Origin of the sequence: Kitasatospora sp. NPDC101176, assembly GCF_044768035.1 — a bacterium.
In the GTDB taxonomy this organism is placed as follows: Bacteria; Actinomycetota; Actinomycetes; order Streptomycetales; family Streptomycetaceae; genus Kitasatospora.
Genome location: NZ_JBIWPA010000007.1, coordinates 86,014 through 143,684, shown reverse-complemented (window position 1 = coordinate 143,684; position 57,671 = coordinate 86,014). Strand labels below are relative to the sequence as shown.

Here is a 57,671-nt window from a genome sequence, read left to right as displayed (position 1 = left end):
GCGTCCGGACGAACTTCGTCACCGCCACCTGGACCAGGCGGATCGCCTCGACGGTCTGGGTCGCCCTGCTGGTCGCCCTCGGCGTCCTGATGGACGGGGCCGAGTTCACCGCCGCGTTCGTCATCCCGTGGTTCGTGCTCTTCCACTGGTCGGCGCTGTTCCAGACCATCTCCGAGCACCCCTACCTGGCCTTCGACGGGCCGCCCGCCAGCCGCGCCGACTACGTGGCCCGCACCTGGGGCCGGTTCTGCCTGGAGCCGCTGCCCGAACGCGACGCGCCCGCCCTGCGGCGGCTCTGCCAGTGGGGGCGCTGGCTGCTCCGCACGGTCCTCGTCCAGACCCCGGCCCGCTTCGGCGTCCTCGCCTCCGACCTGCCGGCGCACGACCTGCACCACGTCGTCCCCGCCGACCACGCCTGGCACCTGGCCTTCTGGCACCGGCAGACGCACATCGACGACGCCCACGAGAGCCGGATGGAGAAGCGCGAGCTGACCCTCGCCGGAGCGATCCGGCACGTGCTGCACGGCATCAGCGAGTCCCCGCTGGCCCCCGCCGAGCCGCCCGCCCGAGCCGCCTGATGAGCCTTCGACAGCTCATCGCCCTGATGCCCCGCACCGACCAGCCGGAGGACCACCCCATGCACGACGCCCAAGCACGGCCCGAGCCCGCCCCCGCGGGGCGGCTGCTGGTGCTCGAACCGATGTCCTCCGGGCTGACCCTGCTCGCCACCGCCCGCGAACTCGGCCTCGCCACCCTGGTGTTCTCGCACGACGCCGGTGACCGGGTGGTCCCCGAGGCGGCCCGCCAGGACGTCGACCTGCTCGTCGCCGTGGACACCAACGACCCCGAGGCGCTCGCCGAGGCGGCCGCCCGGGAGCACGCGCGGTCGCCGCTGAGCGGCGTCATCTCCGGCTCGGAGTTCTACACGGACGCGGCCGCCCGGATCGCCCACCTGCTCGGCCTGCCCGGCCTTCCGCTGGACACCGCCGAGGCCGTCCGGGACAAGACCAGGATGCGGGCGATCCTGGAGAAGGCCGGACTGCGCATCCCGCGCTACGCGCCGGTGTCCGACGCCGCCGAACTCGCCGGCGCGGCCGCCGCGGTGGGCTACCCCTGCGTCCTCAAGCCGGCTGCCGGATCCGGCAGCATCCAGGTCAGCCGGGTCGACGACGACGAGCAGCTGCGCGCCGCCTACCGGGCGATCGCCGAGGACGCCCAGTACGTCTTCGACCAGCCGGAGGACGGCCGGGCCCTGCTGGAGGAGTACCTCGACGGGCCGGAGTACTCGGTCGAGGGGTACGTCCACCGCGGCGAGGTCACCGTCGTCTCGGTGACCCGTAAACTGCTCGGCGCCGAGCCGTACTTCGTCGAACTCGGCCACGTCGTCCAGGCGGACCTCGCGCCCGCCGCCCGGGCCGCGGTCGTCGCCTACACCGCGGACGCCGTCACCGCCCTCGGCATCAACCTGGGCCTCTTCCACGCCGAGGTGCGGATCACCGCGGACGGGCCCGTCCTGATCGAGGTCGGCGCCCGGCTCGCCGGCGACCGGATCGCCGAACTCATCCACCTCGCCACCGGCGTGTCGATGCGGCACATCGTCGTCGCCGCGCACGCCGGCCTCGACCGGGAGCCGGCCGACGCCACCGGGCAGCCCGTCGCGCGCTACGCCGGGGTGCACTTCCTCACCGAGCCCGGCCTGGAGGTCTTCCACCGGGCCGACGGCCTGGAGGAGGTGGAACGGCACCCCCGGGTGGTCGAACTGCGGACGTACTACCAGCCCGGTACCCCCGTCCCCCCGGCCCGCGACCTCCGCTGCCGGCTGGGCCACGTGATCTTCACGGCGGACTCGCCGGAGGAGGAGGCCGAGCTGAGGTCCTGGATCGCGGCGACCGTCCGCTCCACCTGACGGACCGACGGACCGGCGCATCGACGGACGGGCCGCCCGCGTGGCGGCCCGTCCGGGCAACGACAAGGAGGAGCAATGGAACTGGTACTGCACGAGGTGGACCTGCCGCTGCGGCATCCGTTCGGCACCGTGCACGCCACCGTCGCCGTGCAGCAGAGCCTGATCGTCGAACTGCGGGACGGCGAGCACCGCGGCTTCGGGGAGGCCGCCGGCTTCACCTTCTTCGGGTTGTCGCTGGCCGAGGTGCGGGAGCCGCTGGAGCGGGCCCGGCGGGTGATCGAGGCGGACCGGATCGACGATCCGGCGGACTTCTGGGACCGGATGTCGAAGCTGCTCGGCAACAGCTTCTCGCTCTGCGCCCTGGACCAGGCCGCCCACGACCTGTGGGGCAAGCGCCTCGGCGAGCCGGTCTGGCGCCTCTGGGGACTGACCGCGGACCGGCTCCCGACCAGCGACTACTCGATAGGCATCGACACCGTCGAGCGCATGATCGCCAAGATGGAGGAGTTCTCCGGCTGGCCGATCTACAAGATCAAGCTCGGGACGCCCGACGACATCGAGGTGGTCCGAGCCCTGCGCCGCCACTCCGACGCGGTCTTCCGCGTCGACGCCAACACCGGTTGGACGGCCGACCAGGCCATCCGGAACGCGGCACAACTCGGCCCTCTGGGAGTGGAGTTCATCGAACAGCCGCTCCCGGTCGGCCGGTGGGAGGACCAGCGCCGGGTCCACCGGGAGTCCGAACTCCCGGTGATCGCGGACGAGAGCTGCCTCACCGAGGACGACGTCGAGCGCTGCGCCGGGGCCTTCCACGGGGTGAACATCAAGCTGACCAAGTGCGGCGGACTGACGCCCGCCCGCCGGATGATCGCGAAGGCGCGCGAGTGCGGCCTCACGGTCATGGCCGGCTGCATGGTCGAATCGACCGTCGGCATCTCCGCCATCGCCCAACTGCTGCCCCTGCTCGACCACGTCGACCTGGACGGCGCGCTCCTGCTGGACCGTGACGTCGCCCGGGGCGTCCGGGTGGAGCTCGGGCGCCCCGTCCTGCCGCGGGAGAACGGCACCGGCGTCACCTGGCTCGGCGACGGGACGCCGCGTTGACCCGAACCGCCGGGGGCGCCCCCGCCGCCGGGGCCGCCGCCGGCCGCCCGGGCCGCTGGGGCCTGCCGTCGATCGCCGGGCACGGCCGGCTGCTCGCCGCCGCGGCCGCGGACAGCACGGGGAACGGGCTGTTCCTGGCCTTCGAGGTGCTCTACTTCCTGGACCGGACCGGCCTCCCCCTGAGCCGGGTGGGCCTGGCGCTGACCCTGACGCACGTCCTCGCCCTCCCGGTGCCGGCCCTGGTCGGCACGCTGGTGGACACCTTCGACCCGCGCCGCGTGGCGGTGCTCGGGAACTGCGTCTCGGCGCTCGGCTTCGCCGGGTGCCTGGCCGCGCACTCGTTCTGGCAGGTCGTCGCGGCCGGCCTGGTCGTCCAGACCGGCATCAACACCTACTGGACCTGCAGCGGTTCGCTCGTCGCACTGGCGGCGGGACCGGGCGAGCGCACCCGCTGGTTCGGCCTGGTCCGGGCGCTGCGCAACGCGGGGATCGGCCTGGGCGGAGCCGTGTCGGCCTTCGCCGTCGGGCTCGGCGGGGTCGGCTCCGTACGGTGGCTGGTGGTGGCGAACATCGCCAGCTTCCTGGCCTCGGCGGCCCTCATCGCCACCTGGCGGCCCCCGCGGGGCGAGCGGCCGGCGGAGCCGGTCACCGACCCGGTCACCGAGCCGGCCGCGACGGGCGGCTACCTGACGGTCCTCCGGGACGGGCGCTTCCTGCGCCTGGTGGCGGTCAACCTGGTCTTCGTGCTCGCCGCGCTGGTCCTGAACGTGCTCCTCGCCGTCTTCCTCGTCGAGGCGCTGCACCAGTCCGCCTGGACGGCGGGTCTGCTGCTGACCTGCAACACCGTCGGCATCACCGTGCTGCAGACCGCCGTGACGGGATGGGCCGAGCGCTTCGCGCGGACCCGGGTGATCGGCTGCGCCGCGCTGCTGTACGCCCTGGCGTTCGGCGTCTGCGGCGCCCTGGTCGCCGCACCCGAAGGGGCGGTGCTGCCCGGCCTCCTGCTGGCCGTCCTGGTCTACACGCTGGCGGAGATGCTGCAGTCCCCGCTCATGGCGGACGCCGCCGTGGCCGTGGCGCCGGAGCGGCTCCGCGGGCGGTACCTGGCCCTGATCCAGTCGTCCTGGAGCCTCGGCGGAGCCACGGCTCCCGTCCTGTTCTCCACCCTGATGGCCCGCGGGCCGGTCTGGCCCTGGGTGTGCCTGGTGGCCCTCAACCTGCTGGTGCCGGCGGCCCTGATCGGCCTCGACCCGCGCGTCCCCCCGCTCCCCGCCCGAACCCCGAAGGAAGGCCGACCATGAAGAGGCTGCTGCTGATCGAAGGCAACGGAGTGGCGGGTGAGGACCTCATCGACGCCGCCCGGGAACACGGTGCGGAGGTCCACGTCGCGACGCACGAGGACCTCTACGAGAAGTACCGGCCCGAGCTGGTGGCGAAGATCGCGGGCGTGGTGCTGACGGACTTCTCGGCGCCGGACGCGGCCGTCGCCCAGCTGGCCGGCTACTGCGCCGACAACGGCGTCTCGGGCGTCATCTGCGGCTGGGAGTTCCTCTCGCCGGTCGCGACCAGGGTGGCGGCCGAAGCCGGGCTGCCCGGCAACGACCCGGCACTCGCCGACGCCTGCCGCAACAAGCGCCTGATGAGCCTCGCCTTCGAGGCGGGCGGCGTGCCCGCACCCCGCACCCTGGTGGTCGACTCGCTCGACACCGTGCTCGACCGCATCGCCGACCTGGGGCTCGCCTTCCCGCTGGTGGTGAAGCCCGCGGAGAACGCCGGATCGGTGGGCGTCACCGTCGTCGCGGCCGCCGACGGCCTCGCCGAGGCCTACCGGCTGGCCCGGAGCCAGCCGTACGAGATCCCGCACCGTATCGCCCTCGAAACCACCGTGGTCATCCAGGAGTACGTCGAGGGGCGGGAGTTCAGCGTCGAGACGATCGTCTTCGAAGGGCGGTTCCACCACCTCGCCGTCACCGAGAAGTTCACCACCACCGGTGCCACCCGCGCCGAGACCGGACACACCACACCGGCCGACCTCGACGGGACCTCCCGCGGCGCCCTCGTCGGCGCCGCCGAACGGGCGCTCGTCGCGCTCGGATTCCGCAACGGCGTCGCCCACGCGGAACTCAAGCTCCTGCCCGGCGGCGGAGCCAAGGTCATCGAGGTCGGGGCCCGGCCGCCGGGCGACCACATCCTCAAGCTGGTCCGCCACGCCACCGGCGTCAGCGAGGCCCGCGCCTACGTCCAGGTCGCGCTGGGCGAGGAGCCCACCGTCGTCGGCGAGCGCTCCGGGGCCGCTGCGATCCGCTTCCTGGCCCCCGACCGCGCCGGCACCGTCACGCGGATCGGCGAGGTGCCGGACTCTCCCGCGGTGATCGGCAGCACCTGGTTCGTCGCCCCGGGCGACGAGGTCGAGAGCGCGCTGGACAACGCGACCCGGCTCGGCTTCGTGATGCTGGCCGCGTCCAGCGCCGCCGAGGTCAACGCGATCGCCGACGAGGTCGTCGGCGCCCTCCGGGTGGACATCGCATGACCGGCCGGTGAGCCGCGCCCCCGGGCCGAATCCCGTCCGCCCCACCCCTACCCCCTGATTTCCCCGCATCCCCAAGGAGCAACCCATGTCCTCAGCACCGCAGTTCTCCGTCATCGGCGGCGACGTCGTCAACGAGGTCCTCGACGACCCGCAGGCGATCGTCGACCTGGTGCGCCGTGCCTACGTCGCCCACGGCGAGCAGCAGAGCGTCAACCCGCCGAGCTACTTCCTGCGCTTCCCCGACCGGCCCGACTCCCGGATCATCGCCCTCCCGGCCTCGCTCGGCGGCGACTTCGGCGTCGACGGCATCAAGTGGATCTCCAGCTTCCCCGGCAACATCACCACCGGCCTGCCGCGCGCCTCCGCCGTGCTCATCCTCAACGACCACGAGACCGGCTACCCGTTCGCCTGCCTGGAGAGCTCCATCATCTCCGCGACCCGCACCGCCGCCTCGGCCGCGCTGGCCGCCGCGGAGCTGCACGCCGGACGCACCCGCCCCCGCACCGTGACCTTCTTCGGCACCGGCCTGATCGCCCGGTACATCGAGAAGTACCTGAACGGCACCGGGTTCGAGTTCGACCGGATCAGCATCTTCGACACCGACGAGCGCTACGCCGAGGGCTTCCGGTCCTACCTGGCCGGCCAGGGCCGCACCGCGGAGATCGCCGTCGTCCCGACCGCCGAAGAGGCGATCCGCAGCTCCGACCTGGTCGTCTTCGCCACCACGGCCGGCACCCCGCACGTCCAGGAGCTCTCCTGGTTCGCGCACAACCCCACCGTGCTGCACATCTCGCTGCGCGACCTGTCGCCCGAGATCATCCTCGGCTCCACCAACATCGTGGACGACGTCGAGCACTGCCTGAAGGCCGACACCTCCCCGCACCTGGCCGAACAGCGCACCGGCAACCGCGAGTTCATCGACGGCACGCTGTACGACGTGCTGACCGGCAAGGTCCGGCCGGGCACCGACCGGCCGCTGGTGTTCTCCCCGTTCGGCCTCGGCGTCCTCGACCTCGCGGTCGGCAGCACCGTGTACCGCGAGGCCCGGCAGCGCGGCCTCGTCGCCCCGGTCGAGAACTTCTTCCACGACCTCGCCCGCCACGCCTGACCGATGGGAGAACCGAACACCGTGGACCAGCCCGTCGTCCTCATCGCCGACCCCCTGCCCGCCGAGACCGTCGCCGGGCTGGGCCCCGGGTTCGACGTCCGGCACTGCGTCGGGGCGGACCGCGCTGCCCTGCTGGCGGCCGTCCCGGCCGCCGACGCTCTGATCATCCGCAGCGCCACCCGGGTCGACCGGGAGGTGATCGAGGCCGCACCCCGGCTGCGGATCGTCGCCCGGGCGGGAGTCGGGCTCGACAACGTCGACACCGCGGCCGCGGCCGCGGCCGGCGTGGCCGTCGCCAACGCGCCGGAGTCCAACACCACCAGCGTGGCCGAGCTCGTCGTCGGCCTGATCATCGCCTCGCTGCGCCGGATCCCGGCGGCCACCGCCTCGGTCAGGGCCGGCGAGTGGCAGCGCGCCGCGTTCGGCGGGACCGAACTCGCCGGCAAGACCGTCGGCATCCTCGGGTTCGGCCGGATCGGCCGCCTGGTGGCCCGCCGGCTGGCCGCCTTCGACATGCGGATCGAGTGCCACGACCCCTACGTGAGCGCCGAGGCCGCCGCCGAACACGGCGCGCACGCCGTCCCGCTGGACGAGCTGATGCGCAACGCCGACGTCCTCACCGTCCACCTGCCGCGCACCCCGGAGACGGTGGGCATCGTCGGCGACGCCGAACTGCGCCTGGCCAAGCCCGGATTGCTGGTGGTGAACACCTCGCGCGGCGGCATCGTCGACGAGGCCGCGCTCGCCCTGGCCCTCAAGGAGCAGCGGATCGCGGGCGCCGCCCTGGACGTCTTCGAGATCGAACCGCCGCTCGGCTCGCCCCTGGTGGGCCTCGACACCGTGCTGGCCACCCCCCACATCGGGGCCGGGACGAGGGAGGCGCAGCTGCGGGCCGGCCAGGACGCCGTCCGCGCCGTCCGCGCGGCCCTGTCCGGCGGGCCAGGGGCCGCCGGCCGCTGACCGCGGCGAGCCGCGGGCCCCGGTGCGGGCTCGGGCTCGTTGCGGGCTCAGGCCCGGTGCGCGGGCACCTTGAGCAGGTCGCGCACCGAGGCCGAGGGGAGGTAGCAGCGCAGCAGGGACAGGCCGATCCGGGGCAGGTCCGCCTCGTCGCGGTAGAGCAGGTACATCGGCTCGTAGCGGGGCTGGAACTTCGCCTTGAAGGCGTGCAGGGAGCGGAAGCCGTAGTAGGGCTCCATGGCGCCGCCCAGCTGGTCGAGGATCCGGTCCAGGACGGTGGGGCTGTCGGCGGTGCCGGTGCGGGCCAGCGGAGCGCCGGACAGCGAGAGGAAGCGGGCGCCGTCCTCGCGCAGGGCCAGGCAGCTGGAGGCGATCATGAACTCGACGACCGGGCGGAAGCCGTCCCGGCGGCGCATCATGTCCAGCGTCCAGCCGCGCGGCGCGGCGTCCTCGCCGTACACGGGCATCCAGGACGTCACGCCGTGGATGTGGTCGTCGGCGTCCATCGCGAGGCCGACCCGCATCCGGGGGTCCAGCGCCTCCTCCACCCCGCCGAGGGTGAAGCCCATCTCCGGCAGGCCCTTGTCGCCGACCCACTCCTCGGAGATGCCCCGGACCTGGGACTGGATCTGCCGGGGCTGGTCGGCCAGGGCGACCAGGCGGAACTCGACGCCCTCCTTCTTGGCGCGGTTGAGCGCGGTGCGCACGTCCTGCCAGGCCTTGCCGCGGAACTCCAGGTCCGGCAGCTCGATCACGGTGTCCTCGGCCACCTGGGCGGCCCGCCAGCCCAGGAGGTCGGTGACGGCCGCGGTCTCCTCGCCGGCCGAGAACAGGCAGGGGACCAGGCCCGCGCGGTCGCACATCTCGGCGAAGCCGGTGATCGTCGCGGCCCGGCCCGGTGCGGCGCCGACCGGGTCGCCGAGCGCGACCGCCACGCCCGCGTGCGTCCGGTAGGCGATGTACCCCTCACCGTCGCCGTCGGTCCCGGCCGGGGCGCCCCCGGCGGGTGCGTTCCCGGTGGACGCGTCCCCGGCGGGGCCGGTCCGGGACGGGACATCCCGGGGCGGTCCGTTCCCGGACGGGCCGCCGCCCCGGGTGAAGAAGTAGGAGTTGTCCGGCCAGGTGGTCATCCAGGACAGGTTGCCGCCGCCCCGGCGCATCAGCAGGTCCGCGGCCTGCTCCTGCGGAGCGGCCTCGGCCGCGGGGGCCGGCCGGCCGGCGCCGGGGGAGCCGCCCGCCACGGTGCCGCCCGCCACGGTGCCGGCGGGCGCGGTGCGGCCGGCCCCGGAACGGTGCGGCAGCCAGCGGTGCGGCCGCCGCGCCTGGAACGCCTCCCGGCCGACGAGCAGGACCAGCAGCTCCGCCGTCCACAGCACGGCGGTCGGGACGAAGACGGCCGCACCGGTGACGGTCACCTGCTCGCCGAGGATCTTCCCGATCACGTACACCACGGCCACGACCAGGCCCAGCAGGGCGTTGACCAGACAGAGCAGCACCGTCCACTGCCAGGAGAGCCGGCGCCCCTGGCGCAGCCCGTTGACCAGCAGCGCGATCAGGGCCACCGAGACCAGGACGTTCCAGCCCGATCCGCCCTGCCCCGCGGTGTCGCCGAGCGGGCCGCGGCTCGGCGACAGCCGGACCACCACCAGGATTGTCGCGATCAGCACCAGCCCGGCCACCGCCAGCAGCCGCCACTCCCGGCGGCTGAGGTGGCCGGAGGTCGGATGCGCGCCGGGCACCCTCAGCCAGTGCGTGGCCAGCAGGCCGCCGGCGACGGCGAGCGCGTGCTCCAGCTCGACCAGACCGCCGACGTAGAGCAGCCACACCCCGACGTAGGCGATCAGGCCCAGGCGCAGTCGCTGGCGCCACGGCGAGGCCAGGGCCGCCGACACCACCGCCCCGGCGCACAGCGCGCCCGCCGAGAGGCCGACGTCCAGGGCGTGCGACTGTTCGACGGCCCAGGACCAGCCGGTCCGGCGCAGCACCAGCAGGAGCAGCGCGGCCAGCAGGACGGCGCCGAGCTGACCGGCGACGGTGACCGCTGCGGCCCACCGGGTGCCGAGCCGCGACTCCGCCAGCCCGACCAGCAGCGCCGCCCCGAGCAGTACCAGCAGGTAGTCGACGGGGGTGGCGCACAGCACGGCGCCGGTCACCGGGGTCCACCAGCGGCCCGCCTCGAACGACGGCAGTCCGTAAGCCACGTCCGGGTACCAGGAGCGGTCGGACACCGGGTGCCACAGGCCGCCGACCGCCAGTCCGGTCACCAGGATCACCGCGCACACCGCGACGGTGAAGGGGAACCGCCGAACCGTGGCGGCCGCGGCGGTGCGGGCGGCACGGATCCGCTGCGACTTCGTCTCTCCGGGCACCTCGCACCTCCGCAACGGCGGGGCCGGTCCGGTCCGGGCCCCCGAACGGGGGAGGCCTCGGTACCTCCCGGTCAGTCTATGGGGATTCGGCGGACAGGGCCGGGCGGCGGCCCCTGTCCGCGTCGCCCGCGGGGCCCGCCACTCCAATGTTGTCGTTGACAACATTGGAGTGGAGTGGCAGCCTGGCGGCATGAGCGCACACCCCCAGACCTGGACCGCTGCGGACCTCCCCCCGCAGACCGACCGGACCGTCGTCGTGACCGGCGCCACCAGCGGGCTCGGAGCGGTCACCGCCCGGGAACTCGCCGCAGCGGGCGCCCACGTGGTGCTGGCCGTCCGGGACACCGGCCGGGGCGAGGCCCTCGCCAGGACCCTCTCCGGCAGCACCGAGGTGCGCCGGCTCGACCTGGCGGACCTCTCCTCGGTGCACGCGTTCGCCGCCGGCTGGCAGGGCCCGCTCGACGTCCTGGTGAACAACGCCGGCGTCATGGCGATCCCCGAGGCCCGTACCGCCGACGGCTTCGAGATGCAGTTCGGCACCAACCACCTCGGCCCGTTCGCCCTGACCAACCTGCTGCTGCCGCACATCACCGGCCGCGTCGTCACCGTGGCCTCCAACGCGCACCGCAGGCCGGGCGTCGACATCGACTTCGACGACCTCGACTCGCGGAAGTCCTACAGCCCCTGGCGGGCCTACCAGCAGTCGAAGCTGGCCAACCTGCTGTTCACGCGCGAGCTCCAGCGGCGGCTCACCGCGGCCGCCTCGCCCGTGACCGCACACGCCGCCCACCCGGGCTACGCCGCCACCAACCTCCAGAGCCGCACCGCCGGCGCCGGGCAGCGCCTCATGATGGCGATCGCCAACCGCGTGATCGCCCAGTCCGAGGAGCGGGGTGCGCTGCCGTCCCTGTACGCGGCCACCCAGCCCCTGCCCGGCGCCAGCTACACCGGCCCCGGCGGGCGCGGCGAGCTGCGCGGCTACCCCGCCCCGGCCCGGCTCAGCCCGCGCGCCCTCGACGACGCCGCGGCCCGCCGGCTCTGGGACGTCTCGGAGGAGCTCACCGGCGTGCACTTCCCCGACCTGGCGGGTCGCTGACCGGCCGCTCAGTCGTTCTGCCCGCCGTCATTGCCGGGTGCGGCGGGCTTGGGGAGGTTCTCCTGGATGTAGGAGACCATCTCGTTCGGGCTGCGGGTCTGCAGCAGGACGCGGCCCGGGCCGGTCAGGTCGCACACCAGGAACTGTCCGGTCTTCAGGGAGCGGATGGTGCGCCCCCGCGCCATGCGCCGCACGGCGAGCGTCACGTCGGCGTCGTAGCCGACGATGTGCCCGGCGGCGACGGTGAGCTGTTCGCCGGGCCCGAGTTCGACGGCGTCCAGCGCCCCGTAACACCCGAGCACCACCGTCCCCGCGCCTTCCATGCGCAGCACGAACCCGCCCTCCCCGCCCAGCAGGTTCTGCATGCCTGCCCACTTCGTCTGCGGCGCCACCCCGGAGGAGCACCCGAGCCAGTTCCCCTGGGTGACCTGGACGGGGTGGTCGGCCGTGACCTCCAGGCCGGCGACGTCCCCCGGCAACTGGTGCACCAGATCCACCCAGCCCTGCGCCGACTGCGCCGTGTAGCGGGTGAGGAACAGCGAACTGCCGCCGAGGGCGGCCCGCTTGAGGCTGGCCAGCACGCCTCCCTGGGCCATCGCCTCGATCTCCAGGCCGGGGCTGGACCGGTACATCGAACCGGACTGCCCCACGAGTGACTCGCCCGCGGCGAGAACGCAGCGGGCCACCGCGAATCCCGGCTGGTGGCGCGTCTCGACGTGCATGGCGACCTCCACGACCTCCGGGAGCGGTGCACCTTTCTCATCGTGGCACAGCGGGGTGGCGGTGGCTTCCCGAGGTGTCGCCGGTCGCCGGCCGGTGGCCCCGGTGACGCCGGTGCCCGGAACGCCACCTCCTGCCCGGTTCGGTCGGGTTCCGACACCGTGCGCACAGGTTCGGACGATTCGGTGCCAGTACGCGACACCCTGTCTCGAAACAGCCGGAAGTGCGGTGGGATTGCCCGAAATTACCACCACCACTGAGGCAGCTGAGGTCGGCATGACACAGGCGGGCGGGACGGCGGACGATCCGGCCAGAACCGGCAGGGGCACATCGGAGATCGCCGAGGAACGGTGCCGGGGGCTGCTGGAGGCCGCGCCCGACGCGATGGTCATCGTCGACGACACCGGGACGATCAGGCTCGTCAACGCCCAGACGGAGGCGCTGTTCGGCTACCGGCGCGAGGAGCTCCTCGGGCGGCCGGTCGAACTGCTGGTGCCCGGCCGGTTCCACGCGCACCACGTCCGGCACCGCGAGCACTACGCTGCCAACCGCCAACTGAGGCCCATGGGCGCCGGGTTGGAACTGCACGGACTGCGCAAGGACGGCACCGAGTTCCCCGTCGAGATCAGCCTCAGCCCGCTGGAGACCGTCGACGGCCCGCTGGTCTCCGCGGCCGTTCGCGACGTCAGTGAACGGAAGGCCGCGGAGCAGCGGATCAACGAACTCGCCGGGCTGGTCGAGTCCTCCCAGGACGCCATCCTCGCCATCACCCTCGACGGCGACATCACCTACTGGAACGCCGCCGCCCACCGGCTCTACGGGTACACGTCCGCCGAGGCCGTCGGCTGCCACGTCAGCCTGCTGGCGCCGCCGAACCGGCGCGACGAGGTCGGTGCCGTCCTGGACCGGCTGCGCGGCGGGGAGAAGGCCGAGCACTTCGGCACCCTGCGGGCCACCCGGCTGGGCCGGCTGCTGGACGTCGACGTCACGCTCTGGCCCACCCGCAGCGCCGACGGCCTCGTCACCGGTGCGTGCGCCATCATCCGCGACATCAGCGACCTCAAGCGGGTGGAGGCCGAACTCACCGCGCTCTACGAGCAGCAGCGGCACATCGCGCTCACCCTCCAGCGCAGCCTGATGGGCACGCCCCCCGCCATCCCCGGCCTCGCCACCGCCCACCGGTACCGGCCCGCCACCCAGGGCGCCGGCGTGGGCGGCGACTGGTTCGACCTCATCCCGCTCGGCGCCGGCCGGGTGGGGATCATGATCGGTGACGTCATGGGCCGCGGCCTGGAGGCGGCCGCCGTCATGGGCCAACTGCGCTCCGCCGCCCACGCGCTGGCCGCGGTCGGGCTGGAGCCGTGGCGGCTGATGCAGGCCCTGGACACCTTCGTCGCCGGCCTGGACGTCCCCGACCAGATCGTCACCTGCTGCTACCTCGTCATCGCCCCGGACACCCGGGAGGTGACGGTCTGTTCGGCCGGCCACCTGCCCGTGCTGGTCACCGCCCCCGGCGAACCGGTCCGGGGGCTGGACGCCCCGGTGAGCGCCCCGCTCGGCGTCGGCGGCGTGCCGCACCAGCAGAACTCCGTCGTCCTGCCGCCCGGCACCACGCTCGCCCTCTACACCGACGGCCTGATCGAGACCCCTGGAAGCGACATCGAGCAGCGCCTGACCGACCTGACCGCGATCCTGGGCGGTGCCCTCACCGGCGGCGACGACCTGGAGGCCGCCGCCGACCACGTCCTCGGCCTCGTGCTCCCGGACGCCGCCCAGCACGACGACGACGTCACCCTGCTGTTGGCCCGGCTGCCGAGGGCGCCCCTCGCCTCCGCCGCGATCGACCTGCCGGCCATCACCGCCTCCGTGCCCGAGGCCCGGTCCTTCGTCGGCAAGGTGATCGCCTCCTGGGGCGGGTCCGACCGGGCCGCGGACGCCCAACTCCTCACCTCCGAGCTGGTGGCCAACGCCGTCCAGCACGCCGAGGGCCCCGTCCGGCTGAGCCTCTACCGGCACACCTGCGAACTCGCCGTGGAGATCGCCGACCGCAGCCCGCAGGTACCGCACCCCCGGCTGGCCGAGAAGGACGCCGAGTCCGGCCGCGGCCTGTTCCTGGTCAACGCCCTCGCCGACAGCTGGGGCGTGCGCCCTGCCGTCGAGGGCAAGACGACCTGGTTCACCCTCTCCCAGACCCCGACGGACACGCCGCCGAACGGCTAGGGCGCCGCGGACCGAGCGCGAGCCGGGCCGGACCTCCCGATTCCAACCGGCCGGTTGGGTGCTCCGTATCCTGGCCGCATGGCATGGGACACCGCTAGGACGAAGGCGCTGCTGCTCGACGCCGCCGTGGACGAGTTCGCCGCGCACGGGCCCGAGGGCGCGCGGATCGATCGCATCGCGGCCGCGGCCGGGATCAACAAGGAACGGATCTACCCCTACTTCGGCGGCAAGCGGCAGCTCTTCGCCGCCGTCGTCCAGCGTGAGCTGGAGCAGCTCGCGGCCGCTGTGCCGATGGAGGACGCGACCGGGCGGGCGCTGGACCTGCCGGAGTACGCGGGGCGGGTGTTCGACTACCACCTCGCCCATCCGCACCTGCTGCGCCTGCTGCAGTGGGAGGCCCTGTGCGGCGATTCCGCCTCGCCGGTCGCGGGTGAGGAGCTGCGGGCCGCCCACTACGCCGAGAAGGTCGCCGCCGTCTGCCGCGCGCGCCCGGAGGAGGTGCGGTCCGCACGGGCCGTCGCCCCGCTGCCGCCCGAGGAGCTGCTGTACGCCGTCGTGGCGCTGGCCGGGTGGCAGTTCACCGCCCCGCAGCTGGCCCGGATGATCACCGGCCGGACGGCCGAGGAGGATCCGGCCGGCCGGAGGGCCGCCGTCGTGGACATGGTCCGCAGGCTCGCCCTCTGACCCCTCGCGCGCCGACCCCTCGCGGTCCGGCCGCTCGCGACCCATTTCCAACCGGCCGGTTGGAAGTGGGTCGCGTTCGCGCTAACCTCCAACTCGTCAGTTGGAGATTTCTGTGCGAGGAGCCCGACCCGTGACCGTCACGTCCGCACGCCCGAACGCCGCCCTCGTCCTCATCGAGTTCCAGCGCGAGTGGCTCGACCCCGAGCACGGCCGCCTCAACCACCTCGTCGAGGACCGCGACCTGCTCGACACCGCGGTGCGCGGCGCCGCCGCCGCGCTGGCCGCCGCCCGTGCGCACGGCGTGCCCGTCGTGCACGTGCCGCTCCTCCTCACCCCCGGCGCGCCGGAGCTGCAGAGCTGGACCCCGGCGCGCCTCGGCCTGCGCGCGGCGATCCCCGCGGCCGGCACCTGGATCCTGGGCAGCCCCGGCGTGGAGTTCGCCGACGGCTTCCACCCGGCTCCCGGTGAGCCGGTGGTGCGCGGCCGCGCGGGCGCCAGCGCCTTCGCCGGATCCTCCGACCTCGACCTGATCCTGCGCCGCCTCGGCGTCACCGACCTCTACCTGGCGGGCTTCGCCACCCACGTGTGCGTCGAGTCGACCCTGCGCGAAGCCCACGACCGCGGGTACGGCGCCCACGTCGTCCACGACGCGTGCGCGGCCTTCACCCGCGTCCAGCAGGACCACGTCCGCGAGCACGTGATCCACCACTTCGGCGCCGAGACCGACGCCGCCGCCTTCGCCGCCCACCTCGACACCCCGGCCGCCGCACCCCGGGGGAGCCGGTGACGCCCCGTCCACCCCGGAGGCCGGGCCCCGGTGCCTGCGCAGCGCAGGCCGTGGGTTGGTGGGGGGCGGGGGCCGGTGAATAGGGTGGGGGCGATGGTGACGGCACCTGCCTGGGGAGAAATCCGATGAGTTCGAGCTCAGTTTCCGACGGCCTCCTTCCGATCGGGGTCATCGGGCTCGGTGACATCGCGCAGAAGGCGTACCTGCCGGTGCTGGGTCGGCTGCCGGGGCTGGACCTGCGGCTGATGACCCGGGACGGGGCGAAGCTGGACCGGATCGGTGACGAGTACCGGGTCCCGGCGCAGGCCCGGTTCACCGGTCTCGACGAGCTGATCGGCAGCGGGATCCGGGCCGCCTTCGTGCACGCCGCCACCGACCAGCACGTGCCGATCGTCGAGCAGCTGCTCACGGCCGGCGTCGACGTCTACGTCGACAAGCCGCTCGACTACACCCTCGACGGCGCCCGCCGGCTGGTCGACCTCGCCGACCGGACGGGCCGCTCGCTGATGGTCGGCTTCAACCGGCGCCACGCGCCCGGCTACTCCCAGGCCCTGGAGCGCCCGCGCGATCTGATCGTGCTGCGGAAGAACCGCGAGGGCCTCCCGGAGGCGGCCCGCACGCTCGTCTTCGACGACTTCATCCACGTCGTCGACACCCTGCGCTTCCTCCTCCCCGGTGAGATCGAGCACGTCGACGTCCGCTCCCGCGTGCGCGACGGCCTGGTCGACCACGTCGTCCTCACCCTCGCCGGGGACGGCTTCACCGCGCTCGGCATCATGAACCGCCGCTCCGGCTCCACCGAGGAGGTCCTGGAGGTCTCCGGCGGCGACTCCCTGCGCGAGGTGCACAACCTCGCCGAGGTGATCGACCACCGCGGCCAGCCCACCGTCCGCCGCCGCGGCGACTGGGTCCCGGTGGCCCGCCAGCGCGGCATCGAGCAGGTCGTCCTCGCCTTCCTGGACGCCGTCCGCACCGGCAAGACCCTCGACGCCCACGACGCGCTGCGCACCCACGAGCTGTGCGAGCACGTCGTGGCCCGCATCGAGGCGGGCTGACCCGGGGCCGCGCGGTCGCGGACGGTTCAGTGCCCCGTCAGGTGGGGGCCGATGTAGCCGATGTAGACGCGCCCGGATCCCGAGCAGTCGTCGTAGAAGTAGATCCGGAAGCCGTTCGCCCCGGTACCGAGTCTGAGGTGGGCCATCGGCGCGTGGCCCTCCGGGAGGACGTGCCGGGGGAGGGGGAGCAGCCTGCCGAGGTAGGTCTTCTCGGAGACGCCCATGGTGATGCGCCGGTCGGCACGGGCTACTTTCCCCGGGGGGAAGGCCTGACGACCTGGCGGGGTGTGCTCGCACCACCGGGTGAAGTCACCGGGCACCAGGCCGCGGACGGCTTCCTCCGCGTACTCCTGGAGGGCCACCAGGCCGTCCCAGGCGGTCCGGACGTGCTTCAGGGAGCGGCCGGTGCGGTCGAGGGCCTCGGTGGCGCGCCGGTCTCCGGTGAACTCGATCAGCGGCAGCCCGTCGAGCCTGTCCAGGAGCTCGGCGAACGTCTTCGGGGGCCCGGGGTCGGCCGTGGCACGCGGCGGCGGGAGCGTCCAGAGGAGGAGGTCCTGGCCCTCCTTGGTGGTGAAGGGCACCGACCGGAGCTGACCGAAGGCCCGACGTGACCCGTGATCGGCCGATGCCTCGACGAACACGTCGTCCGAGAGCCCGAATTCGAACGCCCGGGGCTCGGAGCCGTGTACGGCCGGCCGGCCGACCTGGTCGAGGATCCGGACGGTGGTGATCAGGGCGTCACCGCTCATGCCCGTCGAGGAGAGCGTGACCGCGCCGAGGTGGACGGCCAGGCGGAGGGCGAGGAAGTGTCGGGGTGAGCGCTGGTTGTGGCTGTCGAGGATGCGGCCGAAGCCCTCGACGAGCCCCGCCACGAGCCGACCGGGCGGGAGGTCGCCGGTCAGCAGGATGATGAAGCCGTCGCCGGTGTTCTCGATGATCAGCTCGTCCAGGGGGACTCCGAGCGTCGTGAGCACCTGGTCGGTGATCGAGGCGGTCGTCCGGTGAGCCGACACCTGCCGGGTCGCCTCCATCCCGCCGAAGCCGCGGATGTCGAGCGCGAGGATGAGGATCTCCGGGAGCTCGTCCGCATCCTCCCCGGCCGCCGCGCCCGCGGGCGTCGTCTGCCCGAACGGGAGCTCGTCGGGGTCGACGGGGCGGGTCCCGGTGTCCTCCGGGTCCACCTGGCGGGTCCCGGTGGCCTCGGGGTCGACGGGATCCGCCTCCGGGTCGTCCGGGCGGACCTCGACGGCGGGGAACTCACCCGCCACGATGGGGGACCGGTCGAGGTGCGCGGACACCTCCCGCCGGACCAACTCCTGCACCGCCGTGATGTCCTGGCGGCTCTGGCCCCCGATGAGTGCCTCCCGGACGCCGGGGCGGAACCGGAACGCGTACCCGCTCAGGTCGGTGCCGGGCGGCAGGTCTGACCAGGGGACGAAGAGGCCCCCGAGTGCCACCTCGGCCAGGTGCCCGTGGTCGGAGCCGGGGAGCATGGCCCGCCGCACCAGGGTCATCACGGGCAGGGTGAGGGGTACGGCGGCCAGGTAGCCGGCCAGCCGCCGGGCGACGGGCGAGGCCGCGGAGTCGAAGCGCCGCAGCGCGTCGTCCGCGGTGGGCGGCCACGGGTCCTCGGCCGGGGGAGCGGGGTCGGCGGCGCCGTCAGGCCGCCCGACGAGCAGGCAGGCGGTGCGGGTCCACCGGCCGCTGCCGGCGACGAGCGAGGCCAGTGCCGCGACGGAGGACGGCGTCGGGGAGACGACGGGGACCGGTACCCGGTCGTCCGGCCCGGTGCGGCCGCTGGCCCGGCGGCGGCCCTGTTCGGCCTTCTGCCAGGTCCCGTTGGGGGCTCCCGGGCGAGGGGTGCGGACGAGGCGGCCCTCGGGGCGGACGGCGCCGCGGTCCCAGAGGCGGCGCGGCAGGACGTCCACGATCGCGACCGGGCCGCCGGTCGCCCACTGGCTCAGCACCGCGGCCAGGCCGGGGCCGGCCCAGCCCGGGCCCGTCAGGTCGGAGAGGACGAGGATCAGCCGGCGCCCCGAGGGGTCCCGAACGAGAGCGGGGCTGCTCGGCGGGCCGCCGGGTGTCCGGGAGACGGTCGGTGGCCCGTCGGCGCCGGTTCCGCCGAGGTGCCAGGTGCGGACGGTACGGAAGACCCCGGTCTGCCGGAGGGCCCGGACGAGTTCGGTCACCACGTCGTGCCAGAGCACCATGGTGGGGTGGCCGTCCACGACGACGGCGAGGTCCAGCCAGCGCTCCCGGGCCGGACGCAGGACGGGCGTCGGCACCCGCCGTTCGACGGTGGCGTCGACGGTGGCCGGCTCGTCGAGCTCGGGCCGGCCCGAGTGGACCGTCGCGCGGGCGAGCGGTCGCAGGGCCCGCATCACGCCGAGGGCGTCGTCCAGCGCGGCGGCCCGGCGGACCAGGACCGGATCGCCGGCGTGCTCCGCCCCGGTGCGGGCCCGGTTCTCCGGATCGTCGCGGTAGAGGAGTCCGGCGGGCGCCGCGGCGGGCTCCTGGTCCCGGTGTCGCGGCTCGTCCGCCGCGCCCGCGGCGCCGTCGACGGGGGCGGCGCCCGGGAGGCCGGTCACGGTGCCGTCGATCATCGTGGCGAGCCAGAGGACGTCGGCCAGCTCCTCGGGGCCGGCCTCGGCCCCCGCTGCCCGGAGCGCCCGGAGCAGACCGTCGATCACGAGGCGCCCGTCATGGCGTCACGGGCCCGTTCAGCCGCTGGAGCACGGTGTCGAGGAAGCGCGAGCGGTCTTCGGGGCTCGTCCAGGCGCCGCTGAGGCGGAGCTGGACGGCGTTGAGCAGCTGGTCGGTGGCGAGATCGCCGTCGCGCCGCCGCTTGAGGAACTCCCGGACCAGGTCGGCGTGTTCCCGGCCCTCGGCGGGTTCCAGGCCGAGCCGCTGGCAGAGGATGCGGGTGAGCTTGGCCTCGTCCGGCGGCTCCAGGTGGAGCTGGATGCAGCGGCGCAGGAACGGCGGCGGGAAGTCCCGCTCGCCGTTGCTGGTGAAGAGGACGACCGGGAACGCGCGGCAGCGGACCCGCCCGTTCTCGACCAGCGCGGTGACCGTGGGGTCGTCGTGGGTGCCGACGCGTGCCCGCGGCCGGTCGGCGGCGACCCGGGCGAGCTCCGGGATCTCGAACGACCCCTCCTCGAGGACTGTGAGGAGGTCGCCCGGCAGGTCGATGTCGCTCTTGTCGATCTCGTCGACGAGCAGGACCCGTGGCGTGTCCGCCGGGAGGAGGGCCGTCCCGAGCGGGCCGAGGCGCAGGTACCGGGCGATGTCGCCCGCTCCGGGCGGGGTGTCGGCGGCCGGGTCCGGCGCCCGCTCCGGACTGCCCGCGCCCAGGTGACGCAGGTTGGCGTCGTGCAGCCGGCCGATCGCGTCGTAGTGGTAGAGGCCGTCGCGCAGGCTGCTCCGGCTGGTCACCGGCCAGTGCAGGACGGGGCCGAGGCCCAGGTCGGCGGCGATGCCGTGCGCCAGTGTCGACTTGCCGACGCCCGGCTTCCCGGTGACCAGGAGCGGCCGGCGCAGGTACAACGCGGTGTTGACGGCCTCGGTCTCGGCGCGGTCCGGCACGTAGCCGGTCCCGCGGCGCACGGTGTCCCGCCAGGCCTCGCCCGTGGTGTCCGGCGGGGGCTGGTCGGGGTCGGGGACGCCGTTGTAGGTACGCCACGGGGGCTGCCGCCCGGCCAGCCGGTCGAGCCTCTCCCGGGCTGTCCCCTCGCCCTGGTAGATCCACCAGTCGTTCACCGCTCGCTCGTCCTCTCGTCCGTGCGGGGCGTCACGCCCGCGAAGCGCTGTTCGGGTATCCGGTCCGGGTCGTCCCACAGGAGGGCGAGCGGGCGGCCGTCCGGCCACCGGCGCCGGCTGCGGACGGTCAGGGGGAGCTCGCGGACGTCGCGGCAGGTCAGCGAGGTGCCGTCGCCGCCGTCGGGGGCGTCGGCGCCGGGGGCGGGGCGGACCCCCGGCCGCGGCCAGACGGCGATGGGCACCCCCGCGTCGAGGACGGCCTCCAGGGTGCCGTCGACGTACGGTTCGGAGACCTCGGCGAGCACGGCCACCGGCGACGGCTCCTTCTGGAGGAACGGCCCGAGCTCCTCGCAGACGTCCTGGTCGCGGACCCGGTGGACCGCGGCCGACTGCTCGCCGCCGTGGATCTTGAACCAGCGCCACTTCTGCCGCCACGACTCGGCGGAGGTCCCCACCCGCTCGTCCGGGCAGCGCAGGACGACCTCGTAGTGGTCGCCGAGTTCGCGGGGCGGGCGGCCGGGGCGGCCGAGCGGTAGCCGCCAGGCTTCGAAGGCCTCGCTGAGCAGCGGGTAGGGGACGTCGAACTCGATCCGGCCGATCGGGACGCCCGTCCGGCCCGAGGAGGCGATCAGCGATCGAAGCTGCTCGGTGAGGTGGTCGCGGATCTCCGCCAGGGGCAACGGGCGGTCGGACTCCCAGAGGCTGCGGAACCCGGCCGCGGCCTCGTGGAACCACATCCGGACCCAGTACCGGTCACCGGCCAGGCTGTCCTCGGTCAGCTTCACGTGCAGCTCCGGCCCCTCGGTGGGCCGCGGCGGCGCCGGCGGGACCGCCGGGGTGCGCGTCCTCGTCACGGTGCCGTCGATCCAGGAGTCCGCGCGCCGGGCCCACGGCCGGTCGTCGCTCCAGGCCGCCAGGTGCCGGAGGAAGGCCGCCACCAGGTGCGGGCGGGCGGGGTTGCCGTGGCGCTGGTCGAGGTCGCGGACGATGTCGAGCAGCTGGGTGGAGGGCAGGGCCCGGGACGCCGGGGCGACGCAGCCCCCGACCTCGAAGGCCCAGCGGTAGGCGTCGTAGGTGTGGTCGGGGAGCCGGCGCCCCGCGAGGAGGGCGCCGAGTTCGTTCCAGGCCTGCTGGTCGAGGCGGGCGGCCTCGGCGGACGGGCGCGGGGCCGTCCACCGGTCGCCGAAGACCGGGGACCCGTCCCATCCCCGGTCGACCAGGAACTCGGGGTGCTGGCCGCCGGCGCCGGCGGCCCGGCTCAGCGCGAAGTCGGCCTGGACGGCGCGCGCGATGCCGGGCAGCCCGTGGACGACCTCGTCGAGGCCGCGGCCGGCGAACTTCCCGAGCAGGCTCTCGGTGAACCGTCCGGAGCCCCGTTCGGCGTCGTTCCGCGCCTGCTCGGCCGCCCGGCTCGCGTACAGCACGAACTGGCGCCGGTCGGGGTCGGTGGTCGCGCCGCCGTACTCCGTGGTCCCGAAGGTGCACGCGGACAGCAGCCGCTCGTCGATCCGGCAGGCGTCGGCGATCGCGACCTGGTGGCGGAAGCGGCCCGGTGGCGCGCTGCCGGACCGCCACCAGCGCAGCGCGGAGCCGAGGTTGAGGTGGCTCGTCCGCTGCTCGGTGGCGTCGGCGTAGGGGAGCATCAGCCGGTCGGTGCCGTCCAGGAACCCGTGGCCGGCCCAGTAGATCCACAGCAGGTCGCCGTCCCGGGCGGGGAGTTCACGGAAGAGCAAGTGCAGGACGTTGGCCTCCGTGGCGGCCTCGACGGGGTGCGTGCCGTCGGCGGGAAGCGGCGCCCCGGCGGGCGCGTGGCGGCCGGCCGGGGCCGACAGCAGCAGCCGGACGTTGGCGGCCGGCAGGCCAGCGCACCGGGTGAGCCAGTCGGCGATCCGGGAGGCGTCCCGCCCCGCGCCCGGAAGGTCCCAGTCGGGGCCGGTGTCATAGGTCTCGACGCCCACGACGAGGGCGTGCACCCGGTGCGGCGGGAACTCCGGCAGTGCGTCGAACGGTCCGGTCACCGCAGGGCCTTGGTCTCCTCGGCGATCCGGTCGTACACGTCGTCGATCTTCCAGTAGGCGCTGTGGCAGACCGGGAACGGCTGGCGGCTGTCGATCTCGTGGTCGACGACCTGGTCCGCCCCGGCGAAGACCGGCCGCGCCCGGAAGGCGAGCAGGTCGTTCCGGTCGAAGACGTTCAGCCAGCGGGGGAAGCCGGTCGGCAGGGGAGCGCCCGTGGGCAGCCCGGTGAGGGCGCCGAGCTCGTGCAGGAACGGGGCCTGCGAGCCGACCGTCACCAGCAGGCGGACGTCGCCCAGCGGCTTCCCGCGGAGGGCGGCGAGGGCGAGCAGGTCGACGAGGGCGACACCGCCCAGGCTGTGGCCGATCAGCACGGTGGGACCGTCGGAGGCGGTGACGTGCGCGGCCAGGGTGTCGCGCAGCGGTCCACCCTTGGCCTGGTAGCGCAGGATGTCGCCCAGCACCGGGACGGAGCCCGCGGTGAGGCGGCTCCGGCCGTGGTCGAGCCACGGTTGCGGGGTCATCCGCAGCGCCGTCGTGCCGAGGAGCCTGGCCGCCCTGCCGACCACTCCGCGGCCGGTGCCGCCGAGGGCGCTCGTCAGGAGCTCGACGAGGCGGTCCCGCTCGGCTCCGGTGCAGAGGGTCGACTCCGCGTGCAGGAAGAGCAGTCGGGCGACGACGGCCCGGCCGGCGGCCGCGACCAGATCGCCGGCGGCGGCCGCGGTGGTGGCCTCGCACGCGCCCCGGAACTCCTCCGACGCGCCCACGGTGTCCAGCGCGGACGGGTACGAGCCGTCGAGGCCGGTGGCGTGCAGGAGCAGGGCGAGTTCGCTCCCGGCCTCCGGGTGCCGGGGGAGTGCGGCGAGCAGGTCGGCGGTCTGGAACCCGGCCGCGCGGACGCCGGGCATCCCCCGGCCGGCCTGCTCCGGTCCGAGCGCGGCGATCAGGCGCAGCTCGTACAGCGGGTCGACGAGCAGCAACTGCCACTCGGCCGTCGCGGGGTCGGGCGGGGTGGCCGTGGTGCCCGGGTGTCCGGCCGGGCCGGACGGCGGGAAGCCGGGCACCGAGGCACCGGCGTGGGCGAGGCTCGCCCCGTGTTCGTCGCCCCAGTAACAGGAGTCGACGGCCGCCGTCGGGAACCGCCGGCCCAGTCGCTCGGCGACGAGGCCGAACAGGAGGTCGTGGCGCTCGCGCCGGACGCCAGTGCCGTGAACGAAAACGAACCGCACGTGTGTCTTCCCCTCAGTTCCGCCCCTGGGAAGCGAGGGTAGCGGCTCCGGGCGGATGCTGATCGGTGGTCAGGAAATCCCGGCCGGCCGGTGGCCGGGGCCGGGTGGCCGGGGCCGTCGCGGTGGCGTCCGGATCGTCACAGGAGGCCGGATTGTCCCGATCGGCCGCTGTGAGGAGTGCGAAAGTTCACCGTCAAGGTCTTGTCGCGTCATTTTCTACGCGCGTATCTTTGGGTCGCTGCGGGGGGCGGGTGACCGACTCCTGCTCTCTCTACGCGGGTAGCGCACGTTGTGCGCGCATCCGCCCGACCCTCCGTCACGAACCGGCGGCCCCACGCGCGCCGGCCCCCGTGCCACCCCCGACCGTCGCGCCGAACCCACATGCCGCGCGACGAGCTAGGAGTCATGCTCCGGTGACCACCGCCGCTCCCGCCCCCCGTCCCCGCCGGGCCCTGCTGCGCGCCGCGATCCTGCCGGCCGGTCTGGCCGCCTCGCTGGTGCTCGTCCCGCTCCCGGCCGCCTTCGCCGCCGGCCCGGCGGCGCCGACCGAGGCCGGGCCGCTGCGCATCCACGACGTCCAGGGCACCACCCGGATATCCCCGCAGGCCGGCAAGCCCGTCACCGGCGTGCCCGGCATCGTCACCGGCGTTCGCGCGTACGGCAGTTCCAAGGGCTTCTGGATCCAGGACCCGAACCCCGACGCCGACCCGGCCACCAGCGAGGGCGTCTTCGTCTTCACCGGCGGCAACCCGACCGTGAAGGTCGGCGACTCCGTCCTCGTCAGCGGCAAGGTCACCGAGTACTACCCGAGCTTCTCGGGCGGCTCGCAGTCCGTCACCGAGATCACCGGCCCCGCCGTCACCGTGGTCTCCTCCGGCAACCCGCTGCCGGCCCCGGTGGTCGTGGACACCCGCAACATCCCCGGCACCTACGCCCCCGCGGCGGGCGCCGACGGCAGCATCGACCAGGTGGCGCTCAACCCGGAGAAGTATGCGCTGGACTTCTACGAGTCGCTCGAGGGCATGCTCGTCGAGGTCGAGGACGTCCGGGTCGTCCAGGCCACGGACAAGTACAACGAGCTGTGGGTCGCCGCCGACAAGCAGGACCAGCGCAGCAAGCGCGGCGGCGTGCTCTACGAGTCGTACGCCGAGCCGAACGTCGGCCGGCTGATGGTGCAGCAGCAGGCCGCCGTCTCCCAGCAGCCCTTCCCGGTCGCCAACGTGGGCGACGTGCTGACGGGCACCACCAGCGGCCCGCTGGACTACAACCAGTTCGGCGGCTACACCCTCGTCGCCGGCACGATGGGCGCGCTGCAGGACAACCACCTCCAGCGCGAGGTCACCGCGAAGGCGAGCGACCGCGAACTCACCCTCGCCACCTACAACGTGGAGAACCTGGCCCCCGGCAACCCGGACTCCAAGTTCGCCGAGCTCGCCCGGGGCGTCGTCACCAACCTGCGCTCGCCCGACGTCGTCGCCCTGGAGGAGATCCAGGACGACAACGGCAGCAAGAGCGACGGCACGGTCGACGCGAGCCAGACCGTCGCCAAGTTCATCGCCGCGATCAAGGCGGCCGGCGGCCCGGCCTACGACTGGCGCTCGATCGACCCGCAGGACGGCAAGGACGGCGGCGAGCCCGGCGGCAACATCCGTCAGGTCTTCCTCTTCAACCCGCAGCGGGTCTCCTTCACGGACATCGCCGGCGGCACCGCCACCACCGCCGTCGGCGTGGCCGGCACCGGCGCCGACACCGCGCTGACCGCCTCGCCCGGCCGGATCGAGCCGAACGACGAGGCGTGGACGAACAGCCGCAAGCCGCTGGTCGGGCAGTTCAGCTTCCGCGGCCAGAAGGTCTTCGTGATCGCCAACCACTTCAACAGCAAGGGCGGCGACCAGGGCATCGACAGCCGCTTCCAGGCCCCGGCCCGCAGCTCCGAGGTGCAGCGCGTCAAGCAGGCCACCATCGAGCAGGCCTTCGTCGCCAAGCTGCTGGCCGCCGACAAGGAGGCGCGCGTCGTCTCCCTCGGCGACTTCAACGACTACCAGTTCTCGCCCGCGCTGACCGCCCTCACCAAGGACGGCGTGCTGCGCGACCTGGTCAACGAGCTGCCGGAGACCGAGCAGTACTCCTACGTCTACCAGGGCAACTCGCAGGTGCTCGACCACATCCTGGTCAGCCCCGAGGTCGGCTACGCCAAGTACGACGTGGTGCACATCAACGCCGAGTTCGCCGAGCAGGCGAGCGACCACGACCCGCAGGTGGTCCGCATCAAGCCGTGACCGGGCACCCCGCCCGGCCCGCCGTGACCGGGCACCCCTTCCCGGCAGGCCCGGACTGACCCCGGGCTATCCTGCCGTGGTCGGCGGCGACCACCGCCGACCACGGCAACGGGCCACGGGGGATCGAGCGGATGCGGTACCGGATCGAACGGATCGGGGTCGAGGACTGGCAGCGCCTGCGGGAGGTGCGGCTGGCCCAGCTGCTCGACTTCCCGATGGCCTTCGGCGAGACCCACGAGGCCGCCCTCTCGCTGGGCGAGGCCGACTGGCGGGCCCGCGCGGCCGGGCTGGCGCAACCGGACCGGGTCGGCCTGGTCGCGGTGGACGATGACGGCGCGTGGGTCGGCACGATGCTGGCCGTCCCCGAGGAGGAGCAGCCCGCCACCGTCGTCCTGATCGGCGTCTGGACGGCCCCCGCGCACCGCGGCCGCGAGCACGGCGCCACCGACGCCCTCCTGGACGCGATCACCGACTGGGCCCGCACCGAGGGCGGCGCGAAGCGGATGCTGCTCGGCGTCCACGAGGCGAACGACCGCGCCGCGGCCTTCTACCTGCGCCGCGGCTTCACCCACACCGGCGCCGCGAAGCCCTACACGCTGGACCCGCGGGCCCGGATCCTGGAGATGGTCCTCCCGCTGGACTGACCGCCGGCGGCCCGGCCGCGCACCGGGAGGACCCGGTGGCACCCGCGGGGTCAGAACCAGTGCAGGCAGTGCGGCGGGCGCTCGGCACGGAAGAGGGCGTCGGCGAGGTCGGCGGCGCCCGGCCGGTGTTCGAGCACGTGCCCGGCGCGCACCAGGGTGCTGGGGGCGGTGCCGCCGAGGTAGACCGCGCCCAGGTCGCGGACGTCCAGGGAGAGGTCGGGCTCGCGGTCGGTCGGCACGCAGGTGGCCCGGCCGCGGCGGGCGGTGAGCAGGTGGCGGCCGTGCTCGCCCAGGAACGGGTCGTCGACGTCGAGGACGAGCTCGCCGTCGGTCGGCCAGCCGCGGGCGGTCAGGGCGCGCGGCACGTCCAGCAGCCGCACCCAGAGCCAGTCGGTGTGCTTGCCCGGCTGGCCGGCTGCGTAGTCCGCGAGCTGCCAGCGCAGCGGGTGCGCGGGCGGGACGTGCTTGAACACGACCTCGGACACCAGGTCGTGCCCGAGCACGAACCGGGCCAGCGCCGTGTGGACGGCGTCGTCGGCGGCGATCGTCTCGTCGACCGTCAGGACGCGGCCGTCGCCGACCAGGTAGCTGGCGTAGCCGTCCGGGACGCCGTCCGCATCGCGGTGCACGGCGACGTGGCGCTTCGCCGGGGCGATCGGGGGCTTCCCCGCGCCCAGCTGCCACCAGCGGTGCGGTCGGGACAGCGCGCCGGGCTGCGCGCGGCGGTAGCGGTCGTACACCGCCTCCAGGACGTCCCCGCAGGCGGAGCGCGGCAGCACCTCGACGGATCCGGCGTCCGCGCCGCCCGCCGCGCCGCCGGCCCGGCCGCGCGCCCTGGACGGGGCGAGGACGGCCCGGTGGTGCGGCACCGTCAGCTGTTCCGTGTACGTCGCGCAGCCGTAGCCGAACCGGCCGTAGATGGTGGCCTCGGAGGCCGTCAGGACCGACAGGACCTCCCCGCGGGCCCGCAGGTCGGCGAGCTGGCGGCGCATCATCGCGGTGAGCACGCCGCGACGCCGGTGCGAGGGCAGCACGCCGACGGCCGTCACCCCGGAGACGGGGACGATGGCGCCGCCGGGCAGGGTGAGTTCGAAGGAGTACGCGCCGGCGGTGGCGACGGGGCGACCGTCCGCCTCCACCGCGAACAGGCCGCGGTCCATCTCGTACGCCGCCCACCAGCCCCCGTGCCCGGGCTCGACGGGGCGCTCGGGGAAGAACCCGAACGCGGCGTGGAGCGTGTCGACGAAGACATCGCGGTCCTGTTCGGTGGTGGGACGGATCTCCATCGCTGCGCTGTCTCCCCGGGGTGCCGGCACCACGGCCTGTGGTGTCCCGCCACAGTGCACCGCCGCGGCCCGGCCCGGTCAAACGGATTTCGGCCGTCGGTGCCTCGGTCGCCCCCGGGAGCCCGCCGCCCGTGCGGTCAGGCGTCGTGGGCCGTGCCCGCCCACACGCCCGGGGTCCGCCCGGCCCAGGGGGCCGCTCGTTCCAGCTGTCCGGCGAGCCGGAAGAGGAGGTCCTCGCGCCCGTACCCGGCGGCGAACTGGACGCCGAGCGGCAGGCCGGTGGCCGGGTCGCTCTCCAGGGGGACGGACATCGCGGGGGTGCCCGCGACGTTGAACGGGGCGGTGAAGGGCGAGCGGTGGAGGAGCTGTGCGGTCCAGCCGAGGCCGTCGGCCCCCTCGGCCCCGTCGGCGTAGGTGCCCAGGGGGACGGGCGGTTCGGGCAGGGCCGGGGTGAGCAGCAGGTCGTGGTCGGTGAAGCGGCGGCCGATCGCGCGCGCCACGTCGTTGCGCATCGCGAGCGCGCGGACGAACTCGGTGCCGCTGACCCGCCGGCCGAAGGTGTAGGCGGCCAGCATCTCGGGTTCCAGGGTGGTGGGGTCGACGGGCCGGTCGAAGGCCGCGGCGAAGTCGTCGATCCACGTCACCAGGTTGGTGCTCCAGAGCCGGGCGTTGGCCAGGACGAACTCCTCCCAGTCGACGCCGAGGTCGACCCTGACCTCCTCCACCCGGTGCCCCAGGGACTCGGCGAGCCGTGCCGAGCGCAGCGTGGCCTCGACGACGGCGCCGTCGACGGCGCGACCGCCCCAGGGCCGGGTGAGGAGGCCGATCCGCAGGCTGCCGGGGTCACGGGCGACCTCCTCGGCGTAGGGCCGTTCCGGCCGGGGCGCGGTGTACGGGTCACCGGCCTCGGGGCCGTGGACGAGGTCCAGCAGGGTGGCGCTGTCGCGCACCGAGCGGCTGAGGACGCCGTGGACGGCGAGCCCGTTGAAGACCTCGTCGGTGTCGGGGCCCATGGAGATCCGGCCGCGGGTGGGCTTCAGGCCGAACAGGCCGTTGGCGGCGGCGGGGACGCGGATGGAGCCCGCGGCGTCGGTGGCGTGGGCGATCGGGACGATGCCCGCGGCGACGGCGGCTCCCGAGCCGCCGCTGGAGCCGCCGGGGCTGCGGGTCGGGTCCCAGGGGTTGCGGGTGGGGCCGTACAGGACGCCTTCGGTGGTGGTGCTGTAGGCGAACTCGGGGGTGGCGGTGCGTCCGAGCGTCACCAGCCCGGCGCGGCGGAGGCGGGTCATCAGCGCGGAGTCGGCCGCGGCGACGTGGCCCGCGGCGATCCGGCTGCCCAGTTCCGTCCGCCTGCCGGCCATGGTGACGGCGAGGTCCTTGATCAGGAAGGGCACGCCGGCCAGTGGCGTGCTGCCCGGGGCCGGGGTGTCGTCCGCGGGCCAGGTCTCGACGACGGCGTTGATGAGCGGGTTCACCAGGTCGGCCGCCCGCTGTGCGGTGGCGGCGAGTTCGGCGGCGGTCACCTGGCCGCGGGCCACCAGGTCGGCCAGGCCGACGCCGTCGTGGGTCACGTACTCGGAGAGCTTCATTCGGGTCCGTTCGGGAGGTGATGGTGCCGGGATCGGGGTCGGTCGGGATCGGGTCGGTCGGTCGGGATCGGGATCGGGACTGAGACCGTTGGGTATCTCACGATACCGATCGGTATCGCATGGGACTGGCCGGTACCGTAACATTGCCGCCGGGGCACCACAACGCCCCGCCCCACCGGACCGACGAGGGATCGAACGGCGAACATGGACAGGGCCGGCAGACAGAGCAGGGTGGCCAAACTGCCGCCCCGGGAGCGGATCCTCGACGCGGCGGAGGAGCTCTTCTCGCGCGAGGGGATCAGGGCGGTGGGCGTCCAGGCGATCGCCGACCGGGCCGAGACCACCAAGATGGCGCTCTACCGCCACTTCGCCACCAAGGACGCGCTGGTCGAGGAGTGGCTGCGGATCGTCGCGGCCGACTACACCGCCGCGTTCGACCGGCTGGCGCAGGCCCACCCCGACGACCCCCGGGCGCAGATCCTCGGACTGGCCCGGTTCATCGCCGACGGACTCCCCGGGATCTCCCACCGCGGCTGCCCGTTCATCAACTCCGTGGCGGAGCTGCCCGACCGCACCCACCCGGCGCGCCGGCTGATCGAGGCCCACAAGGTGCGTCAGCTGCGCCGGCTCACCGACCTGTGCGTCCGGGCCGGGCTGCCCGATCCGCAGGACGCGGCGGCGGAGCTCACCTTCCTCCTCGAAGGGGCCCAGGTGAGCGTCCAGAACGGGAGCGTCGAGCGCGCGGGCGAGCGGCTGATGAGGATCGTCGAAGCCGTCCTGGACCGCCGCCCGGCTCCCGGGCCCACCGGCTGAGGGGTGGGCCCCGGCGGCCCGGCCGGGCGAAACCGGCGGTCAGGGGCCGCAGTTCAGACGGGCGGCAGCAGATCGCTCCCGCTGACGGTGTACGTCAGCGGGGGGTAGACGAAGTCCGTCTCCAGGTTCTCGCGGCGCCGCAGCCGGTAGAACTCGCGCTGCTGCTCCTCGTCGGCCTGAACGAGGCGCGCCCCCTGCGGGAGGTACGGATGCCCGTCCCGGAACCGCAGCGAGGTCCTCGAGGTCCGGAAGGTCACGCCCAGCCACTGGTTGTCCGCCGCCCCGGCGGGCGCGTCCAGGACGATCCGGTGCCTGAGCCGACGGTTCGCGTCGACGGAGAACGCGACGACACCGTGGTGGGTGAGCGGGACCTCGAACCTCTCGCCCCCGGGCCCCTTCGACTCGAAGACCAGCTTCCTCGGCGGGCCCGCGTCGGGGTGGCGGTAGCAGGAGAGGACGGCGACGAACGACCCGTCGGCCAGGTCGAGGGCCTGGTCGGAGTGGCCGCCCATGGTCCGGTAGGCGTTCGTGTAGCACTCGACGAGGGCGTTGTCGAAGTCCACCGGGAGGTCCGCGTGTTCCCGGATCCGCCGGGCCAGCCGCTCGTGCACGGCCCGGAACCGCTGCGCCGGGCCGACGTAGCGCGTGGTGGTGCGGACGAGCGGCACACCGCCCGACTCGTCGACCCTGGTGAGCGTGGCGCCGCGCCGGCCCTTCCCCAGGTCCTCCAGCCGGGCCGACGCGGACAGCTCCGCGAAGAGGTCCTCCTCCGCGGGGAGCGTGCAGGAGAGGATCCCGTCCGGGAGGCTAGAGGTTGGGGGCACCGTAGTCTCCCGTGTTCATGCTGAAGAGGAACTCCTGGCCGTAGTCGACGAAGGCCGAGGTGCGGTTCTCCTCGGCGTACAGCCGGCGCAGCTCGTCCATTCCGGCCGGGGTGGACGGCTCCAGCGGCACCGGGCCCCCGGGCGTCTTGAGGAACGTCCGGCCGTCCCGGTGGACGGCTTCGGTGCTCGAACAGCGCACCACGTAGCCCAGCCGGGTCGGGAGCAGCTCGGCGTCCAGCGCCGAGGGCCGGATCTCGTGGGTGTACAGGCGGTTGGTGGACAGCGGCATGAAGAACACGGAGCCGGGGTGGAGGGTGAGGGTGAACTGCGGGGGGAGCGCCGGCCCGTCCGGCCCGCCGGCCTGCTCCTTGAGGCGGAAGTGGAGCCTGGTCAGCCCGCTGGTGCCCTTCACGCCGTGGTCGAAGGCGTCGTCGGGCAGGGGCTGCAGCCGGTCCAGCCGGTCGTAGAAGGTGCAGAAGGCCATGATGCCGTTGACGGGCATGTCCTTGGTCTTGTCGGCGTGGGACGAGATCCTGGCCTTGGACTGCCTGCGCTCCGCCGTGGCACGGGTGTTGTGGTAGATCTGCGCGAGGACGTGGTTCAGCGGTGCCTGGCCGCGGAAGACGTCGGCGGCCTCGCGGTTCAGCGCCTCGACGATGTGCGTGTCGGTCGGGCGGAAGTTCTCCGTCGGCCCGGAGAGGTTCGTGGAGCACCGGAGCAGCCGGAAGTGCAGTTCGTCCCGGTCCTGGGTGACGGGCGTCAGGTAGATCCCGCTGCGGTGGGCCGTTCCGGGCTTGGTGGACTCGGTCAGGGACTGGAACGCGTGCTCGGCACGGATCCGTCCGAAGTGGTCGGCGTCGGGCTCGAAGAAGCGCGGGTAGTACACGCCGACGCCGTGCACGCGGACGGGGACCCGGCCGAGGCCGACGGGCGTCCACGGTGCGTCGGCGTCCCCGCGGCAGCCGTGCGACAGCTCCCGGACGACGAACACCCGGGCGGCCGCGCGCAGCCGGTGACGGCTGGTTCCCGACACGTCGCCGCAGAGATAGACGGTCCTCCCCGCGAGGTCGGCCGCGCCCGCGGCGAGCTCCTCCGGCGTGATCGTGGACCCGAAGAACCCCCTGAGCACCTCGTGGTCCTGCAGCTCCGGGGGTGCGACCAGGACGGTCCCCGAGTCCTCGATGCGGGCTTCCGCCGGCTCTGTCGTGTGCATCGAACGGTCCCTGTCGTGCGCGGGCGGTGTGGATCTCCCACGACCGCGGACATGGCAATGGCCCGCACTCCGCCCTTCACCCCGCGGGGCGTGGACGGCAGGAGACGGACCGTTGGACCCCGATGCTCTCACGGGCCCCGACGGCGGGCAACGGGGTTCCGCACCGGCGACCGCCGGCCGCGGTGGCGGCCCGGCGGCTGCACCGCCGGGCCGCCACGCGCCTCGCTCCGGCCCGGGCAGCCGAGCCGGCCCACCTCGGTTGAGGCATGGGGGAACCACCGGGAACTACCGGAGGCGGGTCGCCGTCCGGACGAGGTCGGCGACGGCTCGGGACCGACTGTGCGGCGGCCAGGCGATCACCGTGGTGACCTTCGGCGCGTCCAGTACGGGGACGGCGGCGAGGTCACCGTGCAGTCGGGCCCGGCACGACTCCGGTGAGACCGCGCAGGCACGGCCGAGCGCGACGAGCTGCAGCAGCTGCGCGTGGTCGCGGACCTGCGGGCCGGGCCCGGGCGGGTAGCTGCCGTCGGGGGCGGGCCAGCGCGGCAGGGGCAGGCCGGGCAGCCCGGTGATGTCGGCCATGTGCACATGGGGCCGGACGGTGAGCGGATGCCCGGCCGGCAGGACCACGACCTGGCCCTCCGTGCCGAGTTCCTCGGTGTGGAACCCGGCCGTCGAGTCGTACGGCCGGTGCAGCAGCGCCACGTCGGCCCGGCCCTCGCGCAGGAGTCGTTCCTGCTCGGCCGGACCGCACAGGAGGACCTCGACGGGGGCGGCGCCGGGTTCGGCGGCGTAGGCGTCCAGCAGCTCCGCCAGCAGTTCGCGGGACGCACTGGCCTTCGTGACCAGGACCAGGCCGGGGCGGCCGGCCGGGGGAAGGGCGGCGCGGCGGGTCCGGCGCTCGGCCGCTTCGACCGCGTCGAGGGCCGCCCGGCCCTCGGTCAGCAGCACCGAGCCGGCTTCGGTGAGCGTGACGGTGCGGCTGGTCCGGTCCAGCAGCGTCGCCCCGAGCCGGCGTTCGAGCTGCCGGATCGCCCGTGACAGCGGCGGCTGCGCGATCCCGAGCCGCTGCGCGGCGCGCCCGAAGTGCAACTCCTCGGCGACGGCCACGAAGTAGCGCAGTTCCCTGGTCTCCATCCGGCCACGGTACTCCGGATCGATACCTGGAGGGTATCGATGCCCACCCGATCGGTCTTGGACCCCGGCCGGGGTCCGGGAGCAGCATGGTCTCCATGAGCGAACGAACGATCGCGCTGGTCACCGGCGCGAACAAGGGGATCGGCTACGAGATCGCCGCGGGCCTGGGCGCCCTCGGCTGGAGCGTCGGCGTCGGCGCCCGCGACGATCGGCGCCGCGGGGCCGCGGTGGAGGGGCTGCGCGCGGCCGGCGTCGACGCGTTCGGCGTGCCGCTGGACGTCACCGACGACGCGAGCGCGACCGCCGCCGCACGGCTGATCGAGGATCGGGCCGGGCGCCTCGACGTGCTCGTCAACAACGCCGCCATCGCGGGCGGAATGCCGCAGGAGCCGACCCGGGTCGACCCCGCCACCGTCCGTACGGTCGTGGAGACCAACGTGATCGGCGTCATCCGCGTCACCAACGCGATGATGCCGCTGCTGCGCCGCTCCGCCTCACCGCGGATCGTGAACATGTCCAGCAGCGTCGGCTCCCTCACCCGGCAGTCGGGGCCGGACGCGGAGCGGACGGCGGGCCCGGTGGCCGCGGCGTACTCGCCGTCGAAGACGTTCCTGAACGCCGTCACCCTCCAGTACGCCCGGGAGTTGAGCGGCACGAACGTCCTGATCAACGCCGGCTGCCCCGGCTACGTCGCGACCGACCTCAACGGTTTCCGCGGCGTGCGCACCCCCGCACAGGGCGCGGCCATCGCCATCACCCTCGCGACCCTGCCCGACGACGGCCCGACCGGCCGGTTCTTCGACGACGCCGGCGTCGTGCCCTGGTGACGTGCACGGCGGTCCCCACCCACGCGGCCGCCCGGGCCGGTTCGCCCGGCCCGCGGCGGTCGCGCGGAGGGCGGGAGGAGGCGGCGGAAAACAAGCAGGCATGATTGCTTTTTTCTCCGGCCGGTGCCACGCTGCTGCCCGACGGCGCTCGTGCGGGAGCGCCGCCAACCCGCCGGCAGGGGAGGCGCTTTGGCGCGCGCACGCTCGGTACTGCGGATCGGCAACGCCTCGGGCTTCTACGGGGACCGCTTCGATGCGGTGCGCGAGATGCTCACTGGCGGGCCGCTGGACGTGCTCACCGGGGACTACCTCGCCGAGCTGACCATGCTGATCCTCGCCAGGGACCGCATGAAGGACCCCTCGCTCGGGTACGCCCGGACGTTCCTGCGCCAGATGGAGGAGTGCCTCGGGCTGGCGCGCGAGCGCGGCGTGAAGATCGTGGTGAACGCGGGCGGACTCCAACCCGCCGGGCTCGCCCGCGAGTTGCGGAAACTGGTGCAGCGTCAGGGAATCGCGGCGACGGTCGCCCACGTCGAGGGGGACGACCTGCTCCCGCAGCAGAGCGAACTCGGCCTCCCCGACGGCCTGCTGGCGGCCAACGCCTACCTCGGCGCCTTCGGCATCGCGGCCTGCCTGGAGGCGGGTGCGGACGTGGTGGTCACCGGGCGGGTCACCGACGCCGCGCTGGTCGCGGGCCCGGCGATCGCCCACTTCGGCTGGACGGCGGACGACCTGGACGCCCTCGCCGGAGCGGTGGTGGCCGGTCACGTCCTGGAGTGCGGCGCCCAGGCCACCGGCGGGAACTACGCCTTCTTCCGCGAGCACGACGTCACCCGCCCCGGCTTCCCGATCGCCGAGCTGCACGCCGACGGCTCCAGCGTGATCACCAAGCATCCGGGCACCGGTGGCGCCGTCACCGCCGGCACGGTGACGGCCCAACTCCTGTACGAGACCGGCGGGGTGCGCTATCCGGGCCCGGACGTCACCGCCCGGCTGGACTCGGTGCGGCTCACCGAGGAGGGCCCGGACCGGGTGCGGATCGACGGGGTCCGCGGCGAGGCGCCCCCGGCCACGCTCAAGGTGGGCCTCAACCGGCTCGGCGGGCACCGCAACGAGGTGGTGTTCGTCCTCACCGGTCTGGACGTCGAGGCCAAGGCCGACCTGGTGCGGCGGCAGTTCGCCGCCGCGCTGGCGCCGGCCGCCCGGCCCGCCGAACTGCGCTGGACCCTCGCCCGCACCGACCACCCGGACGCCCCGACCGAGGAGACGGCCTCCGCGCTGCTGCGGCTGACCGCCCGCGATCCGGAACCGGCCCGGGTGGGGCGCGAACTGGGCAAGGCCGCCGTGGAGTTGGGCCTGTCCGGCTACCCGGGGTTCCATCTGACCGCCCCGCCCGGGCCGGGCGCCCCGTACGGGGTGTTCACCGCCGCGTTCGTGGACGCCAAGGCCGTCGGGCACACCGCGGTGCTGCCGGACGGCCGCCGGGTCACCGTCCCGCCCGCGCCCGTGACGGCCCGGCCGGCGCTCCCGGAGGCGGGGACGGAAGTCGGGACGGAAGCGGGGGCGGAGGCGGGAGCACTCCCGGAAGCACGGACGGAAGCGCGGACGGAAGCGGAGCAGGAGCCGGCGGCGCTCCCCCAGCCCCTCCCGGCGGGCCCGGTCCGCCGCGCCCCGCTCGGCCTGGTGCTCGGCGCCCGCAGCGGCGACAAGGGCGGTGACGCCAACCTGGGCGTCTGGGCCCGTTCCGAGGACGGCTGGCGCTGGCTCGCGCACACCCTGACCGTCGAGATGCTCCGCGAACTGCTGCCCGAGACGGCGGAGTTGCCGGTGGCCCGGCACCTGTTGCCGAACCTGCGCGCGGTCAACTTCACCCTTACCGGGCTCCTCGGCGAGGGCGTCGCCGCCCAGCACCGCTTCGACCCGCAGGCCAAGGCCCTCGGGGAGTGGCTGCGCTCCCGCCACCTCGACATCCCGGAGGTCCTGCTGTGACCGTGCTGCCCACCCGCGTCGACCCGGCCGGGCCCGAGTACGCCGAGCACCGCGCCGCGATGCTCGACAAGCTGGCCGGCCTGGACGCCGAGCACGCCAAGGCGCTGGCCGGTGGCGGGCCGAAGTACGTGGACCGCCACCGCGCCCGCGGCAAGCTGTTGCCGCGCGAGCGGATCGAGCTGCTGGTCGATCCGGACTCGCCGTTCCTGGAGCTCTCCCCGCTGGCCGCCTGGGGCAGCGAGTACCCGGTGGGCGCGGCGCTGGTCACCGGGATCGGGGTGGTCGAGGGCGTGGAGTGCGTGATCACCGCCAACGACCCCACGGTGCGCGGCGGCGCCAGCAACCCGTGGACGCTGCGCAAGGCGCTGCGCGCCAACGAGATCGCGCTCGCCAACCGCCTTCCGCTGGTGAACCTGGTCGAGTCGGGCGGCGCCGACCTGCCCAGCCAGAAGGAGATCTTCATCCCGGGCGGCGCGCTGTTCCGCGACCTGACCCGGCTCTCCGCCGCCGGAGTGCCCACCGTGGCCGTGGTGTTCGGCAACTCGACGGCCGGCGGGGCGTACGTCCCGGGCATGTCCGACCACACCGTGCTGGTGCGGGAGCGGGCGAAGGTGTTCCTCGGCGGCCCGCCGCTGGTGAAGATGGCCACCGGTGAGGAGGCCGACGACGAGTCGCTCGGCGGAGCGGAGATGCACGCCCGCACCTCGGGCCTGGCCGACCACTTCGCGGTGGACGAGGCGGACGCGCTGCGGCTGGCCCGCCGGATCGTCGCCCGGCTGGACCACCGCAAGCCCGGCCCGGCACCGGACCGCCTCGCCGAGCCGCCGAAGTACGACGAGGAGGAGCTGCTGGGCATCGTCCCGGGCGACCTCAAGGTGCCCTTCGACCCGCGCGAGGTGATCGCGCGGATCGTGGACGGCTCCGACTTCGACGAGTTCAAGCCGCTCTACGGCACCAGCCTGGCCACCGGCTGGGCCAGGCTGCACGGCTACCCCGTCGGGGTGCTGGCCAACGCCCAGGGCGTGCTGTTCAGCGCGGAGTCGCAGAAGGCCGCCCAGTTCATCCAGTTGGCGAACCAGCGGAACGTCCCGCTGCTGTTCCTGCACAACACCACCGGCTACATGGTCGGCAAGGACTACGAGCAGGGCGGCATCATCAAGCACGGCGCGATGATGATCAACGCGGTGTCCAACTCGCGGGTCCCGCACCTGTCGGTGCTGATCGGCGCCTCCTACGGGGCCGGCCACTACGGCATGTGCGGCCGGGCCTACGAGCCGCGCTTCCTGTTCGCCTGGCCGAGCGCCAAGTCCGCGGTGATGGGCCCGCAGCAGCTCGCCGGGGTGCTGTCGATCGTCGCCCGGCAGTCGGCCGCCGCCAAGGGGCAGCCGTACGACGAGGACGCCGACGCGGCGATCCGCGCGATGGTCGAGCAGCAGATCGAGGCCGAGTCGCTGCCGGCGTTCCTGTCCGGTCGGCTCTACGACGACGGCGTGATCGACCCGCGGGACACCCGCACCGTGCTGGGCCTGTGCCTGTCCGCGATCCACAACGCGCCGGTCGAGGGCGCGCGCGGCTACGGCGTCTTCCGGATGTGAGGGGACGAGACGACATGATCACCAACCTGCTGGTCGCCAACCGCGGGGAGATCGCCCGACGGGTCTTCCGGACCTGCCGCGCGCTCGGCATAGCGACCACCGCCGTCCACTCCGACCCGGACGCCGACGCCCCGCACGTGCGCGAGGCCGACGCGGCCGTGCGGCTGCCGGGCGCCGCGCCCGCCGACACCTACCTGCGGGCCGACCTGATCGTCCGCGCGGCCCTGGAGGCGGGGGCGGACGCCGTCCACCCCGGGTACGGATTCCTCTCGGAGAACGCGGAGTTCGCACAGGCGGTGCTGGACGCCGGGCTGGTCTGGGTCGGCCCGCCGCCGGCCGCGATCGCCGCGATGGGATCCAAGACGGCCGCCAAGCGGCTGATGGCCGCGGCCGGCGTGCCCGTCCTGGGCGCCCTGGAGGCGCCGACCGAGGCCGACCTGCCGGTGCTGGTCAAGGCGGCGGCCGGCGGCGGCGGCCGCGGCATGCGGGTGGTGCGCACCCTGGCCGAGCTGCCCGACCAGCTGGCGGCCGCCCGGGCCGAGGCGGCCAAGGCCTTCGGCTCGGACGAGGTGTTCTGCGAGCGCTACCTGCCCACCGGCCGGCACGTCGAGGTCCAGCTGCTGGCCGACGCGCACGGCACCGTCTGGGCGGTCGGCGACCGCGACTGCTCGCTGCAGCGGCGGCACCAGAAGGTGATCGAGGAGGCGCCGGCGCCGGGCCTGCCGGAGGCCGTCCGGGCCGGGCTGCACGCGGCGGCGGTCAGTGCCGCCCGGGCGATCGGCTACACCGGTGCGGGCACCGCCGAGTTCCTGCTCGCCGAGGACGGCCGGTTCCACTTCCTGGAGATGAACACCAGGCTGCAGGTGGAGCACCCCGTCACCGAGGCGGTCAGCGGCCTGGACCTGGTGGCGCTGCAACTCGCCGTCGCGGAGGGGGAGTCGCTGCCCGGTCCGGTCCCGCCGCCGTCCACCGGCTGGGCGATCGAGGCCCGGCTCTACGCCGAGGACCCGGCCAAGGACTGGCAGCCTGCCACCGGCACCCTGCACCGGCTCGAACTCGACGGCCCGCACCAGGAGTTCACCGGCCGTGGGGTCCGGCTGGACTGCGGCGTGGCGGCCGGCCAGGAGATCACCCCGCACTACGACGCGATGCTCGCCAAGGTGATCGCCTGGGCGCCGAACCGGGCGGCCGCGGCCCGCCTGCTGGCCGACGCGCTCACCCGCGCCCGGATCCACGGCCCGGCCACCAACCGGGAGTTGCTGGTCCGTGCGCTGCGCCACCCGGCCTTCCTGGCGGCCCGGTTGCACACCGGCTTCCTGACCGAGCACGCCGACGACCTCGCCGCCCCCGACGGCGGCGACCCCGCCCGGACCGCCCGCGCCGCCCTGGCCGCGGCGCTCGCCGACGCGGCCGCCCGCCGCCGCACCGGGCCGCACGGCGCGCTGCCCCCGGGCTGGCGCAACCTGCCCTCGCAGCCCCAGCTCAAGCGCTACCGGGCCGAGGACGGCACCGAGCGGGAGGTCCGCTACCGGCTGAACAGGGACGGCCTGCGGGCCGACGGGCACCCGGGGACGGAGCTGGTCGACGCCACGCCCGAGCAGGTCGTCCTGCGCGAGGGGGCCGTCCGGCGCGGCTACCGCGTCGCCCGCCACGGCGACCGGGTCTTCGTCGACGGCCCGGACGGCGCCACCGCACTGACCGCCCTGCCCCGCTTCCCCGACCCGGTTGCCCGGACCGACCCGGGCGCCCTGCTCGCCCCGATGCCGGGCACCGTCGTGCGCACCGCGGCCGCCGTCGGCGACACCGTCACCGCCGGCCAGCCGCTGCTCTTCCTGGAGGCGATGAAGATGGAGCACCGCGTCACCGCCCCCGCCGACGGCGTCCTCGTCGAACTCCGCGCCACCCCCGGCCAGCAGGTCGAACTCGGCACCCTGCTGGCCGTCGTGCAGACCCCCGCCTGACCGGCGGACCGCGGCCGCGGCACGACCGGAGCGCGGCCCGCACCCGCCGGACCACAGCCTGAGCACCGCCCGAGCCAGGAAGGACCCCGCATGTCCACCATCGGCAGTCAGCTCATCGAGACCCCCGAACGCCGGGCGCTGCGCCAGGCCGTCGCCGATCTCGGCGGCCGCTACGGCTCCGCCTACTACCTCGCCAAGGCCCGGGCGGGCGAACCCGCCGAGGAGCTGTGGGCCGACGCCGCCAAAGCCGGCTACCTCGGGGTGAACCTGCCCGCCGAGTACGGCGGCGGGGGCGGCGGCATCACCGATCTGGCCATCGTGCTGGAGGAGTTGGGCACGGCCGGCTGCCCGCTGCTGCTGCTCATCGTCTCCCCGGCGATCTGCGGCACGGTGATCGCCCGGTACGGCACCGAGCAGCAGAAGCGGCAGTGGCTGCCGGGCCTGTCCGACGGCAGCCGCCGGATGGCCTTCGGCATCACCGAGCCGGACGCCGGCTCCAACGCGCACCGGATCTCCACCGTCGCCCGGCGGGACGGCGAGGACTGGCTGCTGACCGGCCGCAAGGTCTTCGTCTCCGGCATCGACCACTGCGACGCGGTGCTGTTCGTGGCCCGGACGGAGGACGCCCGCACCGGCCGGCTCAAGCCCTGCCTGTTCGTCGTCCCGCGCGACACCCCCGGCTTCGAGTACCGGGCGATCCCGATGGAACTGGTCGCGCCCGAGAAGCAGTTCCAGGTCTTCCTGGACGACGTCCGGCTGCCCGCCGAGGCGCTGGTCGGGGACGAGAACGCCGGCCTGCTCCAGCTCTTCGCGGGCCTCAACCCCGAACGCGTGCTGACCGCGGCCTTCTCGCTCGGCCTGGCCCGGCAGGCCCTGCGCAAGGCCGTCGAGTACGCGCGGACCCGCACCGTCTGGTCCACCCCGATCGGCGCCCACCAGGGCCTGGCCCACCCGCTGGCCCAGTGCGCGGTGGAGATCGAGCTGGCCCGGCTGATGACCCAGAAGGCCGGGCTGCTCTACGACGCGGGCGAGGACGTGGCGGCCGGGGAGGCCGCCAACATGGCCAAGTACGCGGCCGGCGAGGCGGCCGCCCGGACGGTCGACCAGGCGGTGCAGACCCTCGGCGGCAACGGTCTGACCCAGGAGTACGGGCTGGGGGCGCTGCTGACGGCCACCCGGGTGGGCCGGGTCGCTCCGGTCAGCCGGGAGATGGTGCTCAACTACGTGGCCCAGCACACCCTCGGCCTGCCGAAGTCCTACTGAGGCAGGCCCGCACCGCGGGCGGCGGGCGGCCACGGGAACACCGCCCACCGCCCGCCGTCCGCCGGAGCCGGCGACGGCCCCGGCCGGCGGCCGTCGGCGGGCAGGTCAGGACTCGGCGTCGCGTCCGGTGCGGCGGCGCAGCGCGCGGACGCCGAGGCCGACCGCGCCGGCGATCACGGCCGCCCCGCCGAGCACCTGGGCGCTGTTGGCATCGGACGCGCCGCCGCCACCGGTGCCGACCCCGCCGACCGGGCCGGTGGGCGAGGCGCTCGGCGGGCCGCCGGGGGAGGCGCTCGGCGAGGAGCCGGGGGAGGCGCCGGGCGACGGCGAGGCGCTCGGGGAGGGGCTGGTGCTCTGGCCGACCGGCGACGGCGAGGAGGACGGCGACGAGGACGGCGACGAGGACGGCGAGGAGGACGGCGACGGGGAGGGCGACGGAGACGGTGACGGAGAGGGCGAGCTGCTGGCGCAGGACACGTCGAAGACCTTCTGCTTCGCGTTGCCGTTCTCGCCGACGAACGTCCATTCGAGCTTGTAGTGCCCGTCCGGCAGGCTGTAGTTCGGCGTCGCGCCGGCTCCGGTGGTCAGCAGGATCGACCCGGACAGCACCAGGGCGCTGCCGGTCGGCGGCTGTTGCGAGATGGTCCAGGACACCAGCTGCACGGTGTCGAAGTTGAAGGCGTCCAGGTAGAACCGGCAGACCTTGGGCTCGTCGCGGGTGTCGTTCACCGGCGTGGTGTCGTTGTGGATCTTCACGTCGCCGTTGTCACCGGGAGCGGCCAGCGCGACGGGCGCGCCGCCCAGGGTGAGGGCGGCGGCCGCCGCGGTGGCGGCGAGCAGCCGGCGGGCCGACCGCAGGCGAGGGGAGGTGGGACTCACGGTGGGGGCTCCAGGTGCCGGGGCCGCGTCCGGGGGCGGGCGGCCGTGGTGCAACACCGTCGGCCCGGGCGCCCCCGGCGGCAAACGTGCCACGCGCGCTCCGCCCTTCGTTCCTCACAATGGCGCAACGTCCCGTCGCTGTCCGTATGCTCCTGAACGCGCCCCCGGCCGGCCGCCCGTCCGATCCGCCGCCGGCCCTCGATCCTGCGTCAACTACCTTTGTGGAGGCACACCTTGGTCTTCCGTAGCGAGTTCCCCGACGTCCCCGTGGTCGACCTGCCGATCCATGACGCGGTCCTCGGCGACGCGGCCCGGTACGGCGAGCGCCCGGCCCTGGTCGACGGCGTCACCGGCGAGTGCGTGAGCTACGCGCGGCTGGCCGCCGGGGTCGAACGGGTGGCCGCCGGACTGGCGGGCGCGGGGGTGCGCCAGGGAGACGTGGTGGCGCTGTTCAGCCCCAACACGATCGGCTACCCGCTGGCCTTCTACGGCGCCACGCGGGCCGGCGCCACTGTCACCACCGTCTCCTCGCTCGCCACCGCCACCGAGCTGGCGGGCCAGCTCCGCGACAGCGGCGCCCGGTGGCTGATCACCGTCTCCCCGTTCCTGCCGACCGCCCGCAAGGCCGTCGACCTGCTGGCGGGCCCCGGCGGTGCCGGGCCGGAGGTGGTCGTCCTGGACGGCGCCGAGGGCCACCGCTCGCTGGCCGACCTGCTGGCCGCCACCGGCCCCGTCCCCGCCATCACCGTGGACCCGGGCCGGGACGTCGCCGTGCTCCCCTACTCCAGCGGCACCACCGGACTGCCCAAGGGCGTGATGCTCACGCACCGCTCGATCGCCACCAACCTCGCCCAGTGCGACGCGCTCTACCGGCCCGCCGAGGGCGAGCGGGTGCTCGCCGTGCTGCCGTTCTTCCACATCTACGGCCTGGCCGCGCTGCTCAACCAGCCGTTGCGCTGCGGCGCCACCGTGGTCGTGCTGCCCCGCTTCGACCTGGAGCAGTTCTGCCGCACCGTCGAGGAGCAGCGGGTGCAGGCCCTGGTGGTCGCCCCGCCGATCGCGCTCGCCCTGGCCAAGCACCCCGCCGTGGACCGCTTCGACCTCTCCTCGGTCGAGTACCTGCTGTGCGCGGCCGCCCCGCTGGACCCGGACCTCGCCGACGCCTGCGCCCGCCGGCTCGGCCTGCCGCACCTGCTCCAGGGCTACGGGATGACGGAGCTCTCCCCGGTCACCCACGTGGTCTCCCCGCACGACCCGGCGCCGGCGCCGGGTTCGGTGGGCCGGATGGTCCCCTCCACCGAGCTGCGCGTCGCCGCCCTGGACGGCTCCGACCCGGACCTCGGGCCCGGCGCGCAGGGCGAGCTGCTGATCCGCGGCCCGCAGGTGATGCGGGGCTACTTCGGCCGCCCCTCCGACACCGCGGCCGTGATCGACGCCGAGGGCTGGCTGCACACCGGCGACGTCGGCTACGTCGACGAGCGCGGTTACCTGTACATCGTCGACCGGGTGAAGGAGCTGATCAAGTACAAGGGCTATCAGGTCGCCCCCGCCGAGCTGGAGGCGGTGCTGCTCGGACACCCGCAGATCGCCGACGCCGCCGTCATCGGCGTCCGGGACGCCGACGGCACGGAGTGCCCCAAGGCCTTCGTGGTCCGCGCCCCCGGCGGGGTGCTGAGCGCCGAGGAGGTCGGCGCCTACGTGGCCGAACGGGTGGCCCCGTACAAGAAGGTCCGCGCGGTGGAGTTCGTCGAGGCCGTCCCCAAGTCCCCGGCCGGCAAGATCCTGCGCCGCGAACTGCGCGACCGGGAGGCCGCCCGCACGGCCGGCGCCGTCGTGGCACCCCGCACGGGCGGCCCCGACGGCGCCCGCCCGGCGGCACCCGAGGCCGCGCACTGACCCCGCCGGAGGAGGGCGGCGCCCCCGGAAGCGGCGGGCGGGCCCCCGTCTGTGAAGATCGACCCGCGGGCCGCGCCGGGCCCGCCGAGCGGCCCGGCGCTCCCGGCCGGCCCGCCGCGCCCCCACCGGAACAGGAACCGCCACCCGCCATGACCAGCCACCCCGCCGCCCGCACCCCCCAGCAGGACCGCAGCCGCGCCACCCGGGCCCGGCTGCTCGCGGCGGCCGTGGACTGCCTGGCCGAGCTCGGCTGGCACGGCTCCACCGTCGGCGTGGTGGCCGAGCGGGCCGGCGTCTCCCGGGGCGCCGCCCAGCACCACTTCCCGACCCGCGAGGACCTGTTCACCGCGGCCGTCGAGCACGTCACCGCCGAGCGGCTGGCGGCCGTCCGCGCCCACGCGGACGAGCTGCCGGCCGCCGGCCCCGACCGGACCCGGGCGGTCGTCGACATGATCGTGCGCCTCTACACCGGCCCGCTGTTCCGCGCCGCCCTCCACCTGTGGACGGCCGCGGCCACCGAGGAGGCGCTGCGCGAGCGGATCATCGCGCTGGAGGGACACGTCGGCCGGGAGGCCCACCGGGCCGCCGTCGAGTTCCTGGACGCCGACGAGAAGCGCCCCGGCGTGCGCGAATCCGTGCAGGCCACCCTGGACCTCGCCCGCGGGCTGGGCCTGGCCAACCTGCTCACCGACGACAGCGGCCGACGATCCGGAGTGATCCGGCAGTGGGCGGGCGTTCTGGAGAGTACGCTGCGGCCGGTACGCCCATGACGCCCGTACGACCGGAGCGGCCGGACGAGCCCTGACCAAGGGGTCGCCGGGCGGCCGATGTCCGTGCAGTCTGGAGAAGAACCCCGGCCGGCACGGACCGCGAGGCCGCCCGGCCGGGCACGAGCCGAACCGGGGTGCTGCCTGATCATGCACGGACACGAGTGGGACGCGACCGCTGCCGCCGGCCCCGCACCCGGCGGTGCCCCCGTACGCCCCGACGGCCACCGACTCGTGCCGCTCGCGACGGCCCTGCTGCAGGGCGACGGTCTGATCCTGCACTGGAGCGAGGACGCCGAGGAGCTCCTCGGCTACACCGCGGAGGAGGCCGTCGGCAGCTACGCCGCCCAGCTGCTCACGGACGGCGGGGACCGCCCCGAGGTGCTCGCGCTGTTCGAACGCATCATGGGGGGCACCGGCTGGTCCGGCGTGTTCCCGGTCCGTCACCGGGACGGCCACAAGGTCGACCTGGAGTTCCGCACCTACCCGATCGCCGGCCCCGGCGGCACCCTGCTGCTGCTCGCGACCGCCTCCGACTCGCGGGCCCTGCACGCCGTCGAGGCCGACCTCGCCGTCCTCGACGGCATCTTCGGCCGCTCACCGATCGGCATGGCCGTCTACGACACCGACCTGCGCTACGTGCGGATCAACGAGGCGCTGGCCCGGATGAACGGCGTCCCGGCCGCCGCCCACCTCGGCCGCCGGATATCCGCGGTGCTGCCCGGCATCAACACCGCCGAGATCGAGCAGACGATGCGACAGGTGCTGAAGACCGGCAGGCCCGTGGTCGACGCCCGTTCGCACGGCCGCGTCCCCGGCGACCCGAGACGGGACCACGCCTGGTCGGCCTCCTACTTCCGGCTGGAGGACTCCACCGGCCGGGTCTTCGGCGTCTGCTCCTCGATCATCGACGTCACCGAACGCTTCCAGGCGGAGGCCCGGGCCGCCCGGGCCCAGGAGCGCCTGGCCACCATCGCCGAGGCGACCGCCCGGATCGGCACCACCCTCGACCTCCAGCGCACCGCCGAGGAGCTCATCGAGGCCGTCGTCCCCCGGTTCGCCGACTTCGCGACCGTCGACCTGCTGGAGCCGGTGCTGCGCGGGGCCGAGCCCAGCGCCATCCCCGCCGACCGGACGATCACCCTGCGCGCCGTCGCGGTCGGCGAGTCCTACGAGTCGGGCCTCGTGCACGCCGTCGACGTCGTCGGGGAGACCTCCGAGTACGCCCCCGACCGCAGCTACACCCAGTGCCTGCGCAGCGGCCGCCCGCTGGTGCGCGCCAAGGTGACCGAGGAGGTGCTGCGCGGCCTGGTCTCCAGCGAGGACCGGGTGGCCCCCGGCATGGCGGCCGGCATCCACTCGTACCTGATGGTGCCGCTGACCGCCCGAGGCATGGTGCTGGGCGGCTCGGAGTTCATCCGGATGCGCAATTCCGAGCCGTTCAGCGACGCGGACGTCGCACTGGCCGAGGAGCTGGTCGCCCGCACCGCCCTGGCGATCGACAACGCCCGGCTGTACCGGCGCGAGCGGGAGACGGCGCTGACCCTGCAGCGCAGCCTGCTGCCGCAGGAGATCCACCGCACCCTCGGTCTGGAGATCGCCTACCGCTACCTGCCGAGCAGCGTGGTCAGCGAGGTCGGCGGCGACTGGTTCGACGTCGTCCCGCTGTCCTGCGGCCGGGTGGCGCTGGTGGTCGGGGACGTGATGGGCCACGGCATCCGGGCGGCCGCCACGATGGGCCAGCTGCGCACCGTCGCCCGGACGCTGGCCACCCTCGACATGCCCCCGGAGCAGGTCCTCACCCGACTGGACGAGACCGCCTCGGGGATCGGCGAGGGCCAGTTCGCCACCTGCATCTGCGCGGTCTACGACCCGTTGGACCGCACCGTGCAGGTCGCCTCGGCCGGCCACCTGCCGCCGGTGTGGGTCGGCCCGGACGGCACCGCCCGGCGGGTCGAGGTCCCGCCCGGCGTGCCGCTGGGCGTCGGTGGGGTGGCCTTCGAGTCCACCGAGTTCACCCTCCCCGAGGGCGGCATGGTGACCCTCTACACCGACGGCCTGGTCGAGCGGCGGGGCCAGGACCTCGACGACGGCATCGACCTGCTGGCCCGCACCCTCGCCGGGCCAGGCCGGACGCTGGAGGAGAGCGCCGACGCCGTCCTCGCCGCGCTGGTCACCGACGGCACCGACGACGACATCGCGATGATCATGGCCAGGGTGCTGCCGCTGCCCGCCGACCGGATCGCGACCCTCCCGCTCACCGGTGGCGGCCGGCTGCCCGGCAAGGCCCGCCGCTTCACCCGCGCCACCCTGGACGCCTGGGGCCTGTCCGCGCTCTCCGACTACGCCGAACTGCTGGTCAGCGAACTGGTGACGAACGCCCTGCTGCACGCCGGGGCGCCGCGCCGGCTCCGGCTGTTCCGCGACCGCGTGCTCACCGTGGAGGTCTCCGACGCGGGCGGGCAGACCCCGCAGCTGCGCCCGTTCGCGGAGCAGGACGAGGGCGGGCGCGGGATGTTCCTGGTGAGCGAGCTGGCCCAGCGCTGGGGCAGCCGGCTGACCCGGGACGGCAAGGTGGTCTGGGCGGAGCTGGAGCTGCCCTTCGGGACGGTGTAGCCGCCCGTCCCCGAGCCCCGGGAACGACGTTCCCCCGCACCTCCGCGCCGGCGGCGCGGGGGAACGGGGGAACGGTCCGGCCCGATCAGGCGTCCAGCTTCTCCGCCGCCGGAGCTGCCGCCGGGGCCGCCGTCGGCGCGGCTGCCGGAGCGGGGACCGGGACGGGATCGGCCGCCGGCTGGGCGGGCAGGCGCCGCAGCAGCCGCCAGGCCATCACCGCCGCGCCGGTCAGCAGCGCGGCCGCCAGCAGGCCGGCGCTGTTCATGCCGTGCACGAAGGACTCCCGGGCGCTCGCCAGCAGCGGCTCCGCGACAGCCGGCGGCAGGCCCTGCGTGGTCTCGACCGCCGAGCCCAGCGACTCGCCGGCCCGCGCCGCGAGCGCCGGGTCCGTCCCGGCCGGCACGGTCAGCCCGCTCGCGTAGATCGAGCCGACCACCGAGCCGACCAGCGCGATGCCGAGCGCGGTGCCCAGCTCGTACGCGGTCTCCGAGACCGCCGAGGCGGCGCCGGCCTTGTCGGCGGGCGCGGCGTTCAGCACCAGGTCGGCGCCGAGGGTGTAGACGACCCCCTCGGCGGTGCCGACCAGCAGGAAGGAGGCGGCCAGCAGCAGGTAGGTGGTGTCCTGCTGGATCCAGCCGAGCGCACCGACGCCGAGGCCCATCGCGAGCAGGCAGGAGGTCAGCGCCGAGCGGGCGCCGAAGCGCCGGGCCAGCCGGGCGGTCAGCAGCCCGCCTACCACCGAGCCGACGAAGGCCGGCAGCTCCGCCAGGCCCGCCCGCAGCGGTTCGTAGCCGCGGACCAGCTGGAGGTACTGCGAGGTCACGAAGACCACGCCGGAGAGTCCGATCAGGGAGATCAGCGAGGCCAGCGCGGCGGCGGTGAACCGCCGGTCGCGGAAGAGCCGGACGTCCAGCAGCGGGGTCTCCAGCCGCAGCTGACGGCGGACGAACAGGGTCAGCGCGGCGGCGCCGAGCAGGAAGGTGACCGGGACGTCCCAGCGGGCCACCCCGTGCGCGGCGGCCTCCTTGACGGCGTAGACGACGCCGATCACGCCGGCCATCGACAGCACGACGCTCAGCACGTCCCAGCGGCCCGGCTTCGGGTCCCTGGACTCCGGCAGCAGCCAGGCGCCGGTGACCAGCAGCAGGACCAGGATCGGGATGTTCAGCAGGAACACCGAGCCCCACCAGAAGTGCTCCAGCAGCACCCCGCCGACCACCGGTCCGAGTGCGGCGCCCGCGGTGGCGGCCGCGCCCCAGATGCCGATCGCGGTGGCCCGCTCCCGGTGGTCCGGGAAGAGGCTGCGGATCAGCGACAGGGTGGACGGCATGATCGTCGCCCCGGCCACGCCGAGCAGCGCGCGGGCCAGGATCAGCCAGCCGGAGGTGGGCGCGTAGGCGGCCAGCAGCGAGGCGGCGCCGAAGGCGGCGGAGCCGGTCAGCAGCAGCCGCTTGCGGCCTATCCGGTCGCTCAGCGCGCCCATGCTGACCAGCAGGCCGGCCAGCACGAAGGAGTAGGCGTCGCCGATCCAGAGGAGCTGGGTGCCGCTGGGGCGCAGCGTCTCGCTGATGGAGGGGAGGGCGAGGGAGAGGACGGTCGCGTCGACCGCGACCACGGTGACGGCCAGGACGAGGACGGCGAGGCCGGTCCAGCGCTGGCGGGGAGTGCTCTGCAGGGTGGTGCCGGTGTGGACGGTGCTGCTCATGGCGTATCGGTGTCCGGTTTCCGGTCCGGGGCGGGGTGGTGCGAAGGGGTGGTGGGCGCAGGGGGAAGGGGTGCGGGTGGCAGGGGTGCCGGGGGCGCGGGGGCGTCGGAGCGGCGCAGCGCACCGCCGAGGAACAGCTCGGCGAGCGAGAAGGCGGCGTCGCGCGGGGCGAGGCGGCCGTCCTGGATGGACCAGCCGATGCCCGCGACGAGGTCGAAGAAGGCCTCGCTCAGCCAGGCGGCGCTCAGCTCGATGCGGAACACGCCCTGCTGCTGGCCGCGCAGGAAGAGCGCGTGCAGCCGGGCGATCTGGACCTCCCAGAGGTCGTTGATGCTGTCGTCGTCGTAGAGCTGGTTCTCGCCGGCCAGGAAGGCGCAGAGCGAGGCGTCCGGGACGGCGGCGTCCACCAGGCGGCGCAGCGCCGCCGCGCTGTCGCCGTCCTCGACGGCCGCGGTGTCCAGCGCGGCGGCGAAGCGGCGCAGGCCGAGCAGGCCGATCTCGCGGATCAGGGCCTCGCGGCCGGGGAAGAGCCGGTGCAGGGTGGCCCGGCTGATGCCGGCGGCGCGCGCGATCTCGTCCAGGTGGGCGGTGGGGCGTCGGGAGAGCACGCCGACGGCGGCTTCCAGGACGGTGTCACGATCGGTGGCCATGAGTCGAGTGTAGGTCATCTGAGACATGTATGTCTCATACTTAAGATCTGTGTCTCGAATGCTGCATGCGTCGGCGGCGGCCGGACGTGAAAAAACCGGGGACGGCGGGTGCCGTCCCCGGTCGGGGTCCTGCGGGGCCGTGCGGCCCGGTCAGCTCTGGCCGCGGTCGGTTCCGGCTGCGGTCAGCTCTGGTTGTAGAACCCGGTCTCGTCGAGCGGGCGGTCGATCACCATGACCTCGACCTCGGCCGGGGTGAGCAGGAAGACCCGGCGGGCGATCCGCTCGATGCCGCCCTGGGTGCCGAAGACCAGCCCGGAGGCGAAGTCCACCATCCGCTTGGCCTCGGCCTCGTCCATCTCGGTGAGGTCCATGACCACCGGGATGCTCGCCCGGATGTGCTCACCGACCGTCCGCGCCGCCTCGAAACCGGTCGGCCGCAGGGAGACGATCTTCGCGGGGGCGGGGACGGACGAGACCGTCTCCTGCTCGACCCACTCGTCCTCGTACACCGCGGCCGGGTAGTGTCCCGAGGGCATCAGCCACCCGTTGTGGTGCTCGTCGCGAAGTGCTCCCATGCCGCGCCTCCCTGCCTCGTCCCGTCCTGGTCCCCCGGGGGTGGGTGCCCATTTTTGACACGTCATCCACTCGTCGGAACTGTCCGAGTATCGCACTGTTCACCGGTCCCGTGCCCGCTCGCGACCCCCGTACGAGTCGTGCCGCGCCGGAAACCCGGGCGAACCCGGGCAACATCAGCGACGCGGCCGGGCGCCGTACGGTTGCGCGCGTAGACCATATCGGTCGCGGTCACCGCCCAATTGACTTTCTGTCAACAATGCGGAAACGATTTCACTCGCCGGTGGCGCCGTCCACCAGTTCGCGCAGCAGATCGGCGTGACCGTTGTGCCGGGCGTACTCCTCGATCATGTGGACGAGGATCCACCGGAGCGTCACCTCCTGCCCGTGGCGCGGCCGCTTGCCCACGGTGTCCAGCGACAGGCCGGCGCTCACCCGGCGGGCCGCGGCCACCTCGGCGCGCCACACGGCGAAGTCGGCCGCCACGTCCGCGGTGTCGACGTGGTCGAAGTCGCCGTCCGGGTCGGCCTCCGTCCAGTAGTGGCCGGTGGTGAACTCCTCGCCGGACAGCACGCCCTGGAACCAGTGGCGCTCCACCTCGGCCATGTGCCGGACGAGGCCGAGCAGCGAGAGCGTGGACGGCGGGACGGAGCGCAGCCGCAGCTGGTCGTCGCTCAGGCCCTCGCACTTCAGGGCGAGGGTGCTGCGGTGGTAGTCGAGCCAGGCGGTGAGCATGGCGGTCTCGTCGGCGGCCATCGGCGGGTCTATCCGCGGGGAGAGTTCGGTCATGCGGGCCATCCTGGCCCCCCGCGCGGGCGGGGGCGAGCGAATTCCCGGGCGGGCGTCGGGGCGGCGGGCGTCAGGCCGCCCGGGACCGGCGGCGGGCGGCGGCGGCCCGCCAGAGCCCGACCGCGCTGCCCAGCACCAGCAGGGCGATCACGCCCGCCGACACCAGGAAGGCCGCGGAGCCGGGTTCGCCCGCGCTGGCGGCGGCCGTCACGTACACCGCGGTGGTCGGCACCACGCCGATCGCGGTGGCCGACAGGAACGGCAGGAAGCGGACGCCGGAGAAGGCCGCGCCGTAGTTGGCCGCCTGGAACGGCATGCCCGGCAGCAGCCGCAGCACCAGCACGCTGCGGAAGCCCTGCTCGGTGAAGCGCCGGTCGAGCGGTCCGAGCACCCGCCCGCGCAGGTACGGCCGCAGCGCGTCCCGCCCGAGACCGCGGCCGAGCGCGAAGGCCATCGCGGCCCCCAGCGTGGTGCCGAGCACCGCGAGCAGCACGCCCTGCTGGATGCCGAGCAGCAGCCCGGCGGCGGCGTTCAGTGCGGGCCGGGGGACGAAGGCGAGGGTGCCCACCGCGTAGACGGTGGCGAACAGCGGCGCGAACCAGTACCCGGGCATCCGGTCGGCGAGCCCGCCGTCGAGCAGTGCCGTCGGGCTCCAGAGCAGCAGCGAACCGGCCGCGGCGGCCAGCAGCGCCACCAGCAGCGCGAACCGCCACCACGGCGAACGGGCGGCGGCGGCCGGGGGGAGTTCCTCGGCCGCGGTGGCGGGCGGGTCTGTCACGGGAGCTGGCACCGGCCGAGCCTAACCCGTGGGCGGGGCCGCCCGGCCGCCCGCCCGGCCAGGCGGGGCCGTGCCGGGCCGACGGAGGCGCGGCCGTGCCGCCCGGCCGCGCGGTGGTCGGTGGTGCCCGGACCGGGCACTCCCGGCGTCGCCGGCTCACCTGGCGGTGAGGCTCCCGCCGGTGGGGCTCCCCGTCGACTCCGGGTCGGTGGCCGTCGTGCCGGGACGGCTCCGGTCGGCCGGTGCGTGCGCGGTGCCCCGGCCGTCGGCGTGCTGCTCGGCCCGGCGCAGAGCGCCGGCGCTCAGCAGCAGGGCGAGGGCGAGCGCGGTGACCAGGCCGAAGGAGACGGTCAGCGAGGTGGCCTGGGCGAGGGCGCCGATGACGGCCGGGGCGATCAGGCCCGAGGTGTAGGTGACGGTCGCGACGCCCGCGATGGCCTGGCTGGGGTTGCCGCCGATCCGCCCGGCCGCCGCGAAGGCCAGCGGCACGGTGACCGCGATGCCGACGCCGAGCAGCGCGAAGCCCGGGATGGCCAGCGCGGGGCGGTCGGCGGCCACCACCAGCAGGCCGCCGGCGGTGGCGACGGCGCCGCCGAGCCGGGTGGTGCGGACGGCGCCGAGGCGGCGGATCACCGCGTCCCCGGCGAGCCGGCTCACGGCCATGGTGAGCGAGAAGGCAGTGTACGAGGCGGCCGCGAGGGTGGCCGAGGCGCCGGTGACGTCCCGCAGGTAGACACCGCTCCAGTCCATCGAGGCGCCCTCGGCGAAGACGGCGCAGAAGCCGACCAGCCCGATCACCAGCGAGCTGCGCGGGGGCAGGGCGAAGCGCGGCGGCGCCTCCGCCCCCGCGGCGGCGCGCAGGTCCGGCAGGCCCCGGCAGACCGGCTGGGCCAGGGCGAGCAGGGCGAGCGCGGTGACGGCCAGCTGGAGCCGGGCGTCGAGCGCCAGGTGGGCGGCGAGGATGCCGAAGGCGGAGGCCAGCAGGCCGCCCGCGCTCCACATCCCGTGCAGTCCGGACATGATCGAGCGGCCGAGCCGCTGCTCGATCTCCACGCCCTGGGCGTTCATGGCGACGTCGGCCATCCCGGCGGTGGCGCCGTACAGCAGCAGGACGGCGCAGAGTACCGGCAGCGAGGGCGCGAGGGCGGGCAGGGCGAGCGCCAGGCACCAGAGCGAGAGCAGGCCGCGGACCGCGGCCCGCCCGCCGTGGCGATGGGTGATCCGGCCGGCCAGCGGCATCGCGAGGGAGGAGCCGATGGCGGGCATCACCAGGGCCAGGCCGAGCTGGCCGGGGGAGAGGTCCAGGCGGTCCTGGATCCACGGGATGCGGGTGACGAAGCTGCCGCTGACGGCGCCGTGCACGGCGAAGACCAGGGCGATGCTCGCCCTGGCCCGGCGCCGGGCGGCCGGCTGTTCCAGTGGTGGCGTGGCGGTGCTGCTCATCCGAGGGTCCCTCCCGGGTCGCGCACTGCGGCGCGACGTCGCCCTGTGGGTGGTCTACGGGCCGGCCGTGCGGGCCGGGCGGCGGCGGGGCCGTTCGGCGGACGGCGCGACCGGCTGGTGGTTCGTCCCTCCGGTAAATTATCAGGAAGGGACCCTGATAGAAACACTCTGGAAGGATGAGCTGCCATGACCACCGCGCGTACGGCCACGCCGAGCACCGCCCGGGCGATCAACGACCGGCTGGCGCTCAACCTGCTCCTCGAACAGGGCCCCCTCACCGCGACCGAGCTGCGCGACCTCACCGGCCTCTCCCGGCCGACCGTCGCCGACCTGCTCGACCGCCTCCAGCGGACCGGTCTGGTGGCCGTCGTCGGCGAACGCGGCGAACAGCGCCGGGGCCCCAACGCGCGGCTCTACGCCCTGGTCGCCTCCCGCGCCCACATCGCCGCCTTCGACGTGCGCGCCGGCGGCGTCACCCTGGTCGTCGCCGACCTCGCCGGACGCACCCTCGCCACCGCCGAGGTCCCCGTCGAGGACGACGCGGCGCCCGGCACCGCCGAGCGGCTCGTCCGCACCCTGCGCGAGACCGCGCGCGGCGCCGGGGTCGAGCAGCTGCACACCGTCGCCGTCGGCGCCCCCGGACTCGTCGACCCCGCCACCGGGCGGCTGCAGAGCACCGGCAAGCTCCCCGCTTGGCACGCCGAACTCCTCGCCGAACTGAGACGGCTGCCCGACACCGAGGTGATCCTCGAGAACGAGGTCAACCTCGCCGGCCGGGCCGAGTACCGGATCGGCGCCGCCCGCGACCGCGACACCTTCGTGCTGATGTGGCTCGGCCACAGCGTCGGCGCCGCCGTCATCCTGGACGGGCGGCTGCGCCGCGGCTTCTCCGGCGGCACCGGCGAGATCTGCTTCCTGCCCGTCCCGGGCACCACCGGCCTGCCCAGCGCCGACAGCAGCGAGGGCGGCTACCACGGGCTGGTCGGCAGCGTCGCCGTCTGCGAGCTGGCCCGCGCCCACGGCCTGCCCGCCCCGGACGACGGGAACGCCCCCGCCGGCGAGGCCGCCGTCCGCGCCGCCCTGACCGCGCTCGGCCCCGGCGAGCCCGGCGGGCCGTTCCTGGACGCCCTGGCCGAGCGGATCGCCATCGGCGCGGCCAGCGTCTGCGTCGTCCTCGACCCGGGCTGCGTGGTGCTCGGCGGCGAGATCGGCCGGGCCGGCGGCGCCGAGCTGGCCGGCCGGGTCGAACGGCGGCTGGCCGGGCTCTCCCCGCTGCGCACCGAGGTCCGGGCCGGTACGGCGGGCGGCGGGGCGATCCTCGCCGGCGCCGTGCTCACCGCCGGGGACGCCGTCCGCCGGGACCTCTTCGGCGAACCGTAGGGCTCGTCCGACCGAAGACCCCCGCCGCGGCCCTCCGGGGGGGGCGCCGCTTCGCGGGCCCGGCACGCCGTACGGCAGGATGTCGGCGAGGGTTCGGCGCACGCCGGGCCCGTCCCTCCGGAGTCAGCGTCAGGAGTCGCACATGGGCCAGCCCGAGGCGCCGGTCAACCCGTACCGGATCGGCGAGGCCGCGGCGCTGCTCGGCGTCAGCGCCGACACCATGCGGCGCTGGGTGGACGCCGGGCGGGTCGCGGCCCAGCGGGACGAGCACGGCCACCGGATCATCCCCGGCGCCGACCTCGCCGCCTTCGCCCGCGAACTGGCCCGGCCCGAGAACGCCGAGGCCGAGGGCCGGCCGTCCTCGGCCCGCAACCGCTTCCCCGGGATCGTCACCGACGTGGTGCTCGGCGACGTCGCCGCCCAGGTGGAGGTCCAGGCGGGCCCGTTCCGGGTGGTGTCGCTGATCAGCCGGGAGTCGGCCGAGGAGCTGAACCTCGTCCCCGGCGCACCCGCCACGGCCGTCATCAAGTCCACCAACGTGATGATCGAACGGCGCTGAGCCCGGCGACCGACCCCGCCCCCACCGATCCGCACGAGAGGCCCCGCCCGGGATGACCCACCCGCACCCGCCGACCACCCAGCGCGCCGCCCTCCCCGCCCGGGCCGCGGCCGCCCGGCCCGCAGCCGGCCGCGAACAGGCCCCGGACGCCCGCCGACCGGTCCTCGCGGTGGCCCACCGCGGCGCCCCGTACCGCCACCGCGAGAACACCCTCGCCTCGGTCGAGGCCGCCCTCGCCGCGGGGGCCGACGCCGTCGAGGTCGACGTCCAGCTCACCCGGGACCGGGTGCCCGTCCTGCTGCACGACCGCACCCTGGAACGCCTCTGGGGCGACCCGCGGTCGATCGACCGGGTCACCGCCGAGCAGCTCGAGGAACTGCGCCGTGGCCCGCTCGCCGTCCCCACCCTCGCCGAGACGATCAAGGCCCTCGCCGCCCACGAGGACCGCCGGCTCCTGCTCGACCTCGACGACCCCGGCCCCGCCGCCGCCACCTGGTCCGTCGTCGCCGGGCTCGGCGCCGAACGGCAGGTCGCCTTCTGCGGGCCGGCCACCGCGATGCTCGCCGTCCGCGCGCTGAGCCCGGACGCCGAGATCGCGCTCACCTGGAAGCAGCCCCGGATGCCCGCCCGGGCCCTGCTCGACGACCTGCGCCCGCGTTACCTCAACCCGCCGTTCGGCCTGGTCACCCCCGCCTTCACCGCGGCCGCGGCGGACGCCGGGCTGGAGGTCTCCAGCTGGACGGCCGACCTGCGCCGCACCATGCGCCGGCTGCGCGACTGCGGGGTCTCCTCCATCACCACCAACCGGATCGACGTGCTGCGCGCCGTCCTGGACGGCCGCCGGTGAACGTGCTGACCGGCCGGCAGCTGGGCCGCGCCCTGCTGGCCCGTCAGCACCTGCTCGCCCGCACCGGCCGGGAACCCGCCGAACTGATCCACCACCTCGGCGGGCTCCAGGCCCAGGCGGTGCCGCAGCCGCCCTACCTCGGCCTGCTCAGCCGGATCGACGGCTTCACCCCCGAGCGGCTCACCGCGCTGCTGGAACAGCGCGCCGCGGTGCGGATCGCGCTCCAGCGCGGCACCATCCACCTGGTCACCGCCGAAGACTGCCTGACGCTGCGCCCGCTGCTCCAGCCCGTCCTCGACCGGGCCCTGCGCTCCACCTACGGCGCCCGGCTGGCCGGGCTCGACCTGGACGCCCTCGGGGCCGAGGCCCGCGCCCTGGTCGAGGCGGAACCGCGGACCTTCCAGCAGCTCGGCGCGCTGCTCGCCGCCACCCGCCCGGACCGAGACCCGGCCGCCCTCGCCCAGGCCGCCCGCTGCCTGCTGCCGCTCGTCCAGGTCCCGCCGCGCGGGATCTGGGACCGCAGCGGCCCCGCCGCCCACACCACCGCCGAGGCCTGGCTCGGCTGCCCGCTGGAGCGGGCGCCGGCCCTCGACGACCTGGTCCTGCGCTACCTCGCCGCCTTCGGCCCGGCCACCGCGGCCGACCTGCAGAAGTGGTCCGGTCTCAGCCGGCTCGGCCCGGTGCTCACCCGGCTGGCGTCCCGGCTGGTCACCTTCCGCGACGAGCACGGCCGGGTGCTCCACGACCTGCCGGAGGCGCCCCGGCCCGATCCGGACACCCCGGCGCCGGTGCGGCTGCTCGCCCCCTTCGACAACCTGCTGCTCTCGCACGCCGACCGCACCCGGGTGCTGCCGGAGGAGTACCGGGGCCGGGTGATGACGCAGAACGGGATCGTGCTCGGCACCCTGCTGGTCGACGGGCTGGTCGCCGGGACCTGGCGGCTGACGGGCGGGCAGGAGGTGGCCGTCCGGCCGTTCACGGCGCTGCGGCCCGCCGACGAGCAGGCGGCGCGGGCCGAGGCGCAGCGGGTGCTGGACTTCGCGGGCGGCGGCGGGGCGGTCCGCTTCGAGCCGGTGGACGGGGAGCGGTAGCGCTCCGCGTCCCGGGGACGGCCGCCCGGCGCCCCTGCGGCGTCCCGGGACGCCGGGGGACGGCGGGCGGGACGGACGCCGCCGGCCGCCTGCCGGAGCCCGCCGCGGCGCGGGACCGTCCCAGCCCGGACGCGGGCGGCGTCCCTGGGACGGCGAGGGCTCGAGGGACGCCCGCGGGGCCTCCTAGTGTCGTTCGGCGGCGGCCGGTCCCGGCCCCCGCAGTCCACTCCAGGAGCCGTCCATGCTCATGTCCTCGACCGTCAAACGCGCCGCCGTGGTGGTGGCCTCCGCCGGTATGGCCCTCGTCGCGCTGGCCGGTACGGCGAGCGCCAACTCGACCGCCGGCGACATCGCCTACGGCGACACCGGGACGGGCGTCTGGTGCGTCCAGCTGGCGATGAACGCCTCCAACGTGCACGCCGGCCTCAAGGCGGACGGCATCTGGGGCAAGCGCACCGAGGACGCGGTGCGGCAGTTCCAGGCGACCAACCGCGACCAGTGGGGCGGCGCGCTCGACGTGGACGGCATCGTCGGCCACAACACCGGCCGCGTGATCCTGGAGGTCCTCGTCCACAACGAGCACGACCAGGCCGCGAAGTGCTGGGACTACCTGCCGACCTGACAGGCGCCCCCCGGGCCCGGGGGGGGGGGGGGGCCCCCCCCCCCCCCCCCCCCCCCCCCCCCCCCCCCCCCCCCCCCCCCCCCCCCCGCGCCCCCCCCCCCCGCCCCCCCCCCCCCG

46 protein-coding genes (1 of these 46 running past the window's edge) are annotated in these 57,671 nt (G+C 74.9%); 28 read left to right on the top strand and 18 right to left on the bottom strand.

The window, feature by feature from the left end; translation table 11 throughout:
- The 7 genes from ACIRS1_RS13690 to ACIRS1_RS13660 form a co-directional block, all read left to right on the top strand.
- Window positions 1-578, top strand: the final stretch of a protein-coding gene (locus tag ACIRS1_RS13690; RefSeq protein ID WP_402839127.1) for a hypothetical protein. Its footprint begins 598 nt before the window's first position; only the last 578 of its 1,176 coding nucleotides appear in the window; its start codon lies off the left edge, out of view; it ends in the stop codon at window positions 576-578.
- Entirely contained in the window at window positions 578-1,906 is a 1,329-nt protein-coding gene (locus ACIRS1_RS13685) for an ATP-grasp domain-containing protein (RefSeq protein ID WP_402839125.1), read from the top strand. The genes ACIRS1_RS13690 and ACIRS1_RS13685 overlap by 1 nt, the downstream gene beginning before the upstream one ends.
- 75 nt (window positions 1,907-1,981) lie before the next feature.
- Entirely contained in the window at window positions 1,982-3,010 is a 1,029-nt protein-coding gene (locus ACIRS1_RS13680; RefSeq protein WP_360210244.1) for a dipeptide epimerase, read from the top strand.
- A complete protein-coding gene (locus tag ACIRS1_RS13675) occupies window positions 3,007-4,311 on the top strand; it encodes an MFS transporter (protein WP_402839123.1) in 1,305 nt (434 codons plus the stop codon). Before ACIRS1_RS13680 ends, ACIRS1_RS13675 begins: the two co-directional genes overlap by 4 nt.
- Window positions 4,308-5,540, top strand: coding sequence for an ATP-grasp domain-containing protein (locus ACIRS1_RS13670; protein ID WP_402839121.1), 1,233 nt, complete (start codon window positions 4,308-4,310; stop codon window positions 5,538-5,540). The genes ACIRS1_RS13675 and ACIRS1_RS13670 overlap by 4 nt, the downstream gene beginning before the upstream one ends.
- An 85-nt stretch (window positions 5,541-5,625) precedes the next feature.
- A complete protein-coding gene (gene sbnB, locus ACIRS1_RS13665; RefSeq protein WP_402839119.1) occupies window positions 5,626-6,648 on the top strand; it encodes a 2,3-diaminopropionate biosynthesis protein SbnB in 1,023 nt (340 codons plus the stop codon).
- 3 nt (window positions 6,649-6,651) lie between these two features.
- Window positions 6,652-7,608 (top strand): hydroxyacid dehydrogenase, encoded by a 957-nt coding sequence (locus ACIRS1_RS13660; RefSeq protein ID WP_402839118.1) that lies wholly within the window; start codon window positions 6,652-6,654, stop codon window positions 7,606-7,608.
- 47 nt (window positions 7,609-7,655) lie between these two features.
- On the opposite strand, the gene ACIRS1_RS13655 is transcribed toward ACIRS1_RS13660, so the two are convergent.
- Window positions 7,656-9,974 (bottom strand): bifunctional lysylphosphatidylglycerol flippase/synthetase MprF, encoded by a 2,319-nt coding sequence (locus ACIRS1_RS13655; protein WP_402839116.1) that lies wholly within the window; start codon window positions 9,972-9,974, stop codon window positions 7,656-7,658.
- Between the two features lie 190 nt (window positions 9,975-10,164).
- Here ACIRS1_RS13655 and ACIRS1_RS13650 point away from each other — a divergent pair, with 190 nt between their 5' ends.
- Window positions 10,165-11,070, top strand: coding sequence for an oxidoreductase (locus tag ACIRS1_RS13650; protein ID WP_402839114.1), 906 nt, complete (start codon window positions 10,165-10,167; stop codon window positions 11,068-11,070).
- 8 nt (window positions 11,071-11,078) lie between these two features.
- Here ACIRS1_RS13650 and ACIRS1_RS13645 read toward each other — a convergent pair whose 3' ends face one another.
- A complete protein-coding gene (locus ACIRS1_RS13645; RefSeq protein ID WP_402839112.1) occupies window positions 11,079-11,792 on the bottom strand; it encodes a TIGR00266 family protein in 714 nt (237 codons plus the stop codon).
- Between the two features lie 274 nt (window positions 11,793-12,066).
- Between ACIRS1_RS13645 and ACIRS1_RS13640 the strand changes: the two genes are divergently transcribed.
- From ACIRS1_RS13640 to ACIRS1_RS13625, 4 genes are all read left to right on the top strand, one after another.
- Window positions 12,067-14,010, top strand: coding sequence for a PAS domain S-box protein (locus ACIRS1_RS13640; RefSeq protein WP_360210258.1), 1,944 nt, complete (start codon window positions 12,067-12,069; stop codon window positions 14,008-14,010).
- 78 nt (window positions 14,011-14,088) lie between these two features.
- Complete coding sequence (locus tag ACIRS1_RS13635; RefSeq protein ID WP_402839110.1) at window positions 14,089-14,694, top strand: TetR family transcriptional regulator; 606 nt, start codon at window positions 14,089-14,091, stop codon at window positions 14,692-14,694.
- 130 nt (window positions 14,695-14,824) lie between these two features.
- Window positions 14,825-15,481: a cysteine hydrolase gene (locus tag ACIRS1_RS13630; RefSeq protein ID WP_402839108.1), complete on the top strand. Its 657-nt coding sequence runs from the start codon at window positions 14,825-14,827 to the stop codon at window positions 15,479-15,481.
- 125 nt (window positions 15,482-15,606) lie between these two features.
- On the top strand, window positions 15,607-16,536 hold the full coding sequence (locus ACIRS1_RS13625; protein WP_402839106.1) for a Gfo/Idh/MocA family protein: 930 nt from the start codon (window positions 15,607-15,609) through the stop codon (window positions 16,534-16,536).
- Window positions 16,537-16,562: 26 nt separating this feature from the next.
- Here ACIRS1_RS13625 and ACIRS1_RS13620 read toward each other — a convergent pair whose 3' ends face one another.
- The 4 genes from ACIRS1_RS13620 to ACIRS1_RS13605 are packed head-to-tail and all read right to left on the bottom strand — an operon-like array spanning window position 16,563 to window position 23,539.
- A complete protein-coding gene (locus ACIRS1_RS13620) occupies window positions 16,563-19,226 on the bottom strand; it encodes an SAV_2336 N-terminal domain-related protein (protein WP_402839104.1) in 2,664 nt (887 codons plus the stop codon).
- 10 nt (window positions 19,227-19,236) lie between these two features.
- The gene (locus tag ACIRS1_RS13615) at window positions 19,237-20,295 is read right to left on the bottom strand and encodes an AAA family ATPase (protein WP_402839102.1); all 1,059 of its coding nucleotides are present in this window, start codon (window positions 20,293-20,295) and stop codon (window positions 19,237-19,239) included.
- Complete coding sequence (locus tag ACIRS1_RS13610) at window positions 20,292-22,313, bottom strand: hypothetical protein (protein ID WP_402839100.1); 2,022 nt, start codon at window positions 22,311-22,313, stop codon at window positions 20,292-20,294. The genes ACIRS1_RS13615 and ACIRS1_RS13610 overlap by 4 nt, the downstream gene beginning before the upstream one ends.
- Window positions 22,310-23,539, bottom strand: coding sequence for a hypothetical protein (locus ACIRS1_RS13605; protein WP_402839098.1), 1,230 nt, complete (start codon window positions 23,537-23,539; stop codon window positions 22,310-22,312). The genes ACIRS1_RS13610 and ACIRS1_RS13605 overlap by 4 nt, the downstream gene beginning before the upstream one ends.
- Before the next feature lie 413 nt (window positions 23,540-23,952).
- Here ACIRS1_RS13605 and ACIRS1_RS13600 point away from each other — a divergent pair, with 413 nt between their 5' ends.
- Together ACIRS1_RS13600 and ACIRS1_RS13595 are read left to right on the top strand one after the other, a co-directional pair.
- Entirely contained in the window at window positions 23,953-25,818 is a 1,866-nt protein-coding gene (locus ACIRS1_RS13600) for an endonuclease/exonuclease/phosphatase family protein (RefSeq protein ID WP_402839096.1), read from the top strand.
- Between the two features lie 131 nt (window positions 25,819-25,949).
- Window positions 25,950-26,462, top strand: coding sequence for a GNAT family N-acetyltransferase (locus ACIRS1_RS13595; RefSeq protein ID WP_402839094.1), 513 nt, complete (start codon window positions 25,950-25,952; stop codon window positions 26,460-26,462).
- A gap of 50 nt (window positions 26,463-26,512) precedes the next feature.
- Here ACIRS1_RS13595 and ACIRS1_RS13590 read toward each other — a convergent pair whose 3' ends face one another.
- The gene (locus ACIRS1_RS13590) at window positions 26,513-27,748 is read right to left on the bottom strand and encodes a GNAT family N-acetyltransferase (RefSeq protein ID WP_402839092.1); all 1,236 of its coding nucleotides are present in this window, start codon (window positions 27,746-27,748) and stop codon (window positions 26,513-26,515) included.
- Between the two features lie 137 nt (window positions 27,749-27,885).
- Window positions 27,886-29,337, bottom strand: coding sequence for an amidase (locus ACIRS1_RS13585; RefSeq protein ID WP_402839090.1), 1,452 nt, complete (start codon window positions 29,335-29,337; stop codon window positions 27,886-27,888).
- A gap of 204 nt (window positions 29,338-29,541) precedes the next feature.
- Between ACIRS1_RS13585 and ACIRS1_RS13580 the strand changes: the two genes are divergently transcribed.
- A complete protein-coding gene (locus tag ACIRS1_RS13580) occupies window positions 29,542-30,150 on the top strand; it encodes a TetR/AcrR family transcriptional regulator (protein ID WP_402839089.1) in 609 nt (202 codons plus the stop codon).
- A gap of 53 nt (window positions 30,151-30,203) precedes the next feature.
- Here ACIRS1_RS13580 and ACIRS1_RS13575 read toward each other — a convergent pair whose 3' ends face one another.
- The 3 genes from ACIRS1_RS13575 to ACIRS1_RS13565 form a co-directional block, all read right to left on the bottom strand.
- Window positions 30,204-30,974 carry a hypothetical protein gene (locus ACIRS1_RS13575; protein WP_402839087.1) on the bottom strand — a complete coding sequence of 257 codons (771 nt, stop codon included), beginning with the start codon at window positions 30,972-30,974 and terminating at the stop codon, window positions 30,204-30,206.
- Entirely contained in the window at window positions 30,958-32,187 is a 1,230-nt protein-coding gene (locus ACIRS1_RS13570) for a hypothetical protein (RefSeq protein WP_402839085.1), read from the bottom strand. Before ACIRS1_RS13570 ends, ACIRS1_RS13575 begins: the two co-directional genes overlap by 17 nt.
- Window positions 32,188-32,472: 285 nt before the next feature.
- Window positions 32,473-33,324: a LysR family transcriptional regulator gene (locus ACIRS1_RS13565; protein WP_402839083.1), complete on the bottom strand. Its 852-nt coding sequence runs from the start codon at window positions 33,322-33,324 to the stop codon at window positions 32,473-32,475.
- Window positions 33,325-33,419: 95 nt separating this feature from the next.
- On the opposite strand from ACIRS1_RS13565, the gene ACIRS1_RS13560 reads away from it, so the two are divergent.
- The 5 genes from ACIRS1_RS13560 (at window position 33,420) to ACIRS1_RS13540 (ending at window position 40,959) form a co-directional block, all read left to right on the top strand.
- A complete protein-coding gene (locus ACIRS1_RS13560; RefSeq protein ID WP_402839081.1) occupies window positions 33,420-34,151 on the top strand; it encodes an SDR family NAD(P)-dependent oxidoreductase in 732 nt (243 codons plus the stop codon).
- A gap of 189 nt (window positions 34,152-34,340) precedes the next feature.
- Window positions 34,341-36,140 (top strand): acyclic terpene utilization AtuA family protein, encoded by a 1,800-nt coding sequence (locus ACIRS1_RS13555; RefSeq protein ID WP_402839079.1) that lies wholly within the window; start codon window positions 34,341-34,343, stop codon window positions 36,138-36,140.
- Window positions 36,137-37,735 (top strand): carboxyl transferase domain-containing protein, encoded by a 1,599-nt coding sequence (locus ACIRS1_RS13550; RefSeq protein ID WP_360210301.1) that lies wholly within the window; start codon window positions 36,137-36,139, stop codon window positions 37,733-37,735. Before ACIRS1_RS13555 ends, ACIRS1_RS13550 begins: the two co-directional genes overlap by 4 nt.
- Window positions 37,736-37,749: 14 nt before the next feature.
- Window positions 37,750-39,696, top strand: coding sequence for an acetyl/propionyl/methylcrotonyl-CoA carboxylase subunit alpha (locus tag ACIRS1_RS13545; protein ID WP_402839077.1), 1,947 nt, complete (start codon window positions 37,750-37,752; stop codon window positions 39,694-39,696).
- 90 nt (window positions 39,697-39,786) lie between these two features.
- Window positions 39,787-40,959 carry an acyl-CoA dehydrogenase family protein gene (locus tag ACIRS1_RS13540; protein WP_402839075.1) on the top strand — a complete coding sequence of 391 codons (1,173 nt, stop codon included), beginning with the start codon at window positions 39,787-39,789 and terminating at the stop codon, window positions 40,957-40,959.
- A 105-nt stretch (window positions 40,960-41,064) separates the two neighbouring features.
- On the opposite strand, the gene ACIRS1_RS13535 is transcribed toward ACIRS1_RS13540, so the two are convergent.
- Window positions 41,065-41,838, bottom strand: coding sequence for a hypothetical protein (locus ACIRS1_RS13535; protein ID WP_402839073.1), 774 nt, complete (start codon window positions 41,836-41,838; stop codon window positions 41,065-41,067).
- A 234-nt stretch (window positions 41,839-42,072) separates the two neighbouring features.
- On the opposite strand from ACIRS1_RS13535, the gene ACIRS1_RS13530 reads away from it, so the two are divergent.
- From ACIRS1_RS13530 to ACIRS1_RS13520, 3 genes are all read left to right on the top strand, one after another.
- Window positions 42,073-43,734 carry an AMP-binding protein gene (locus ACIRS1_RS13530; RefSeq protein WP_402839071.1) on the top strand — a complete coding sequence of 554 codons (1,662 nt, stop codon included), beginning with the start codon at window positions 42,073-42,075 and terminating at the stop codon, window positions 43,732-43,734.
- A 149-nt stretch (window positions 43,735-43,883) separates the two neighbouring features.
- Window positions 43,884-44,504: a TetR/AcrR family transcriptional regulator gene (locus ACIRS1_RS13525; protein ID WP_360210311.1), complete on the top strand. Its 621-nt coding sequence runs from the start codon at window positions 43,884-43,886 to the stop codon at window positions 44,502-44,504.
- Between the two features lie 147 nt (window positions 44,505-44,651).
- Window positions 44,652-47,117, top strand: coding sequence for a SpoIIE family protein phosphatase (locus ACIRS1_RS13520; protein ID WP_402839069.1), 2,466 nt, complete (start codon window positions 44,652-44,654; stop codon window positions 47,115-47,117).
- A gap of 85 nt (window positions 47,118-47,202) precedes the next feature.
- Here the strand turns inward: ACIRS1_RS13520 and ACIRS1_RS13515 are convergent, their stop codons facing one another.
- From ACIRS1_RS13515 to ACIRS1_RS13490, 6 genes are all read right to left on the bottom strand, one after another.
- The gene (locus ACIRS1_RS13515; protein WP_402839067.1) at window positions 47,203-48,822 is read right to left on the bottom strand and encodes an MFS transporter; all 1,620 of its coding nucleotides are present in this window, start codon (window positions 48,820-48,822) and stop codon (window positions 47,203-47,205) included.
- Window positions 48,819-49,472 carry a TetR/AcrR family transcriptional regulator gene (locus tag ACIRS1_RS13510; RefSeq protein WP_402839065.1) on the bottom strand — a complete coding sequence of 218 codons (654 nt, stop codon included), beginning with the start codon at window positions 49,470-49,472 and terminating at the stop codon, window positions 48,819-48,821. Before ACIRS1_RS13510 ends, ACIRS1_RS13515 begins: the two co-directional genes overlap by 4 nt.
- Window positions 49,473-49,654: 182 nt before the next feature.
- Entirely contained in the window at window positions 49,655-50,047 is a 393-nt protein-coding gene (locus ACIRS1_RS13505) for a cell division protein SepF (RefSeq protein ID WP_360210319.1), read from the bottom strand.
- 271 nt (window positions 50,048-50,318) lie between these two features.
- The gene (locus ACIRS1_RS13500; protein ID WP_360210321.1) at window positions 50,319-50,834 is read right to left on the bottom strand and encodes a DinB family protein; all 516 of its coding nucleotides are present in this window, start codon (window positions 50,832-50,834) and stop codon (window positions 50,319-50,321) included.
- A 70-nt stretch (window positions 50,835-50,904) separates the two neighbouring features.
- Window positions 50,905-51,612, bottom strand: a complete 708-nt coding sequence (locus ACIRS1_RS13495) for a VTT domain-containing protein (RefSeq protein WP_360210323.1) — start codon at window positions 51,610-51,612, stop codon at window positions 50,905-50,907.
- A 156-nt stretch (window positions 51,613-51,768) separates the two neighbouring features.
- On the bottom strand, window positions 51,769-53,055 hold the full coding sequence (locus ACIRS1_RS13490; protein WP_402839063.1) for an MFS transporter: 1,287 nt from the start codon (window positions 53,053-53,055) through the stop codon (window positions 51,769-51,771).
- A 186-nt stretch (window positions 53,056-53,241) separates the two neighbouring features.
- On the opposite strand from ACIRS1_RS13490, the gene ACIRS1_RS13485 reads away from it, so the two are divergent.
- From ACIRS1_RS13485 to ACIRS1_RS13465, 5 genes are all read left to right on the top strand, one after another.
- Window positions 53,242-54,435 carry an ROK family transcriptional regulator gene (locus ACIRS1_RS13485; protein WP_402839061.1) on the top strand — a complete coding sequence of 398 codons (1,194 nt, stop codon included), beginning with the start codon at window positions 53,242-53,244 and terminating at the stop codon, window positions 54,433-54,435.
- Between the two features lie 142 nt (window positions 54,436-54,577).
- Entirely contained in the window at window positions 54,578-54,994 is a 417-nt protein-coding gene (locus tag ACIRS1_RS13480) for a TOBE domain-containing protein (RefSeq protein ID WP_360210329.1), read from the top strand.
- Window positions 54,995-55,046: 52 nt separating this feature from the next.
- Complete coding sequence (locus ACIRS1_RS13475) at window positions 55,047-55,841, top strand: glycerophosphodiester phosphodiesterase (protein WP_402839058.1); 795 nt, start codon at window positions 55,047-55,049, stop codon at window positions 55,839-55,841.
- Complete coding sequence (locus tag ACIRS1_RS13470; protein ID WP_402839057.1) at window positions 55,838-56,932, top strand: winged helix DNA-binding domain-containing protein; 1,095 nt, start codon at window positions 55,838-55,840, stop codon at window positions 56,930-56,932. Before ACIRS1_RS13475 ends, ACIRS1_RS13470 begins: the two co-directional genes overlap by 4 nt.
- A gap of 241 nt (window positions 56,933-57,173) precedes the next feature.
- Window positions 57,174-57,554: a peptidoglycan-binding protein gene (locus ACIRS1_RS13465; protein ID WP_402839055.1), complete on the top strand. Its 381-nt coding sequence runs from the start codon at window positions 57,174-57,176 to the stop codon at window positions 57,552-57,554.
- Window positions 57,555-57,671 lie beyond the last annotated feature (117 nt).

Excerpts from the sequence above, each read along its gene's own strand:
- ACIRS1_RS13685 (WP_402839125.1), top strand. The coding sequence starts at position 578 with ATGAGCCTTCGACAGCTCATCGCCCTGATGCCCCGCACCGACCAGCCG.
- ACIRS1_RS13680 (WP_360210244.1), top strand. The coding sequence starts at position 1,982 with ATGGAACTGGTACTGCACGAGGTGGACCTGCCGCTGCGGCATCCGTTC.
- ACIRS1_RS13670 (WP_402839121.1), top strand. The coding sequence starts at position 4,308 with ATGAAGAGGCTGCTGCTGATCGAAGGCAACGGAGTGGCGGGTGAGGAC.
- sbnB (WP_402839119.1), top strand. The coding sequence starts at position 5,626 with ATGTCCTCAGCACCGCAGTTCTCCGTCATCGGCGGCGACGTCGTCAAC.
- ACIRS1_RS13660 (WP_402839118.1), top strand. The coding sequence starts at position 6,652 with ATGGGAGAACCGAACACCGTGGACCAGCCCGTCGTCCTCATCGCCGAC.
- ACIRS1_RS13650 (WP_402839114.1), top strand. The coding sequence starts at position 10,165 with ATGAGCGCACACCCCCAGACCTGGACCGCTGCGGACCTCCCCCCGCAG.
- ACIRS1_RS13645 (WP_402839112.1), bottom strand. The coding sequence starts at position 11,792 with ATGCACGTCGAGACGCGCCACCAGCCGGGATTCGCGGTGGCCCGCTGC.
- ACIRS1_RS13640 (WP_360210258.1), top strand. The coding sequence starts at position 12,067 with ATGACACAGGCGGGCGGGACGGCGGACGATCCGGCCAGAACCGGCAGG.
- ACIRS1_RS13635 (WP_402839110.1), top strand. The coding sequence starts at position 14,089 with ATGGCATGGGACACCGCTAGGACGAAGGCGCTGCTGCTCGACGCCGCC.
- ACIRS1_RS13625 (WP_402839106.1), top strand. The coding sequence starts at position 15,607 with ATGAGTTCGAGCTCAGTTTCCGACGGCCTCCTTCCGATCGGGGTCATC.
- ACIRS1_RS13595 (WP_402839094.1), top strand. The coding sequence starts at position 25,950 with ATGCGGTACCGGATCGAACGGATCGGGGTCGAGGACTGGCAGCGCCTG.
- ACIRS1_RS13590 (WP_402839092.1), bottom strand. The coding sequence starts at position 27,748 with ATGGAGATCCGTCCCACCACCGAACAGGACCGCGATGTCTTCGTCGAC.
- ACIRS1_RS13585 (WP_402839090.1), bottom strand. The coding sequence starts at position 29,337 with ATGAAGCTCTCCGAGTACGTGACCCACGACGGCGTCGGCCTGGCCGAC.
- ACIRS1_RS13580 (WP_402839089.1), top strand. The coding sequence starts at position 29,542 with ATGGACAGGGCCGGCAGACAGAGCAGGGTGGCCAAACTGCCGCCCCGG.
- ACIRS1_RS13570 (WP_402839085.1), bottom strand. The coding sequence starts at position 32,187 with ATGCACACGACAGAGCCGGCGGAAGCCCGCATCGAGGACTCGGGGACC.
- ACIRS1_RS13565 (WP_402839083.1), bottom strand. The coding sequence starts at position 33,324 with ATGGAGACCAGGGAACTGCGCTACTTCGTGGCCGTCGCCGAGGAGTTG.
- ACIRS1_RS13560 (WP_402839081.1), top strand. The coding sequence starts at position 33,420 with ATGAGCGAACGAACGATCGCGCTGGTCACCGGCGCGAACAAGGGGATC.
- ACIRS1_RS13545 (WP_402839077.1), top strand. The coding sequence starts at position 37,750 with ATGATCACCAACCTGCTGGTCGCCAACCGCGGGGAGATCGCCCGACGG.
- ACIRS1_RS13540 (WP_402839075.1), top strand. The coding sequence starts at position 39,787 with ATGTCCACCATCGGCAGTCAGCTCATCGAGACCCCCGAACGCCGGGCG.
- ACIRS1_RS13525 (WP_360210311.1), top strand. The coding sequence starts at position 43,884 with ATGACCAGCCACCCCGCCGCCCGCACCCCCCAGCAGGACCGCAGCCGC.
- ACIRS1_RS13520 (WP_402839069.1), top strand. The coding sequence starts at position 44,652 with ATGCACGGACACGAGTGGGACGCGACCGCTGCCGCCGGCCCCGCACCC.
- ACIRS1_RS13515 (WP_402839067.1), bottom strand. The coding sequence starts at position 48,822 with ATGAGCAGCACCGTCCACACCGGCACCACCCTGCAGAGCACTCCCCGC.
- ACIRS1_RS13510 (WP_402839065.1), bottom strand. The coding sequence starts at position 49,472 with ATGGCCACCGATCGTGACACCGTCCTGGAAGCCGCCGTCGGCGTGCTC.
- ACIRS1_RS13505 (WP_360210319.1), bottom strand. The coding sequence starts at position 50,047 with ATGGGAGCACTTCGCGACGAGCACCACAACGGGTGGCTGATGCCCTCG.
- ACIRS1_RS13500 (WP_360210321.1), bottom strand. The coding sequence starts at position 50,834 with ATGACCGAACTCTCCCCGCGGATAGACCCGCCGATGGCCGCCGACGAG.
- ACIRS1_RS13490 (WP_402839063.1), bottom strand. The coding sequence starts at position 53,055 with ATGAGCAGCACCGCCACGCCACCACTGGAACAGCCGGCCGCCCGGCGC.
- ACIRS1_RS13485 (WP_402839061.1), top strand. The coding sequence starts at position 53,242 with ATGACCACCGCGCGTACGGCCACGCCGAGCACCGCCCGGGCGATCAAC.
- ACIRS1_RS13480 (WP_360210329.1), top strand. The coding sequence starts at position 54,578 with ATGGGCCAGCCCGAGGCGCCGGTCAACCCGTACCGGATCGGCGAGGCC.
- ACIRS1_RS13475 (WP_402839058.1), top strand. The coding sequence starts at position 55,047 with ATGACCCACCCGCACCCGCCGACCACCCAGCGCGCCGCCCTCCCCGCC.
- ACIRS1_RS13465 (WP_402839055.1), top strand. The coding sequence starts at position 57,174 with ATGCTCATGTCCTCGACCGTCAAACGCGCCGCCGTGGTGGTGGCCTCC.